Below are 55,805 nucleotides of genomic sequence, written 5' to 3'. Positions count from 1 at the left end.
CAAGGCCACCGCCTCGAAAGACACGCAGCACGACGTTGAAGGCGCTGCGATCGTCGAGACCGAAATCCTTGTGGAGGATGCGGAAGGTCTCCTCGAATGTTGCGCCGTCGAGCATCGCCTGACAGGCGATAACCCTGGCCGCGATCAGCCTCAACCGCGCTGCGGTCATGCCGCCGACCAGATATTCCGCTAGCACGGCCAGCCCCTCCTGCATGCCCTCATAGCCGGCGAGCCCGTTGCGGAAAATGGCGAGCCCCTGCGCATCGCCGTTGAAATAGGTCAGCAGATGGACACCGATCTCGTGGCTAAGCAGCGCAATCAGACGTTCCGGTGGAAGATTGGTATCGCGTGAAACCAGCAGCCGGTTTCGAGAGACGAGGAGGCCGGCCGGCAGGTCGCCGCGGATCTCCACGGAGGCATCGAATTCGGGATAGGCTGCCCGGTAGCCGGCGATCATGTCTCGCGCGGCCGCGGCGACAGCGTCGGCGCCCAGGCCCTTCTGTCGGGCCGCCGACGCAACGCTGGGCGCCTTTTCGAGAATGGCGCGTGCTCGCGCCGCCAGGCTCGGCTCGACGCTACCATAGAGTGCTCGTCCGAGTTCGACGAAGCGGGGCGTTTCGCGCGCCGCGAGCATCGACAGCTGGAGATCGAGTTCCTGCTGCTTTTCCGAGAGCAGCGTGGTCAGCAGCGGATCTTCCAGATGATCGAGCGAGACCGAATAGAGCTTCCGTTTCTGGCCGGCGATCTCGAACTCGAGCGGCCTGTAGAGCAGTACGGGCACACGTTCGAAGGCGCCTGCCTGGAATTCCAGCCAGGCTGGTTCGGCATTGATCGGTGTGACGGCAAGCAGAAAATCGAATGTCGACGCGACGTTGTCGATCGCCCGATCAGCGCGCACCACGGCGTCGATATAGGCGCGCCGCCCCAGCGAACGATGGGTTGCCGGCTGTTCCAGCCTTGATGCCTTCAGGAAGGCGCTGACGGCCTGAAGCGCGGAATCGACGATATTGGCGACGACAAGGTCGTGGAGTTCGGGGTAGACGCGCTTGGTGCCAGGCACCCGGTAAATCGGTGCGAAGCGTACCGTCAAGCACGCCGCATCACCGAGATCATCCAGAAGCCGTGCTTCGGCGCGTGTCGTGGGGTTGAGTTCGTCGACGCGGGGCGTGCGGTATTTTGCTTCGCGTGCGGACGCAGCGGTGGCGAAGCGTTTGAGTGCCGCCTTCTCCGCCGCCGTGTCGCCGCAGGCCAGCGCAATCTCGAAGGGCGGCAGGAACGGAACATCGTCGGTCAGGAACCGGTCTTCGGCCAACTCGCCGATGTCCAGCATGAGGAAGGCGCCGCAGTGATCGCGCATCCTTCGCACCACCAGCCGCGCGGCCTCGCCGGCGAGGCCGATGTCGGCCGCGATCAGATAGGCCGCGTTGCTGGAGACGGCATGGAATGCCGCATCCTGATGTGACCCAACATGGACACACAGAAAGGGCAGCGGCCGATCCATGTGCAAACGGTTGCCATTGCCGAAATCGCGGCGGATTGGCTTGCCGTCCCGCAAAAGCGCGTCCAGGTCCAATTCGATTTGCGCCAATGGAGGCGCGGGCTCAACGAGCTTGGGCTTCATCGCATGGCCCGCAGCGCCGACTCCAGGACGGGCACCGTAGATGCCAGCATGGCGCGCAGCCGCTCGATTGTTCCCCAGTCGGGTTCGCCACTCCATTCGTCCATGAAAATCTTCTTGAACTCGACGGCGATGGCACACCCGGTTTCCGGAAAATTGGCATGGACGAAACGGGTCTGTTCGCCCTTGCCCTGGAAGGACACATTCTCGCGCACGTCGATCGGCTCGCCATTGAGACGCTGGCCGCGAAGCGTCTCGATGAAGGCGTCGACGACTGGTGCCCAGCGCTCGCGGTCCATGGAAGACGTACCGATGTTGATGTCGGGCGCGACGTCACGGGACGTAGGCATAGCCTCCCGTCCGTCGCGCCGGTGATTATAACTATGGACGTCGATGAGAACGAACCTGCCATGGCGCTTCTCGATACCGGCAAGGACACGGTTCAGCTCACTGTAGAAGGCGTCGTGAAAGGAGAGAGACTCCGTAACGATGTCCTCGTCCGGCTGCTCTCGCCAGACTTTCAGGCCCCAGGACTGGTCCGGCGACCGGTAGACCGCAGCGTCTCGCGCACGGTTCAGATCCACTTGGAAGCGTGACCGATGAACGATGATCTGGGTAGGAAAATCGGCGATGAAACGCTCGGTGAACGGGTCCTCTTCTCGACGCCGGTCGGGATCGGAGAGACACATGAGCGATCGACAAGCCCTGCCAACGTCGGTGCCGCTGTGGATAGCTGTACCTACTATAGGCGACTCTCCGAGCTTGATCGTCCAGCCTGCCGGTGATCCACCCGGATCATTGTTGCCCGGATCATTGTTGGAAGTCATCGTGTTCACAGTCCATCGAATGCGTGGAGAGTGTGGACGGTTCCAGTTCATCGAACAAGCGATCGTTGGCTCGCCCTGGATCAGCAGGCTGAACCGTCCAAAAACGTCAGCCGAAGGTGGCCGACGGCTTCAGCCGAACGTCGCCAGAGGCTCAGTGCGGACCTCGACCCACTCGCAGCGCCGGCTGTCGTGATAGAAGGACAGGAAGGGCGGCGGGAACGATGGGTCGGCGAAAGCCCCCACCGGAATGGCGATCAGACCGGGCTGGACATCGATCCGGTAATGGACAGTGGTGCCGCAATCCGGGCAGAAACTGTAGATGACACGGCCGCCTTCGTCGCCAACGCGCGTGAACTCCGCCGCTCGTCCCTGGATCGACACATCATTCTCCGCAAACCGCGCATTGAAGCTGAACGCGCTGCCGGTGCGCCGCTTGCAGGCCAGGCAATGGCAGACAGAGACGCGTACAGGCTCGCCCGAACAGGTGGCTGACAGCTGACCGCAGGAACATTGGGCGCGGCGCGTGACCATGGCTGGCCCCTTTCAGCGAACATCAATGGGTTTCGGCATGGGCCCTGAGCTCAGCCCTCTTCTCGTCGGAGACGACGGCGAGGTCGAGCACCTTCTGCAATTCGGCCGCGTGGCGGAACGAGGGCTCGGCCTGGACCCCGTTGCGCACCGCATCGACGAAGCGCTGGTAGTTGGTCGGCACCGTTCCGGCATCGAGAGCCTGCCATTTTGCGTTCTCGATGTCCTCGCCCATGCACGCTTTCAGCTCCGAGTTTTTCAGATTGTGCATGACCTCGATACCGCCCTTGTCGCCATAGATGCGCAGCCGCAATTCGTTGAGATGACCGGTAGCCCAGCGGCTGGCATGGACGACGCCGAAGGCGCCGTTGCTGAAATCCAGCGTCATGGTGAAACTGTCATTGGCGTCGAGCTCGTACTCGCCGATCCGGTTGCCGGGCGCCTTGTCGAAGGACCTGAGGCGGCAGAACACATGGTCGATGTCGAGCGCCGCGCCATAGCTTGCGAAATCGAGGATATGGATGCCGACGTCGCCCAGCACACCATTGGAGCCATGGCCGCGCGACAGCCGCCACAGCCATTTCGGATCGGTGCGCCAGTCGCCCCAGAATTTTGACACCAGCCAGCTCTGCAGATAGGACGCCTCGACGTGCCTCACCTGGCCGATCTCGCCGGCCAGCACCATGGCGCGCGCCTTCTGCAGCGGCGCGACATTGCGATAAGTCAGGTTGACCATGTTGATGATGCCGGCCTGCTCGGCGGCATCGGTCATTTCGCTGGCCCGCTGGTAATTTTCGGCCAGCGGTTTCTCGCACAGCACCGGCTTGCCCGCCGCGATCAGCATCATGGTGGTCGGATGGTGGATGCGGTCTGGCGTCACGTTCGCCACCGCGTCGAACTTGTCCCATGCGAGCGCGTCTTCCAGCGATGCGAACCGGTTGGGAATTCCGTAGCTGTCCGAAAACTTGTCGACACGCGCGCGGTCGAGATCGATGGCGCCGACCAGTTCGACGCCTTCGATCCTGCTGAACTGCCTGGCGTGCTCTTCCGCCATCCAGCCGGTGCCGAGTATCAGGAGACGCATGATTTTTATCCTTAGGATGATGCCTGATCTTCTTGTTCGATCATGGATTTTTAGAACCGAAGGTTCGCGATAGCGGTCTAGCGAAACCCGGCCTCGCCCTCGGCATGGAGTTTTCCGCCGCGCTCGACGATCGGCTCGAGCGCCTTTTCCACCGGCACGTTCGGCGCATCGAGGATGGCTGGATGCGCGCCCTGCGGGTTGTGCGCCCATTTCACCGCATTGCGCAGCACCTTTTGGACATTCGCGTCGTGATAGGTCGGATAGGTTTCGTGACCTGGCCGGAAATAGAAGATGTTGCCGGCGCCGCGGCGATAGGTCAGCCCCGACCGGAACACTTCGCCGCCCTGGAACCAGGAGATGAAAACCGTTTCCAGCGGTTCCGGCACGGCGAACTGCTCGCCATACATCTCCTCGTTCTCGAGCTCGAAATACTCGCCGATCCCGGCAGCGATCGGGTGGTTGGGGCTCGTCACCCAGAGCCGCTCGCGCTCGCCGGCCTCGCGCCACTTCAGCGTGCAGGGCGTGCCCATCAGCGTCTTGAAGATCTTCGAGAAATGGCCGGAATGCAGCACGATCAGCCCCATGCCTTGCCAGACGCGGCGCGCCACGCGCTCGACGACTTCGTCGGCGACGGCGCCATGATCCTTGTGTCCCCACCACACGAGGACATCGGTTTGCGCCAAACGGTCGGCCGGCAGGCCATGCTCCGGCTGCTCCAGCGTCGCCCAGGACACGGAAATTTCGGGGTCGCGCCTCAGCGCATTGGCGATCGTTGCGTGCATGCCCTCGGGGTAGATCCCCGCCACCACCTCATTGGTCCGCTCATGGATATTCTCGCCCCAAACGACAGCGCGTATAGTCATGACATCCTCTTGATCGGTTGAAGCCGCCGCCCCGGTCCGGTCAGTCATAGTATCCTCGGCGGGGAATGAAAACGGTTTCGAGGTAGGCTGCTGACAATTGGGTGGAATTCCGGCGATGTCGGCGGGACAGCGCCCTGGACAGCGCCCCCTCTGTCCGGCAGGACAGAGGGGGGCGCGAAGGAGCGCTACAGAACGGCTTATTCTACGCTGCAGGTGGTCAGGCGCTGCGCCCCTCCGACGCGACCTGCATCAGCGACTTGGCTAGCCGCGCACGACGAGGCGTTTGATCTTGCCCTTCTTGAAGGCGCCGAGGAAGCGGGCGTAGTCCTTGAAGACGACACAGCCATTCGACTCCGCGCGGCCGCCGCGCAGCAGATAAGTGTGCGCAAGAAAGCCGTCGCGGCCATATTTGTTTTTGCCGTCGATGGGAGTGAGACGCAGCGCCTCGACGCCATGGAAGCGCGATTCGCGCAGCCTCAGATCGTAGGTGTGGGGCGGCGTCGGGCCGCCATTCTTGCGATTGGCGTAGCGCGGCTGGTCGACCATCGAGCCCAGTCCCGAGTGCGCCTCGAGCCGCGAGCCGTCCGGCATATAGACGGTTTTCGCCGAGATGTCGTAGACGGCGACGCCGCTGCCGGGCTTGGTGAACAGGTTACCGAAGACCCCGCCGCCGCCCGCCGGGCTGTCGGGTTTGGCATAGGCCAGCATGTCTGCGGCCTTCGACCGCTTGGCCGGCTTGGCCGGCTTGCCCGGACTGCCCTGCATGCCCTGGCTGCTTTGCATGCCCGGGCTGCCCCGCATTTCCTGGTTGGCTTGCATGCTTGGTATCGCCGCCGCTGACGAGATCCTCGGCGACAAGGATGGCGCCCGGGGCATCTCGACCTGCGGAGCGGCGGCGGTCTGTATCCTGTTGGCTTTGGATGGCTGAGACTCGGCCTTGGCGGCCTTCGATGCCTGGACCTTGGGCGCTTTGGCCTTGGGTGCGTCGACCTTGGGTGCCTTGACCTCGGGCGCCTCGTCTGACTGATCGATTTCCGCCTGCGGACGCCATGTCGGCAAGGGAACGCTGTCGGGCATTGCGTCCTGCGGCGGCAGCGACGCCATCTGCACCTCGCCCTCTTGCGGGGCAGCAGGATCGGCCGTCGTCGCCTGCGGCAGCACGTCGATCATCGCTTCCGGCAATGCATTCGCAAGCGCCAGCGCCAGCCGGGAGGATCGTTCGGATTCCGCAACCTCGGGCCCGAAGCGCGCGGACGCGGGACCATGCTGATCGGGCAGGCGCACCGGCTCCGCAAAGCGCTGGCCCGTCGGCAGACTGACGACCGCAAACGGCGCGGCCCCGCCGGAGGCGCGGGCAAAGGCAGCAGCAATCTTTTGCGGCGATAGCGCCGCTTTCGCCACCACGCTGTCGAAGCGCGATTGCGGTGAGATTTCGGCGACAAGCTGGGCAGTATCCGGCCGCACTAACGGCTTGAGACGCGCTACCTTGCCTTCATGCACGAAGCTCGCGGCGGCGTGCGCGCAGCCGGCATTGCAGCGGCCGAGCAGCGACGCCTCACGCTGCCGGCCTGCCAGTGACGGCGCCCACGAATTGGCCCGTGGATTGGCCCGTGGATTGGCAAGGGTGTGTCGGGCATCGGCGAGCGCCATGAAGCGCGGCGCGAGCAGGTTTTGCGGAAGACTGTTGGAGGCGGCGGTGAGCGAAGTTCCCACCGAATGGAGGCCGGCCACGGTCGCAGCCGACCACAGAGCGATGGCAGCACCAACAACGGGAATCGCGACCCAGCGCAGGCCGGGCCTCATCGAGGGCAATCCAGTATCGGGATTGTCACCCCGGTTTTTCAAACGCATCAACGCCATACAACCAAACCTCAATCGGCCTTGCGGCATGCGCGGCTCGCAGCCGTCACAATCACAGTCGCCCGGTGCCCCCCGGCACGCTTCACGTCTGTTGCCGATTGATTCAAAAGATGGACAAACTTGGTTAACCAATCCCCCTAACGATCGCCGATAAGGCGAAGGTCTATGTCAAAAAAGCTCCCTCCAAAGCTGTGAAAATAGTGGAAATGCCCTCCATGCCAGGCTTTGCTGCCCGTTTTTGCAAGCCGAGTCAACAAAGAGAAAGGATTAGACCTTGCCTGGGCGGCGTCAGCTAAAGGCTGATACCTGCTAGCGCATGACCCGAAACGGGGCCCGCGTCCTCCGTCGGAGGCGCGGGCCTTGTCATGCCTGCGCAGCCTATGCGGCGCGCTGCGTTTCCACCGGCCGCAAATTCTGGTTCATGCGGAACAGGTTCAGCGGGTCATATCGCTGCTTGATTTCCAGAAGCCGCCGATAGTTGCCGCCATAGGCTGCTTCGACCCTGTCGACCTCGTCCCCGGGCATGAAGTTCACATAGGCCGTGCCGGCGGCATAGGGCTTGGCTGCTTCATAGAGACCCCGCGCCCAGTCGATGCAGGCCTGGTCCATTTCCGGTTCGCGCCAGCGGGCGTGGACATTCATGACGTAATGCGCGCTGCGTTGCGGAAACGCCGTTGCATCCGCTGTCACCCGGCCCGCGGCACCGCCGACATGGCCAATGAAAATCTCGCATTCGGGGCCGGGAAGCCTGGGTATCGCCGCCGTGACGACCTCAACCGCGCTGTCGGAAAGCTCGGTGAAGTCATGGCTCTTCCAATAGTTGCGGGCGCCAGGCGTCAGCAACGGATCGAATCCCTGCTGCCAGCCGGTGAACGGCTTGGGACCGACCACGTCTGCAATCGGTGTGCCGATGGCGCGAAGCCTCTGTGTCGCCTTCTCACCCTCCTGAAGGTCGCCGCAATAGCACATGGCCAGGACCAGCACCTCCTTGCCATGCCATTCGGCCGGCAGGAACGGCAGCGGCGGTGCCTGCCGCATGACCACCCAGCAGGTCAGCTCATTGGGCGCTGCTTCGAGCGCCGCTCGGTATTCCCGCAACACGTTTTCGGCATCGGCGAAGGGATGAACGACGAGCCCCGACAGCACCTGCGGACCGACTTGGTGCAGCTTGAACTCGAAAGCCGTGACGATGCCGAAATTGCCGCCGCCACCGCGCAGCGCCCAGAACAGGTCCGGATTTTCGGTCTGGCTGGCGCGCAGCAGCTTGCCGTCGGCGGTAACCACATCAGCGCAGAGAAGATTGTCGATGGTCAGGCCGAATTTCCGCGTGATCCAGCCGAAGCCGCCGCCCAGCGTCAGGCCTGAAATGCCAGTGGTCGAGTTGATGCCGGTCGGCACCGCCAGTCCGAAGGCCTGTGTCTCTGCGTCGACGTCGGCGAGTGTCGCGCCAGGTTCAACCCATGCCCGCCGCGTCGCCGGATCGACCCGCACCGACTTCATCGGCGACAGATCGATCATCAGGCCGCCGTCGCAGACGGCGCTGCCGGCGATGCTGTGGCCGCCGCCGCGAACCGCGACGAGCAGCCTGTTTTCCCTGGCAAAATTGACGGCGGCGATAACGTCGGCGGCACCGGCGCAGCGCACGATCAGCCCCGGCCGCCGGTCGATCATGGCGTTCCAGATGCTGCGTGCCTCGTCATAGGCGGCGTCGCCTTCCCTCAGCACGGTACCGCGCAATTGTGCCGAAAGCGCCTCCAGGGCCGCGACATCGACTGTCGTCTTGCCGCGTTCAAGCGTGGTGAGGCTCATGCTGTTCATGGCTTTCCTCCCGATTGTTTTTGAGCCGTTTCCACCCGTTTCCAAGTGTGCCCTTCTATTAGAAGTCGCGCAAGTTCCCGGTCGCTCATTCCTGGTCACTCTCTGGCCGGCATTGCGCAACCCGCATAATATGGAGGTAGGGGCCGCCGGCGGCCAAGCCGAGATGAGTGCTGGATCGCGCTAAACGATCTCGTCGGTTCGATCGGAGGAACTACGCAGCGGTCCGCGGAGTTAGGCATACGAGCAACCAGTGCATAGGAGAACTCTGATGGCACCGCGCAGAAAACCCGACGATCCATCCGAAGGCCCGGCCATCGAACAGCAGGATTGGGACGCGATCAAAGGCGGCGAAATTTTCCAGGCAGCGTGCCGGGAAACGGCGACATCCGTTACGACCTCGAGAAGGAGGCTGAACTGCCCGAGGAAGACGACGACAATCCGTACCAGGAGAGCGACGAGGCGCTGCCGGACGACGAAGAGGAACGCGCCCTCTCGCGCAACCCCTCGAAGCAAGATATCGACGAGCCGTGAACGGCAGCATTCAATAGCGGCGGCTACCGTTACCTCAGCTGAAGAATGCAGCGGACGGCACTCGCATGCGCAACGGTGCTCGTTAGCCCCGACCGCCGGCTATGCCACCAGAAGCGCGACACGATCTGGATCGGCGTCACCGACGACCTCGGCCGACGCATGCCGGAGCACAAATCCGGCAACGGCTCACGCTTCATTAGCTGCTACGGTTCTGGTCCGCAGGCGCGGTGGCCCGTGGCCAGTCGCCAGCGTTGGAGTCCCGCTGGAGGCTGGCGGCAGAGAACGTCCCAGTCTGCAGCGACAGAAAAGGCCCCGCGGGGAGGAAGCGCGGGGCCTTGTCGGAATGCCGTGCGAACGGCTTAGACAGTCGCTGGAGTAGAACGACTGCGCTTCCAACCGTAGCCGGTGGATGTTGTTCCATCGAAAACCGAAAAAGATGGCGCTCGTTCGCTGTTTCGCCAGCATTGCTGCTTGCCATCGGCCCCGACCCGTTGATCACGATTTCTGTCTGACGGAACAACTCCAAAAAAAGCTCGTTGGATAATTATCATCGCACCCAGCGATGCAACTCTAATGGAGAGCGACCATGATGAAGAAAATTCTTTCTGCAACCGTACTCAGCATGGCCCTTGCCACTTCGGCGATGGCGCAATCAAGCGGTACTGGATCCGGCACCAACGATCCGGGAGCGGGCACCGGGACAGGCACTGGCACCATGGCTCCCGGCACCGATAATGCAACTCCTGCCGATCCGAACGTAACCGGTTCAACAACCGACGGCGCCGACGGCATGAGTGATCGGTGCAAGGACGTGACGGAGGCCGATAAGAACACTGCAAGTGGCACTGCAACTTCGGATAGGGAGGATTGCCCCGAGTAACGAAGTCAAGGCTCCCTGAGGGCCGCGGTGGCGCGCCGCGGCCAGTCAGACAAAGCCGGGAACCGGCTTTGTCTTCCCGCTCAGTTGCGCACCCAACGTTAGCGCCTGCGGGAAATTCCGGACGATCGTCGCCATCCAGGCTGCGCTGCCTGGACTAACGGCAATCCCGGCAAGTACGGCGGCGGCGTAGACCCGTGTTGAAAACAGCCTTTTCCAGGCTGCCTCGTAGCGTCTGCCGGCTGTCTCGCGCCCTGCGCGGCCGCTCGGCACGTGAGAGAGTTCGGAAGCAAGCAGCCAGCCAGACTGAAGCGCCATCGAGATGCCCTCGGCGATGACAGGATGAGACTCTCCGGCTGCATTGCCGACGCGAAAGATGTCGCGTTCGTAGCAGGAGCGAATTCCCGGCCGGATCGGACCTGCGGCAAGCCACGGCCCGTCGGCGTCAGCTGACTCTAGCGCATCCCTCACTCCCCGACATGATTCTATCAGATGACGGGAGACCGCCTCGGCGGCCGACAAATGGCTCTGGTGTCTGGGGTGTTTGCGCAACCGTGCGAGCATATCGCGCCGAATGCAGCACGAGATCGACAGCCGGCCATGATCCGCCGAAACCATGCCGCCATAACCGCCAGGAAGCACCAGCAGGGGCATCAAATCAGGCGCCAGGGACGACCCGGTGAAATGCGCCTTGAAGCCGAACAGGTCCGAAGGGCGGTTGGTCTTTCCGAGTTGGCTGGGCAGCGGTCCTGGCTCCCAGGAGCCGTGTGCGGCGACAATCACCGGCGCGCGCAATATCGTCGTTTCGTTTCCGGCTTGAATTCGCACCAATTGCGCCTCGCCATCTGGGTCGATGGCGACGGCGCGGCAAGGCTGAAAGATTTCGACGCCCGCCGATCGCGCCGCCTGCAAAAGCAGACAGTCGAAAATATCCCGGCCGAGCGCCCGGCCGAAGCCATCTTTTGCACCAGGTCCATCGTTTGTGGAGCGCCCGTCGTTTGCGAGAGGCCCGTCCTTTGCGAGAGGTCCGCGTTCTACGCGAGGCCCGTCTATTGCGTGAGGCATTGGCGCCTCGACGCGGGTCTCGCCGGAAAAGAAGCCGACGCGGCGGATTTCGGGGCCGGCATTGGCACGCCACGCTTCGCCGATCTCCAACTGGTCCAGAAGCGCAAGATTGCTCGCCGATATATATTCGCCGCAGACCTTGCGGCGCGGAAACGCGCTCTTTTCCACAATAGCCACGGCCCATCCGCGCCGGGCCAGCGTAAGCGCAACGGATGTGCCCGCCGGGCCGGCGCCTATGATGATCGCGTCATGGGCCGATAATCGCGTCATGGGTCACGACCGACGCTGGCGCCGACGAAAATGTGGGAAAAAAGGCCGGCGCGCCGTTCCTCGACCGGTTTGCCGTTTGCCGCAAGCCAGAGATTGGAAAGCTCGCTGTCGCGAAAGCCGGCACGCACGCTTTGAGCCGCGTCGTTTCGTGTGACGTCATTGGCGCCGATTGCCCGGAGAAGACGGGTCGCGGCCAACGCCAGTTTCGCCCGCAACGGCTCTGTCGCCAACAGCAGCGGGGCCTTCGGCGCCATCAGCGAAAAAAGACGCACGAGTTCGGCATCGTCGAAATGATGCAGAAACAGATTGACGGTGATCGCGTCGAACCGCGTGCCCTCATTCTTTCTCGCCCAGTCGAAGACATCGGCGGTGACGCCTTCGACCGTCCATCCCAGCCTGTCAAAATCACCGCGCAATTGCGTGGTGAGGAGGTCGACGCGGTCGAGCATTACCAGTTCGACCCCAGGCCAATGCCCCGCCATGCGCCACGCTACCGCCAGCATGAAGGAGCCATCGCCGGCGCCGATCTCCAGAATCCGGCGCGGCGGCTTTGGCACAAATTTCCTGAAGAGCGACGCCATGATCTTCGCCTGAAACATCAGCGCGTTGATGCGTCGGAGGTCGCGGCGTGCCGCAAGTGCTCGCGGATCGTCGGCCGCAAGTCCGTCGAGGATTTCCGGCGCAAGCTGGCGGTGCTCCAGGCCGCTCATGACACCGTTCGAAAAAGCATCGTTTCGGCCGTCAGCCCAGGTCCGAACGACATGCCGCAGCCGAGCAGGCCCGGTGGCGCCTTCAACATTTCTTTCATCACGAACATGACGGTCGCCGACGACATGTTTCCATATCGGCGCAACACCTCGCGCGATGGCTCCAGCGCGGTGGGCGCGAGTTTCAGGGCCCGTTCGACGGCGTCGAGAACCGAACGTCCCCCTGGGTGCACGGCCCAGAGGTCGATCGCCTCGGCCGGTCGGTCGCCGAGGACGGCGTCGTGGTTGCTCCGCAACGCTTCATGGATTGCTGCCGGGACCTGGCCGGAAAGAACCATTTCGAAGCCGTGGTCGCGAATGCTCCAGCTCATCAGATCCCGCCGCTCGTCCGCCACGATGCCGTAGAAGCTTTCGAGCTCGATGCCGTGCGGCTCGGTGGTGACGAGCGCAGCCGCACAGCCATCGCCCCAGAGGCAAAACGACAGCAGCTTTTCCAGTTCCCTGGTTTCCCGTAGATGCATCGTGCAGAGTTCGATATTGACGAGGAGGACCCTGGCCTGCGGGTCGGAGCGGACGATGTGGCGGGCAAGCTTGAGGCCGTTGATCGCCGCGTAGCAGCCCATGAAACCGATCATCGTGCGTTCGACCCTGTCCGGCAGGCCGCATCGCGCAACCAGCTCCAGGTCGATGCCTGGCGCTGAAAAACCGGTGCAGGTGGTAACGATGAGATGGGTGATGCGGGAAGCGCCGCCACCAAGCTCCAATCCGTCGACGCCTTTTTGCGCGAGAACAGGTGCGGCATGACAGAACATTGCCATTCTCTCGGCCGTTCCAGGAAAGGCGCCCCGGATGAACTTCCCGGCCAGATCTGCTGATGGTCCTTCGGGGTCGCCGGCAGGTGCAAAGCAGGAATAGCGGTGCTCGATGCCGGCAACGTCAACCATACGTTTGAAAATTCTTCGGCGATCGGCCGCAAGCATGGAGGCCGCGAAACGCAGATAGAATTGATGAACTTCGTGCTCCGGCACCGCTGTCGCGATCCGGTTAATATACGCTTTGGCCGGCATATTCGGTCTCCTCGGCGTCGCGCACGGTATTTTTTAGGACCACCGCCGGAGATTGTTTGGTCATCGGCACCAGGTGTTGGACAGCAGGCATTGAGTGTTGTTCGATGAACGTTTCTGAGAACTGATTTCATCCCACCTGTGCTGTTGCCGGACGATGCTGCGGTTCGCTGGCACTAGGAACATAGGCTCCATTACCGAGGCGTCCACCAAAAGCCCGCTTTCGGGCCGAGGCGCCATTGCGTCCCGCCCTCACCGGGCACGGTCTTTTTGCTGATCGATGGAACATTAGCGCATACTCACAGTTGTAGGATGACAGCGAATATCTCCCGGATATTGGCTGCTGGATCGGGGCCCGTACCCCGGTCGGCCCGCGCTCCTCCAGAGGCGCGGGCTTTCCCGATCCTAAGAACAATTGCCGGCTTGAAGCCCAACTTTGGGAACAATGGCCAGCTGCCATAAGGCTCGCGGTAAAGACAAGGAGAGCTGTCATGAACAATATCATCTGGCTGGTCGGGGCCGTCGTTATCGTAATAGCGATACTCAGCTTCCTTGGCCTTCGTTAGGATTCGCCTTTAGCGAAAATCCGACGCGTGAGTAGGCAGTTACTTGGGTCGGCTCTGGAACCCACATGGGGTCCGCAGGCCTAGCAGCTATCCGCGCTAACGACCCCGCTCCTTCACCGGGCGAAGTTCCCTGCCCGAACCATACCCCTCCAAGACCCAGCGCTCTCATTGGATGCCGCGTCTCCTGCCGATCCGCGAGATCTGTTGCAGGACCGGATGGCTGATCGGCCGGGTGCGGCGCCGATTGACGTAGCGGTGCCTTTTCATCATTGTCCTGTTGCTGCCTCCGAGGTTCAGCAATGAAGCGCAGTCTCGCTTTCGGTGTGATTGTCATCGCCGTCGTCGGCCTGCTGGGCGGCGCCGCACTTTTGATTGCCGGCCAGTCCAGAGTTTCGCAAGACGCGATCCAGTCGTCGGTTACCCGCACCCCTGAATTGATCGACAGCGCCTGGAAGCTGCCCGTGGCCGCCACGTTCAATGCCGACGTCACATGGCAATCAAACGGATCAAGGTGCGGCCCGGCAAGTGTCGCAAACACATTCCGCTCCATCGGCGAGGGGGAGACAACCGAAGCCGAGGTCCTCGCGGGAACGGGAATGTGCTGGACAGGCTTTTGCATCATTGGCCTCACACTGGACGAGCTTGCCGAGGTCGCTCGAACGAACACCAAGCGGAAAGTCTCCGTGCTTCGAAATCTGAGCGCCGATGCATTTCGCGAGCACATGAAGCGCGCCAACGATCCCGGCCGCCGTTACATCGTCAACTTTACCCGTGAGAAGATTTTCGGCGCCGGCGCTGGCCATTTTTCCCCGGTGGGAGGATATCTGGAGGCCGAGGACATGGTTTTCGTCCTCGATGTAAACGAGGACTACAAGCCTTGGCTGGTCGAGCGTGAGCGCCTGTTCTCAGCCATGGACACAATCGATAGCGATGGCGACAAGAAACGCGGCCTGCTGCTGATCGAGTAGCATTGTCGCAAGCAGTTTCGCTTGCCTTGTCTTCAATCGACCAGCACGGCGACCACGGCGGTGCAGTCGCCCGCCTTGACCAGTCCGGGGAAATGTCGGGCAGCCAATAGACCCGACATCCTTGCCCTGATTTCCTGAGGTGCGGCACCCGTGCGGCCAATGGAGTGGATGCGCGCCAGGACCTGGCCCTCTTCGACAGGCTCGCCGAGATCGATCATCGTTTCGATCATCCCGTCGTCCTCGGCAAACGAAAAGCAATCGCCCGACGGCATGTCCAGCCAGCGGGTCGGCTGCATCTCGACCGCACCGGCGACGATGCCGGCATGGCGCAGCACATTGAGCACGCCGCGACGCGCGATCCGCACCGTTTCCGCGCGCGAAGTCCCACCACCGCCAAGTTCAGTGGTGATGAACAGCTTGCCCATCTCTTCGGCGGCAGTGTCGAACATGCCGACCGCATCGATCTCCAGCATCTTCATCGACCACGGCGCCGAGAACGCTTCGACCGCGGCGAAACCCTTCGCCTCCAACTCCTTGTCGGGGCGGATATGGGCGGCGCAGAACGGCACGAAGTCGAGCGTCTTGCCGCCGGAGTGGAAGTCGAGCGCGATGTCGGTGCGCGGCAAAAGTTCACGCTGGAAGTAATCGGCGATCTTCTCGGTCACCGTGCCGTCGGACCGGCCGGGAAAGCTGCGGTTCAGATTGCCCTTGTCGATCGGCGAGGTGCGGGTGCCGGCGCGGAACGCCGGATAGTTCATTGCCGGCACGATGATGACCGTGCCGCTGACTTGCTTGGGATCAAGCGTGCGGGCGAGATCGTAGAGCGCCAGCGGCCCCTCATATTCGTCGCCATGATTGCCGCCGGTGAGCAATGCGCTCGGCCCGCTGCCGTTGCGGATCACGCAGATCGGGATCATCACCGATCCCCAGGCCGAATCGTCACGGCTGTACGGCAGGCGCAGGAACCCGTGCTGCACGCCGTCGCGTTCGAAATCGACGGTCGGCGTGATCGGTGATGGGCGAAGGTGGGACATCGGGCTCAATCCTTCACCACCAGCTTGCGCGGCACATTGGCCAGGCACTCGACCCCTGTCTTGGTGATCAGGATGGATTCGGTGATCTCGAGCCCCATCGTCTCCAGCCACAGGCCGGTCATGAAATGGAAGGTCATGCCGGGCTTCAGCTCGGTGCGGTCGCCGGGGCGCAGGCTCATAGTGCGCTCGCCCCAGTCCGGCGGATAGGAAAGCCCGATCGGATAACCGGTGCGGTTGTCCTTGACGATGCCGTATTTCTTCAGCACCGCGAAGAAGGCGTTGGCGATGTCTTCGCAGCTGTTGCCGGGCTTCGCCGCGGCCAACCCCGCCTCCATGCCTTCCAGCGTCGCCTTCTCGGCATCGAGGAATTCCTGCGTCGGTTTACCAAGGAACACAGTCCGCGAAAGCGGGCAATGGTAGCGGTTGTAGCAGCCGGCGATCTCGAAGAAGGTGCCCTCGCCCGACTTCATCGGCCGGTCGTCCCAGGTCAGATGCGGCGCCGACGCATCGGCGCCCGACGGCAGCAGCGGCACGATCGCCGGGTAGTCGCCGCCAATCTTTCCCTCTGGCCCGTCGACGCCGCGCGTGCCGGCATCATAGATCTCGGCGACCAGATCGCATTTGCGCATGCCGACTTCGATCTTGTCGACGATGCGCCGGTGCATCGCTTCGACGATGCGGGCAGCCTTGCGCATATAGTCGATTTCGGTCGGGCTCTTCACCGCGCGCTGCCAGTTGACGAGTGCTGTGGCGTCGACGAAGCGGGCATTGGGCAGGTGTTTCTGCAGCGATGCGAAGGCGGCGGCCGAGAACCAATAATTGTCCATCTCGACGCCGATGCTGAGCTTGCCCCAGCCGCGATCGGCCAACACCTGCGAAAGAAAATCCATCGGGTGGCGTTCGGTCGACTGCACATAATGGTCGGCATAGCCAACGATGTTGTCGTGCGCGAGATAGGCGGTGCGCTTGGCGCCGTTGGCGTCCTGGCCGCGCCCGTACCACACCGGTTCGCCCGACGGCGGCACGATGACGGCCTGGTGCACATAGAATGACCAGCCATCATAGCCGGTCAGCCAGGCCATATTGGACGGGTCGCTGACAACAAGCAGTTCGACGCCCTTGGCCTCCATGGCCTTGCGTGTCTTGGCGAGGCGATCCGCATATTCGCCGCGCGAGAATTTCAAATTGGGCTGCATTGTTCTTGGTCCTCGTTTGTTGGGCCTTGCGGCCGGTATCAGCTTTCGAAAATCGTCCCGGCATTCCCCGCCCGCGCACGGTCGCGGGCGAGCGTGGCGATCGCCGTGTCCTGCACGCCGGTGCCGGTGAGGTCGGCGATGGTGATGTCGCTGTCCGAACGGCGGCCATGTCTATCGCCGGCGATGATCTGGCCGAGCTCGGTAATCTCGGCATCGGCCGCCATCACCCCCGTCGCGATGGCATGATGCAATTCGCCCAGCACCCGCGTCTGCTTCGCGCTGTCGGCGACGTAGAGATCGGCCATGCGCAGGATCGCCGGCGCGATCTCGTTCTTGTGCTCGGCGTCCGAGCCCATCGCGGTGATGTGCTGGCCGGCGGAGACGAAGCCGGCCTTGATCAGCGGCTCGGTCGAGGGGGTCGTGGTGACGATGATGTCGGCGCCGGCCGCCGCCTTTGCCGCGTCGGGCTCAGCATGCACGACGATGCCCAGCCGCTCGCGCAATGTGGCTGCCGCGGCTTCGGCCTTGGCGGCGTCCCTGGCCCAGATCCGCGCCTCGGCGATCGGCCGCACCAGCATAAGCGCCTCGAGCTGCAGTCCGGCCTGGACGCCGGCGCCGAAGATCGCAGCGATCGAAGTGTCGGCTCGCGAAAAATGTTTCGCCGCGACCGCTCCGGCCGCCGCCGTGCGGATGTCGGTCAAATAGCCATTGTCGAGCAGCAGCGCCTCGACCAGTCCGGTTTTTGAAGACAGCAGCACCATCATGCCATTGACGCTGGGCAGGCCGAGCTTCGGATTGTCGAAGAAGCCGGGACTGATCTTGATGGCAAAACCGTCGATCCCTGGCACATAGGCGGTCTTGACGTCGACCTCACCGCGATGCTCGGGAATGTCGAGCCGCAGGATCGGCGGCATCGCCACCGGCAAGGTGGCAAGCGCTCGGAACGCATTTTCGACGCAGGCGACGGCATCGAGATCGAGCTTCACGATCGCGCGCAGTTCGGCTTCGGTGAGTATCATCATCCGGCTCATGCGGCGCTCTCCTCAAATGCTTCGCCACAAACGACTTTCCTGTGCAGCGTCATGTCGATGTTGCGGCCCGACAGAATGAGCACACTGGGGCCGCTCGCCCTGACCTTGCCGGCAAGCACGGCGGCGATGCAAACCGCGCCGGCGCCTTCGACGATCTCGCGCTCCTGTTCATAGGCATGGCGGATGCCGGCGGCGATCTCGTCCTCGCTGAGCAGGATAACATCGTCGAGCAGGTCGCGGCACATCGAGAAGGTCAGCCGGTTGTCGAGGCCGACGCCGCCGCCGAGCGAATCAGCCAGCGTCGGCAGTTCCTCGACCAAAACCGGATGTCCGGCATCGAGGCTTGCCTTCATCGCCGCACCTCGCGCCATCGAAACGCCGATGACCTTCGTGCCGGGGCTGACGCCCTTCACGGCAGCGGCGACACCCGCCGCCAGCCCGCCGCCGGACAGCGGCACCAGCACCAGTGCGGCGTCCGCAACCTGCTCGATGATTTCTAGCCCGAGCGTACCTTGCCCGGCGATGATATCGGGATGGTCGAAGGGCGGCAGCATGATCAGACCGCCTTTCGCGACCAGCCGGTCGACCTCTTGCTGCGCATCGTCCTGGCTGTTGCCGACGATGCGGATCTCGGCACGGAGCCGGCGGATTTCGTCGAGCTTGTTCTGCGGCACCAGTCGCGACATGCAGATCGTCGCGCGTATGCCTTCGAGCTTTGCCGCTTGAGCCAGCGCCCGGCCGTGATTGCCGGTCGAGGCGGCGACCACGCCGCGCGCCTTCTCCTCGGCGGTCAGCGACGCGATGGCGTTCGAGGCGCCACGCAGCTTGAAGCTGCCGGTGGTCTGCCGATGTTCGAGCTTGAGATAAACAGGCGCGCCCAAGTGCCGGGAAAGACCCGGGGATGGCACGGTCGGCGTGCGCTCGACCTTGCCGGCGATGCGCTCGCGGGCTGACTGGATATCGGCGAGGGTGATTGAGGTAAATGGCATGAGTTGGCGCTGCCCCTCACCTGCCTGCCGGCATCCTCTCCCCGTGAACGGGGAGAGGGGTGCTCTCATCGACGGCTTCACCAACCAACAACGTCGCAGAATAGAGTGCGAAGCAGCAGCCAGTCCCCTTCTCCCCGTTCACGGGGAGAAGGTGCCGGCAGGCGGATGAGGGGCGGCGCTGACTTATCAAGCCTGACTTCCTCGCTTCGACATCTCACCTTTGGGCAACGGCAGCGTCATCAGACGGCCGAATTCGGCGCGCGGCTCGTCGTCGCCGCAAAGCCGCAGGCAGTTCCAGGCCGTTGCCTGGTTGCTGGTCACCACCGGACGGCCGATCGCCTCTTCCATGCCGACGACGGCAAGCGCTGCCCGCAGCGCTGTGCAGGAGACGAACAGTGCGTCCGCTTGCGCGTCGGTCGTCTTGGCTGCCAGATCGACCAGCGTGGCCGGTGCAATCCGCGCCATCTCGCAGTCGTCGTCGAAGCCGAGACAGGTGAAGCTGGCGATCTCGAAACCGTGCGCTGCAAAATAGACGGCCATCGGCCGGCTGGTCTCGACCGTATAAGGGGTGAGAATACTGATCGTCCTGGCGCCCAGCGCCTTCAAGCCGCGCACCCCTGCCATCGGCGGCGTAACCACGGGTACGCCGGGCTTGGCCGCCTGCACCGCCGCCTCGATCTCGGCATCGCCGATGACCACGGAGGCCGAGGTGCAGGAATAGCAGATCGCATCGAGCGGCTCATCGGGCAGGATGAGCGCCGCGCCGGCCGTCAGCGATGGCTGCATCTTGCGCAAATTCTCCGGCGTCGTCGGATTGGCGTAGGGGATGCGCGCGACATAGACGCCGATCCGGTTGCTTGCCACCATGCGGCGAAAATCCGGTTCGGTCGTATGGTCGGTGGCAAGGATGATCAGGCCGACGCGCTTTTCCAGCGGACGCGCATCGAGCGCCGGCCGTGTCGAGTGCAAGCGGATGTCGACTGGAGCGGTCACCAGGCTCTCCTTGCCGACGGTTTGCCATAAAGCGAAAGCATCGCAGGAACCACTGTCATTTTTCAATGCGCCCGTAGCGGCGTTCCAGCCAGCGCAGCAGCACGACCGAGAATAGGCTGATGACGAGGAAGAAGGCGCCGACCAAGGTCATCGGCTCGACATAGCGATAGTAGGTGTTGGCGACGCTCTTGGCCTGGTTCATCAGTTCCAGCACGGTGATCGCCGACAGCAGCGGCGTCTCCTTGAACATGGCGATGAAGTAGTTGGCAAGCGCCGGGATCATCGGCGGGATAGCCTGCGGCACGATGATGTGGGTCCAGGTCTGCCTGGCGTTGAGATTGCAGGCCTTGGCGGCTTCCCACTGGCCGCGCGGCACATTGTCGATGCCGGCGCGATAGACCTCGGCCGTGTAGGTGCCGTAGTGCAGCCCGAGGCCGATGACGCCCGCCACCAGCGGCGGCAGCAGGATACCGATGTCCGGCAGCACGTAGAAGATGAAATAGAGCTGCACCAAGAGCGGCGTGCCGCGGATGAACTCGGCAAGGAAGCCGACGCTGCGCGACAAGCCCTTGTTCGGCGAGCGCCGCGCCAGCGCGATAGCCAGGCCGACCATCGCAGCCAGGACCGAGCCGAGCAGCGTCGCCAGGATGGTGATCTTCACGCCCTCAATCAGGGTCGGCATGATCTCCCAGACGAAATTCCAATCCCACTCCATTATGAGGCCCGATCCATCAGACGCGCACCCCGTCGAGGCCGCGCGCCATGCGGCGTTCCAGCGAACGCACACCCCAGGAAATGATCAGCGCAAGGGCGAAATAGATAACGAGAATGGTGGTGAACGGCACCAGCGTGTTGCCGGTCTGCGAGCGCACGACCTGGGCCTGGAAGGTCAGGTCGGTGAGCGAGATCAGCGAAACGACGGCGGTGGCCTTGAGCAATTCGATGGCGTTGTTGCCGAAGGTCGGCAGCATGACCAGCAGCGCCTGCGGCAGGATGACATGGCGCATGGCTTGCCAGCGGCCGAGATTGACCGCGATGCAGGCCTCGTACTGTTCGCGGCCGATCGACTGAATGGCGCCGCGCACCACCTCCGCCCCATAGGCGCCGACATTGAGGCCAAGCGCCAGCACGCCGGCCTGCAGCGGCGTCAGCGAAATGCCGACGAACGGCAGCACGAAATAGGCCCAGAACAGCTGAACGAAGATCGAGGTGCCGCGGAAGAATTCGATATAGGCGGTGGCCAGCGCCCGAATGGCGAAAAAACGCGACAGCCGCCCCAGCCCGGCGAGAAAGGCCATGATCAGGGCAAGCACCGACCCCATCAGCGTCAGCTCGATGGTAACAAGCGCTCCCTGCAATATCAGGCCGAAATAGCCGGACCATTGGGTCATGAAGTTCGAATTTTCCAGCGTTTTACGGTTGTAGTCTTGGCCCCTTCTCCCCATTCACGGGGAGAAGATGCCGGCAGGCAGATGAGGGGCGGCGCGAACCAACCAAAGCACCTTCTCTCCGTGAACGGGGAGAAGGAAAAAAAGGCGCCTACTTTGCCGAGCAGAGCTTGTCGCGGCTCGTCGACATCGCTGCCGCTGCCGAGAAACCGTAGGGCTCGATGATCTTGGCAAATTCGCCGGACTTCTTGAGCTTGGCCAGTTCGACGTCATAGGCGTCGCGCAGCGCCTCATCGCCCTTCTTGAACGCGGCGCCGTCGCAATAGACCGGCGCGCCGACCACCGGGGCGACGACTTCGAGGTTCGGATCGTTGGCCTTCTTGACCAGATCGTTGATCGACAGCACCGGCAGCGAATAGGCGTCGATGCGGCCGTCCTGCAGCATCTTCAGGCCGCTCTGGCCGTCCGGCACGACGATGACGCGGTCACGCGGGACGCCGGCAGTGAGCGCCAGCTTCTCCTCGGTGCCGCCGCCCGGCGCGCCGATCGTCGCGGTGGCATCCTTGGCGACATCCTCATAGCTCTTGAAGCCCTTCGGGTTGCCCTTCTTGACCAGCATAGCCTCGGCGTCGCACAGCACCGGCTCCGAATAAGCGACCGCCGCGCAGCGCTCCGGTTTCATGAACAGGCCGGCGGTGACGACGTCGAAACGGCCGGCCTGCAGGCCGGGGATCATCGCGCCATATTCCGAGATCGAGGCGACGATGTCGTTGACACCAAGACGCTTGAAGATTTCACGGGCCACATCGGGCGCCGCACCCGAAACCTTGCCGTCAGCCGCGACCGCCGTATAGGGCGGCTCGTTGGCGATGGCGACACGGGCGAAGCCCTGTGCCTTGAGCTCTTCGAGCTTGCTGTCATCGGCCGATCCCGCGGTCGAAGCGGCCAGAATTGCGGTCAGTGCAACACCGGCCACGCCGGCGAGAATGCCAAGTTTCTTCATTGTTCCCAACTCCTTGTTTCTCTTTTGGTTTGGTCGTTCTACGGGACGGCTTCGCCGCCCTGGGCATGGCGGTCAGACGCGATGTCCGGCCGCGATGATCTTCTTCAGGAAAGCTTGCGTACGCTCCTGCTTGGGGTTGCGGAAAATCTCGTCGGGCTTGCCTTCCTCGACAATCTTGCCGCGGTCGAAGAACAGAACCCGGTCGGCGAAATCATGTGCAAAACCCATTTCGTGGGTGACCAGCAGCATGGTCATGTCGGTCTCGGAGCAGAGCCGCCACAACACGTTCAGCACCTCCTCGACCAGTTCCGGATCGAGCGCCGATGTCACCTCGTCGAACAGCATGATCCTGGGCTGCAGCGCCAAGGCGCGAGCGATGGCAACGCGCTGCTTCTGGCCGCCGGAAAGCTGCGCCGGCATCGCTTTCGCCTTGTCGGCCATGCCGACCATGTCGAGCAGTTCCATCGCCCGTTTTTCGGCGGCGGCGCGCGGCATGCCCTTGGTCAGGATCGGCGCCAGCGTGACATTGTCGATGACGCTCTTGTGCGGAAACAGGTTGAACAGCTGGAAGACCATGCCGATCTTCTGGCGCATTCTTGCCAGATGCCGTTCGTCGGCTGGCAGCAACTGGCCGTTGCGCTCCATGTGGTAAAGCTGCTCGCCGTCGATCTGGATGTGGCCGCTGTCGATCCGCTCCAGCGTCATCAGGATGCGCAGGATCGTCGTCTTGCCGGAGCCCGATGGGCCGATCAGCGCCAGCTTCTCGCGCGGCATGACTTGCATCGACAGGCCGTCCAGCACCTTGAAGGTACCGAAGCTTTTCGAAATGGCATCGATCTTGATGATGGGCGCGGACAATGAATTCCCCGTGCTGAGAAGCTGATGCCTTCAACGATGCGGAACGCGCCAAATCATGTCAATCAGGAAAATAACCTCATGACAATGTTTCTGGCTCCGAGAATTTCGCGGCAAAGTCTGCCTAGATCGCCAGCAGGAGATGCTCCGGATCGCCGAGCAGAAGTTTGGTCACAACGCTGAGGCCGGCGCGCAGTTCCGCCTCGGTGGTCGAGCCCAGCGAGATCCGAACCGCTGGCTGCCAGGGCGCCGCCGAGATGCGGAACGATGTGCCTGGTGCGATCGCCACGGCCTGCAGGCGGGCCTGCGAGACGAAGCCCTCCTCGGCGCGGTCGCCGGGCAGCTGCAGCCACAGATGCAGTCCGTCGCGATGGACGCGGTAGTCGACCCCGGCAAGCACCTGGGCGGCAATCTCCTGCCGCCGCCGCAGCGCCGACCGTTGCCAGCTTACGAGTTCCATTGCCGTGCCGTCGGTCACCCATTTTGTCGCAATCTCAGCCACCATCGGCGTCGCCATCCAGTTGGAGACGAGATGCCGATTGGCGACGGCAGCGACATAGCGGTCGGGCGCCGCGAGATAACCGATGCGCAGGCCTGGCACCACGATCTTGGTGAAGGAGGTGACGTAGAGCGTGCGCTCGGGCGCGAAGGCGGCGACCGGCGGCGGCCGGTCTTCGACCAGCGGCCCGAGCACATCGTTCTCGATGATGGCGATGTCGTGCCTGCGCGCCACCGCAGCGATCTGCTCGCGCCGCGCGGCATTCATCAATGTTGCAGTCGGGTTGATCACCGAGGGCTGCACGAACACGGCGCGGATGTCGGAAAGCCGGCACGCCTCGTCGAGCGCCTCCGGGATCAGGCCGTTGTCGTCGATCGGCAGGCCCTCGAGGTTGAAGCCGAGATAGCGCGCCAGCGGGATCAGCGTGTGATGGCCGATCGCCTCGGTGGCGACGGTCGAACCGGGAGGCGCCACGCTCATCAGCGCCACCGTCATCCCGGCCGTGGCGCCGTTGGTCAGGCTGACATTCTGCGCCGAAACATCGAGACCGCACAGCCGCAGCCATTCGACCGCCACCGCACGGTGGCGCGGGAACACCATGTTCGGCCGGAACGACAGCGCCGAGGTCGACGGCAGGTTCTCGGCGAGCCAGCCCAGCGCCTGCTTCAGCCGCTCCAGATGCATCGGCTCACAGACCGGCTTCAGGATCGACAGGTCGATGACCTCGCCAAGGCGTTCCGGCAGATAGGGCGGCTCCGGCTCGCGGCGCTGCGTCTGCACGAAGCTGCCGCGGCCGATCTCGCCGGAGACCAGGCCCCGGCGGATCAGTTCCTCATAGGCGCGGCTGACTGTCTGCACCGAAAGCTTCAAATCGTCGGCCAGCCGGCGATGCGTCGGCAGCCGCGCGCCGTTGGCCAGCCGCCCATCATGAATGGCGCGCGCGAACTGGTCGGCGAGCGATTGATAGGCCGGCCGCCGGATAAGCGCGGGATCTGGACGCCACAATGTCATGACATATTAGAGATCGAAATCAGTGCAATTGACAATCGAAATAATGCGCCGTCATGGTGTCGCCGACGAAAAAAAGTGGACGCTCATGGCCGCATTGAAACTGGATCAGATCGACCTGAAAATCCTCGACGCGGTCCAGCGCGACGGGCGCATCACCAAGCTGGCGCTCGCCGACAAAGTCGGTCTGTCGCCGACGCCGTGCTGGATGCGGTTGCGCAAGCTGGAAAAGGCCGGCATCGTCTCCGGCTATCACGCCAAGGTTGCAATGCGCGCCGTCGCGCCGGTCGCCACGGTACTGATGGAGGTGACGCTGGCCAGCCACCGCCAGGCCGATTTCGACCGTTTCGAGCGCGTCATCCGCGACGTCCCTGAAATCGTCGCCTGCTGGTCGGTGGGCGGCGGCGTCGACTATTTGCTGAAAGTGATGGCGCGCGACATCGACGCCTACCAGCGGCTCGTCGACGCCCTGCTCGAACGCGAGATCGGCATCGACCGCTATTTCACCTACATCGTCACCAAGACGGTGAAGGAGGAGGTCGCCTTGCCGGTGGCGGATCTGTTGCCGGCGCCGTCGTGAGGCCATAGGTCCCGGGTCGCACGCCTAGGAGATTGGCTGAGACATTTGTCGCTTCGTCATCCCAGGGTCTCCGCGACGGAGCTTCGCTGCTGCTTCGCCCGGGGATGACGAAGTTGGAGGAGGTTCAGCCAATCTCCACGGTTTGCTACCGCCTGCCGTAGCGCTAGAGAGATCGTCGGTTCCGGCAGCTCAATAGAGACAATCTCTCTACGCGTAGGCGCCGAAACAGCCTCTCTGTCCAGGCCGCGCGCATAGTCTCTCCGTATCACTGCGAACCGGGAGACCTCAAAAATGTCCGCGCATTTTGCCCGCCCACACCGCCACGAAGCGCTTGACCGGCTCGCCGACCGCCGGCTGCTGCGCGAACTCGCCTATGTCGACGGCCACTGGACGGCGAGTGAGGCGGCCGAGAGTTTTGAAGTGACCGACCCTGCCACGGGCGCCACTGTTGCCTGGGTTGCCGGGCTCGACAGCAGGCAGACCAGCAAGGCGATCGACGCTGCGTCGCGTGCCTTTCCCGCCTGGCGCGCGGCTCTCCCACAAGAACGCGCAAGAATCCTACGAAAATGGTTCGATCTGATCATCGCCGCCAAAGATGATCTGACGCTGCTGATGACGCTCGAACAGGGCAAGCCGCTTAGGGAAGCGCTTGGCGAGATCGACTACGCCGCCTCCTTCGTCGAGTGGTATGCCGAGGAGGCAAAACGCCTCAACGCCGAAAGCGTCACCAGCCACTTGCCAAACGCCGAGATGATGGTGCGGCGCGAACCGCTCGGCGTCGTCGGCGTTGTCACCCCGTGGAATTTTCCCGCGGCCATGCTGACCCGCAAGGCGGCGGCCGCCCTTGCCGCCGGCTGCACGATCGTGGCGCACCCTTCGTCGGAAACGCCGCTGTCGGCACTGGCGCTGGCCGAGCTCGGCGAACGCGCCGGCCTGCCGGCAGGCGTCTTCAACGTTCTCACCGGCAAGGCTTCGACCATCGTTGGGCGAATGTGCGAAGACGCTCGCGTCCGGGCCATGAGCTTCACCGGCTCGACCGAGATCGGCAGACTGATCGCCGCGCAAAGTGCGCCGACGATGAAGCGGCTGGTGATGGAGCTTGGCGGTCATGCGCCGCTGATCGTCTTTGCCGACGCCGATCTCGACAAGGCTGTGACCATCGCCATCGATGCCAAATTCGCCACGTCCGGCCAGGATTGCCTTGCCGCCAACCGCATCTATGTCCAGCGTCCGATTTATGATCGTTTCTGCGCCGCCTTCGCCAGGCGCATCGAGGGGTTGCGGACAGGCAATGGCCTGGCCGATGACACCGACATCGGGCCGTTGATGCACGAGCGCGGCGTCAAGAAGGTCGAGGAGCAGGTTGCCGATGCGCTAGCCCGTGGCGCGCGCTGCCTAACCGGCGGCGGCAGACATCCGGCCGGGCCGCTGTTCTACCGGCCGACCCTGCTGGCCGATGTCACCGACGACGCGCTGATTATGCGCGAGGAAACTTTTGGTCCGGTCGCCGCGGTGACGCCCTTCGACAGCGAAGACAAGGTCATCGCCCGCGCCAACGCCACCGAATACGGCCTCGTCGCCTATGTCGCCACCGAGAACGGCGGCCGCCAATTGCGCATGGGCCGCGCGCTCGACTACGGTATGGTCGCCATCAACCGCGTGAAGATCACCGGCGCGCCGATCCCGTTCGGCGGCGTCAAACAGTCCGGCATCGGCCGCGAAGGCTCGCGCCACGGGTTCGAAGCCTTTACCGATCTCAGATATCTGTGCCTGGACGTGGCGTAAGGTGTATCGACATTCAGGTGATGCCGGTCTGCAAATGGCGGCGTCCTGCGCTTCCGGTGCTCACGTACGAAAAAGTACGCTCCGCTCCGGTTCTCGGAAGCCACCATTTTCGACTCGGCCTGACCTGAATCTCGACGCACCTTAGGCCGTGTCGGGACCATCTTTCTCTAAGGAGTCAATAAAATGCTCGACCAGTCCAACGAACTCGCCGCCTGGGACCGCGATCACTTCTTCCATCCCTCGACCCATATGGGCACGCATGCACGGGGTGAATCGCCAACCCGCATCATCGCCGGCGGCGAAGGCGTCACCATCTGGGACAATAACGGCCGCAAGAGCATCGATGCCTTTGCCGGCCTTTATTGCGTCAATGTCGGCTATGGCCGCCAGAAGATATCAGACGCCATCGCCGCACAGGCCAGGAACCTCGCCTATTATCATGCCTATGTCGGCCACGGCACCGAGGCGTCGATCACGCTTTCCAAGATGATCATCGATCGGGCGCCGCAAGGCATGTCGAGGGTCTATTTCGGCCTCTCCGGTTCCGACGCCAACGAAACCAACATCAAGCTGATCTGGTACTACAACAACGTGCTCGGCCGTCCCGAGAAGAAGACGATCATCTCGCGCTGGCGCGGCTATCACGGCTCCGGCGTCATGACCGGATCGCTGACCGGGCTCGACCTGTTCCACAACGCCTTCGACCTGCCGCGTGCGCCGATCCTGCACACTGAGGCGCCCTACTATTTCCGCCGCGCCGACCGCTCGCTGAGCGAGGAGCAGTTTTCCCAACACTGCGCCGACAAGCTGGAGGAGATGATCCTGGCTGAGGGCCCGGACACGGTCGCCGCCTTCATCGGTGAGCCGATCCTCGGCACCGGCGGCATCGTGCCGCCGCCCGCTCTCTACTGGGAAAAGATCCAGGCGGTGCTGAAGAAATATGATGTGCTGCTGGTCGCCGACGAAGTGGTCACCGGCTTTGGCCGGCTGGGCACGATGTTCGGCTCCGACCATTACGGCATCAAGCCCGACCTGATCACCATCGCCAAGGGCCTGACCTCGGCCTATGCGCCGCTGTCGGGCGTCATCGTCGCGGACAAGGTCTGGCAGGTGCTGGTGCAGGGTTCCGACAAGCTCGGCAGCATAGGCCATGGCTGGACCTATTCGGCGCATCCGATCTGCGTCGCCGCCGGCGTCGCCAACCTGGAACTGATCGACGAGATGGACCTGGTGACCAATGCTGGCGAAACCGGCGCCTACTTCCGCGCCGAACTGGCGAAAGCCGTCAGCGGCCACAAAAATGTCGGCGAGGTGCGCGGCGACGGCATGCTGGCGGCAATCGAGTTCGTCGCTGACCGGGACGACCGCGTGTTCTTCGATGCCTCGCAAAAAATCGGGCCGCAGGTCGCGACCGCTCTTGCCGAGCGCGGCGTCATCGGCCGGGCCATGCCGCAGGGCGACATTCTGGGCTTCGCGCCACCGCTCTGCCTGACGCGCGAAGAGGCCGATATCGTCGTGTCGAAGACGACCGATGCGGTGAAGAGCGTGTTTGCGAACCTCTGAAGAACCGACATGAAAGCGATAACCAAACCCCTCCCCGCCACTATGGCCGCCGTGCAGCTGACCGGTCACGGCGGACCGGAAAAGCTTGTCTATCGCACCGACGTGAAAGTGCCCTCGCCCGCCCCGGGCGAGGTTCTGGTCAAGGTCACGGCGTGCGGCATGAACAACACCGATGTCTGGGTGCGCCAGGGCGCCTATGGCACCGAAGAAGATGCTGCCGCCGTGTCGACCTGGCGGCGTCAGGGCAATACGCTGACCTTCCCGCGTATCCAAGGCACCGACACGGTCGGCAACATCGTTGCCGTCGGCGAGGGTGTTTCTTCGGCCCGCATCGGCGAACGGGTGATGGTCGATTTCTCCATCTACAACCGCGACGATGATTCCCTCGCCGACATCGACTATATGGGCCACGGCCGCGACGGCGGCTATGCCGAGTACCAGACCGTGCCGGCCGAGAATGCCCATGTCGTTGCTACCGCCCTCACTGACGTCGAACTCGCCACCTTCTGCTGCGCTTACCTTACCGGCGAACAGATGCTGGAACGCGCCGCATTGAAGGCCGGCGAGCGTGTGCTGGTCACCGGCGCCTCGGGCGGCGTCGGCTCCGGCATCGTGCAATTGGCGCGGGCGCGCGGCGCCATTCCCTATGCCGTCGTCGGCAAGGGCAAGGAACAGGCGGTGCTCGACATCGGCGCCGAGGCGGTGATCACCCGTGGCGTCGCCGATCTGCCCGCCGCCGTCAACGACGCGACCGGCGGCCAGCCGATCGACGTGGTTGCCGACCTCGTCGGCGGTGCGATCTTCAACGACCTGTTGCGCATCCTTCGGCCCGAAGGCCGCTACACCACGGCCGGCGCGATTGCCGGTCCGGTCGTGCAGCTCGATCTGCGCACCATGTACCTCAAGCAATTGCAGCTGCACGGCTCCAGCCAGGGCACGCGACACGATTTCCGTCCGCTACATCGAGGACAAGAAGATCCGGCCGCTGGTCGGCGGGGTCTACAAGCTGTCCGATTTCCATCGCGCCCAGGCGGATTTCATCGCCAAGGATTTTGTCGGCAAGCTGGTGGTCGTTCCGGACGCCGTGTCGGATCTCTCTGCGACGCGTTGACAACAAGACTAACAAGGGCTCGGGCTGTTCGCCGACACGGTGAGATAAAGCGCAACATGGCCTTGCGGCGCGCCGAAGCGAAGGAAGGCTTCCGACAGCGTCGCAAACACCGGTCCGCTGTCGCCTCTCAGCTTGGTGCAGAAATTCTTCGACTTGTCGAAGACGCCGGAGGTCTTGAGAAAGTCGATGCAGCCGTAGATCTCGTCCATGTGATGGCCCTCGCCGAGCGGATAGAGCGAGAACTGCGCGGCGACCTCTTGTCCGAGCTTTTTCGCACTGTCGACATTCGCCCGCGCCACGCCGATGCGCTGGGCAAGGGACAGGTCGTGGCTGCTGCCGGAAATCGGTGTGCAGATCGGATCGTCGGGCTCGCCGGGGCAGCCGCGCGACACCGTCGCCGACAGAACGCAATGCACACCACTTGCCGCCGCAGAAGCGAACAGATCGCGCATCGCCGGGAAAAGCTGTTCCGGCGGGCCGACGATCAGCGTCGAAATGTCGTCGGTTTCGATGCGGAAATTGGGGCGATAGGGGTCCATCGCCGAAAGCGCCCTAAGGATGACGCCGACAAAATCGTCGCACATCGGATACAGGGAAATCTGTGCACCTGAAAACATAGTCGCCTCGCTCCGCTGGCATTACCCAGATCAGCTTGAGGGACCGAAGGCTTGGCACCTTCCATCTCAGCCCCGGCAATACGGAGCGCCCCTGTCGATTGGGTGGACGTACCACCGGCGCGAACGATGTTCAAGTCTGGTCCAAGGGCAATCGCTTCAGATCAATTGCCGAGCTGGCGCCGCCAGCGAAGCTGCCGATCTCCCCTTGCGGGGGAGATGCCGGCAGGCAGAGGGGGGTGCTGTTCCTCGGACCTGTCAATCGATCGCAGCCACGCCCTCAAGCTGATTCGGGCTGGCAAGGCTGAAGTCGAAGTTGCGATCCTTCCCCCCTCTGTCCTGCCGGACATCTCCCCCGCAAGGGGGGAGATTGGATGTCGCTTCGGCTTTCGCCAATCACCAGCGCCCATTCAGCCTCTTTGTTTCGCTGCCCTGTTCAGCTCGGTGATGCGACCTGCCTGACCGCGGCTTCAAGCGATCTTTCGAACGCGTCGATCATCTCATCGACCTGTGGCTCGGTGATGATCAGCGGCGGGCAGAAAGCCAGCGCGTCGCCCATGTTGCGCGAGATGACGCCATTCTGCTGCATAAAACCGTTGACGAGCCCGCCCAGCGCGCCGGCCGCCTCCCACGGCGTCTTGTTCGCCTTGTCGCCGACCAGTTCGACCGCAGCGATCAGGCCGACGCCGCGCACCTCGCCGACAAGCGGGTGCGAAGCGAAGTTGCGCAGCCGCTTCTGCATATGCGCGCCGACCGTGCGCGCATTGCCGACAAGGTCGCGCTCCTCGATCAGCTTCAGGTTCTCGAACGCGACTGCCGCCGCAACGGGATGGCCGCCGCCGGTGAAGCCGTGGCCGAAGGTGCCGATGCGATTGCTTTCGTCGGCAATCGGCTCGAAAACCTTTTCGTTGATCAGCAAGGCCGAGATTGGCAGGTAGGACGAAGAAATCTGCTTCGACAGCACCATGATGTCCGGCCTGATGCCGAAGGTCTGCGAGCCGAACATCTCGCCTGTTCGACCAAAGCCGCAGATCACCTCGTCGGCGACGAGCAGGATGTCGTACTTCGACAGGACCGCCTGGATCTTCTCCCAATAGCCGGCCGGGGGAACGATGACGCCGCCGGCGCCCATGATCGGCTCGCCGAAGAAGGCGGCGATGGTTTCCGGGCCCTCGGCGAAGATCAGCTTTTCCAAGTCGTCGGCAAGCCGGCTCGAAAACTGCGCTTCGCTTTCATTTGGCAACCCATCGCGCCAATGGTGCGGCGTCGCCGTATGCAGCACATTGGCAATCGGCAGGTCGAAGGAAGTATGGTTGTTGGGCAGGCCGGTCAGGCTTGCCGCGGCAATGGTGACGCCGTGATAGCCGCGATTGCGGCTGATGATCTTCTTGCGTGCCGGCTGGCCGATCGCATTCGACCGGTACCAGATCATCTTCATAGCCGTATCGTTGGCCTCGGAGCCGGAATTGGTGAAATACGCCTTGCTCATCGGCACTGGCGCCATCTGCACTAGCTTCTCGGCGAGATCGATCAGCGGCGAATGCGATTTGGAGCCGAAGTCGTGATAGTAAGGCAGCTTGGACATCTGGCGCACCGCCGCATCGACCAGCCGCTTCTCCGAAAAGCCGACCGCGACGCTCCAAAGCCCGGCCATCGCCTCGATATAGCGGTTGCCGGCGAGATCCTCGACATAGATGCCGTCGCCCTTCTCGATGACGAGTGGCCCTGCTTCCTCATGCTTGCGGGCATTGGTGTAGCCGTGCATATGGTAGCTGATGTCGCGGGCTTCGGGAGAATTCGGTCGAGCGTCCATGATGGCTCCTGTCCTGCATGCCGGGACGTGCGTCCTGCCGCCGTTCGGCGCGCGCATCGGCCTCTGAATTAATGCTGTTTGGTGCATCCGTTTCTTGTAAGGGTGTCAAGCCATTTCGGAAGGGCTGGCGGATGGACGGAAGACATGCAGAATTTCAGCTTCGAGGCTGCGGAACGCGAGAACCTGCGCCAAGCCGGCTGTGCGCATCGCCAAGACTTGATTCCCGAACGGCTCACCAGGCACAACATCAAGCCTGAGGTGGCCTGATCGTGGACCATGTCGACTGCATCGTTGCCGGCGCCGGCGCCATCGGCCTCGCGATCGCGCGAGAGACGGCGCGGCGCGGCATGGACACCCTGATCCTCGAGGCCGAGAACGCCATCGGCACCGGGATTAGCTCGCGTAATTCCGAGGTCATCCATGCCGGAATCCACTATCCGGCCGGATCGCTGAAGGCCCGGCTCTGCGTGGCAGGCCGCGAAATGCTCTACCGCTATTGCCAGGAGCGGGCGGTGCCGCATGCGCGCTGCGGCAAGCTCATCGTCGCCACGGATGCTGAACAGGAACCAGTGCTCGCTTCCATCCTGGCCAACGCCTCTGCTTGCGGCGCGGGCGATTTGACGCCCTTGACCGCAGCAGAGGCGCGCAGGCTGGAGCCGAAGCTGCGGTGCACGGCGGCCCTTTTGTCTCCCGCCACCGGCATCATCGACAGCCATGCCCTGATGCTTGCGCTGCTGGGCGACGCCGAGGAGCACGGGGCGGCGCTCAGCCTCAACACCCGCATCGTCTGCGGCCGCATCGAGGGTGGGCGCATCGTGCTCGACACGGTCGACAGCACCAGCGGCGAGCGCTTTGAAATCGCCACCACACGCTTCATCAACGCCGCCGGGCTTGGCGCCACGGCACTTGCCGGCTCGCTTGACGGGCTCGACGCGCGATTCGTGCCAAGACTTCGCTTTGCCAAGGGCAATTATTTCTCGGTCGCGGGCCGGGCGCCGTTCTCGCGGCTGGTCTATCCCGTGCCCGAAGCCGGCGGGCTCGGCGTCCATCTGACGCTCGACCTCGATGGCGTCGCCCGCTTCGGGCCTGACGTCGAATGGACCAAGACACTCGACTATCGCGTCGATCCAGCGCGTGGCGAGCGCTTCTACGACCAGATCCGCAAATACTGGCCGGACCTGGCCGATGGCAGCCTGCAGCCGGCCTATAGCGGCATCCGGCCGAAGCTGTCCGGTCCCGGCGAAGCCAATGCCGACTTCATCGTCCAGGACGCGGCGGTGCACGGCGTCGAGGCCCTGGTCAATCTGTTCGGCATCGAGAGCCCCGGCCTGACCTCAAGCCTGGCGATCGCCGATCATGTCGCGAAGCGCCTCGCGCCAAAGGCAGGCTAACCGAGGCGACCCACGCGACCGCGCCCGCTGCCAAAGCATAATCCCAAACGCCCGTAAGCCATCCATAAGCCGGGATCGCAGAACCTCGGTCCGTCGATCACCGGGACCATCGATATGAAGATCCGTTTCGAAGCCATACCGAACCCAAGCTGCCGGTTCGAGATCTGGGACAATGAGACCGGCGTGCCCGTCGTCCATCACAATCGGCTGCTCACCTTCGCCTCGGCGAAATCGGCGGCAAGGATCGCCGACTTTCTCAACGATGGCCGCAGCCACAGGCGCCGCGCCGACGCCACCGAACGGCGCGTTGCGGAGCGCGATCTCGGCTGGGGAGGATAATGCCAAGCTGCTCTACCTCGCGGTGGCGGAGCGTCGCCGGCTCCCTTTCCACCCCACCGACGGCCATCTCCATGACGGACCGGGAACCATAATCCGGCACAATGGTTGTCTGGTCACCAAGTGATCCTCCTCGAGCAATCGGAGAACGGAAAGAATGATCATGCGCATGTTGACGACAATTGCCGCTCTTTCGGGGTTGGCCCTGGCGCAGCCGATCCACGCGCAATCCACCGACCCGCAGCTTCCCCAGATCGCACCCCCGGCCCCGGAAGCCCTGCCCGATCCAACCCTGCCTGATCAAACGCCGCCCGACCAAGCCTTGCCCGACCAGGCCTTGCCGGATCAGGATTTCACCGACCAGAACTTCACTGGCATTGCCATCGTCGCCCTCGAGGATTTGCCTCCGGAACTCAAGACACAAGCCGAGGCGGTGATCACCCAGACCAGCGTTGAAGATCTGCTTACCCTGCAGAGCTCGATCGATGCGTCGCCGCAGGCAGCAACGGCGCTGGCGGCGAACGGGCTGGATTCCTCGCAAGTCGTCGCTGCCAACATCGATGGCGACGGCATGCTGACGCTGATCATCCAGACAACCACGTGATTGGCGGGACCTGATCGGTGGTTCGGGCGTGGCAGGCCGGAGCACGCGGCTTCGGTCCTGAAAACCCGGTACAGCGGAGCAGCGCCATGGTCGAAGCCGCAGTTCGCAACTTCACCCTCAACTTCGGGCCGCAGCATCCCTCTGCTCACGGTGTGCTGCGCCTGGTGCTGGAACTGGACGGCGAGATCGTCGACCGCGCCGATCCCCATATCGGCCTGCTCCACCGCGGCACGGAAAAACTGATCGAGTACAAGAACTATCTGCAGGCCCTGCCCTATTTCGACCGGCTCGACTATGTCGCGCCGATGAACCAGGAGCACGCGTTCTGCCTCGCCGCCGAGAAGCTGCTCGAAATATCGGTGCCGAAGCGCGGACAGCTCATCCGTGTTCTGTTTTGCGAAATCGGACGGCTCTTGTCGCATCTCCTCAACGTCACGACGCAGGCCATGGATATCGGCGCGCTGACCCCGCCGCTCTGGGGTTTTGCCGAGCGCGAGAGGCTGATGGTGTTCTACGAGCGCGCCTCCGGCGCCCGCATGCATGCGAATTATTTCAGGGTCGGCGGCGTGCACCAGGACCTGCCTGCGAAGCTCTTGGACGATATCTGGAATTTCTGCGATCCGTTCCTCAAGGTTTGCGGCAACCTCGACGAATTGCTCACCGAAAACCGCATCTTCAAGCAGCGCAATGTCGATGTCGGCGTGATCGGCCTCGATGACGCCTGGGCCTGGGGCTTCTCCGGCCCCATGCTGCGCGGCTCGGGCGCAGCATGGGATTTGCGCAAGGCGCAGCCGTATGAATGCTACCCCGAGATGGATTTCGACATTCCCGTCGGCAAGCACGGCGACTGTTACGACCGCTATCTCGTCCGCATGGAGGAAATGCGCCAGTCGGTGCGGATCATGAAGCAATGCCTGGAGAAACTGCGATCGCCCGAAGGCCAAGGGCCGGTGGCAATTCCGAACCACAAGATCACGCCGCCGCCGCGGGCGACAATGAAACGCTCGATGGAAGCGACCATCCACCATTTCAAACTCTACACGGAGGGTATTCGCGTGCCCGCCGGAGAGGTCTATGCCGCGGTGGAGGCGCCGAAGGGCGAGTTCGGCGTCTACCTGGTTTCGAACGGCAGCAATACTCCCTATCGATGCAAGATCCGCGCGCCATCCTTTGCCCATCTGCAGGCGATGGATTTTCTGTCGCGAGGGCACATGATCGCCGATGTCGCTGCGATCATCGGATCGCTCGATATCGTGTTCGGCGAGATCGATCGCTGACGAGGCGCGGGGTGTTCAGATTTCGAGCAAGGCGTAGGGACGGCCGGTCGGCTTGGCCACGTGCATGGCGACGTTATACACCGGGGCGCCGCCCGGCGTGCGACCTTCATAGACGCCGCGATGCGCGTGGCCATGCACCACCGCGCTGACCTTGAACCGATCGATCGTCTCCGCCAGCCGCGACGAGCCCAGGAACGGAAAAATCTCCAATGGCTCACCAGCGACCGTCTCGACCACCGGAGCGTAGTGCAGGACGACAAGCGTGCGCTCGGTGCGGACCTGCCGCATTGCGTTTTCGAGCCGCATCGATTCGCTGACGCTTTCGGCGACCATCGCCTTGATCGCCGGCTCGCCGAAGGAGCCGAGCATGCGTGATCCAAAACCGCCAACGAAACCCTTCACGCCGACAAAGCCGACCTGCTTGATTTCCGTCGTCTGGCCGTCAAGAAGATGGACGCCCGCCTGCCGAAGAATGTGGGCGACGTCCTCGACCGCGCCGGATTCATAGTCGTGGTTGCCGAGCACGGCGACAACCGGGATCGTGCAGGTGCGTAAATCCTCAGCGAGGATTTCGGCTTCGCGCGGTTTGCCGAGATTGGTGAGATCGCCAGTGAGCACGAGAACGTCTGCTTCGCGCGAAATTTCCCGGAAGAGGTCACGACAGGAGGCCTGGGCGTCTTCCTGCACGTGCAGGTCGCCAACAGCCGCAATCCTGACTGTGCGGCCTGTCTCGGTTGTTGCGATGGCAGCTTCGTTCCTCTCAGCCATCGCGAAATTCTCCTGTTCCGCCGACGCCGGCAAAGCCCCATTCCTTGACGTCGATCTCGTAGTCGGTCGGCGAAAGCAGACGCCCGCGGCAGATTTTCATCCGGGGGGTAGGCAACTCCCTCTGCTTGGCGAGCCGGTCAAGCAATTCGTCGAGCAGCCAAGCGGGAACATGGTCGCGCTCGCTCGGATAGATCCATCGGAAATTCAGAAGCTGCATCAACAGGACCTCCCAGTGAACTTCGAGGTAGGAAAGGAGCCGGTGCCAGTCGATCTGATCCTGCGCTTTGAGGAGGGTGTGAGCGATGTCAGCGCCGTCATGGCGGCCTCTGTCCTGGATGAAGCACTTGGACCAGATAAGCTCCGTCGGACCGACGATCCGCACCCGGCTGCCCAGCAAATCGATTTGCCTTGCGTGCTCCAGCCACTCGTCGCTGACAGGCATGGTTCCGTTCGCCGATGCGAATATGACGTCAAAGAAATGCGTGCCCTTGAAGACCTTGCCGAGCCACCGGTCATCCAATATCTCGACCGCATAGCCGGCCTGCTTGAAATGGGCAAGGATGCGGGCGTAATCGCCGGCCTTGCAGAAAATGTCGAGATCCTTCGTCTGGCGCGTGACGCCGGTGTAGGCGCTCACCGCGTAGGTGCCGGCGACAAGAAAGGGAATGTCCGTCGCGCTGAGTTCGCGGATCGCCTCGGTGTAGAACACCTCGGCCTCGGCGTAGCGAAGCGTCGGCTCCGCTTTTGCGTCGATCGTCGGAACGGACGCGGGGATGGCGCCTCCCTTTGGAGAATCGTTGGTCATGAAATCGTGGCTCCGAAGCCCAGCAACCTGCAGCTGTCCGTCTTTAAACAAAGCCGCCGCCGCATGGTTCCGTTGCCGATATAATGCGTAAAATATGATGGCGGAGCCTTTTTCGCCGCTGGTGAGTTGAAGGTGTTAACAAACCAGCTGCACGGAGGTGACCATGGAGGACGGGCGCAAGGCGGTACGGGTCAGACTGAGTGGAAGGGTGCAAGGCGTCTCGTTTCGCCTGTGGACACGGACCGAGGCCGAGAGGCTCGGTCTTTCGGGATGGGTTCGCAATGAGGAGGATGGATCCGTAACGGCACTGATCGTCGGAGCCGAAGGCGCGGTTTCGACCATGATGAACCGGTTCTGGAAAGGGCCGATCGGAGCGTCGGTCGCCAGCGTGACATCCCAAGACGTCGATGCCGGCCAGGAGCCGAACGGATTCAGGATCATCGGCTAGAAAATGCGGTACCTGCCTCGCCGATGCGGCCGTGCGGAAGCGGTCCATCGCCGCTACACGGCGCCCGCCAACTGAAATGCGCGCACACTGTGGTATCGAAACCTATGGTTCGAGCTTCGCCGATGGCGGATCGCCGCCGAAACGGCCTATCCGCTCATCAACGACCACTGATGCGAGGCGTGCCGCCCCCATCACCCGAACATGCCGGCACGTAGCATAAATGCCGGCAGCGTGAATGCCCGTAGCGTCAATGCATGAATATTCCTCGCAGCCAGGCGAAGAATCCAAACCTCTCGGACATTGCCGCACGGACGCGAGAAGCAGCCCATCGGGCTCGTATCGTGGCGCCGACATGGCAATGGCAGACGATTTCGTGCAGCTGCCAGTCGGTCAGCTCGAAGAAGCGCCTGGCTTCACCGTAGGTGTCATCTCTCAAGCCTTGCGCGCGAAAGATCGGATCCTCGAAGGCAACCGTGAGAGGCGAGTCGTTGTAACGCATTTTCTCGCGTATCTCAGGGGACTTGTATTCGGTGCCCGTCAACGCTTCGAGACGTCGATCGGGATTTTTCTCCAGCAGTTTCGCCCAACGTTCGAGACGCTGGCTTCGAGTCGCTACGAGGTCTGTTGCTTCAGCGTGAACATCGGCAACGGTATGCAGTTGGTCAAGTGTTTGGTGCTTCACGGCCGCCTCCTTATTCAGCAGGTGAGTTCGTCCCACCCTGAAATGGAAATTATGGCACTCCACGACGCCGGCAAGGCCCTGATGGGCGGGCCGTTCGATCACTTTTCTGACGGTCCCGTCCAGCCACGAATGCCCGATGCCTGTGGGATCATCGCAGGCTCGCGTCGGAACCATAGGCATGCGTGGTCGTTCTGCGTGCGTCAGCCCGAACGAAAACCGATCGAAACGGGTGGCTTCAAAAATCCCAGCCGACGTCGGTGACCCGCCAAGGCAGAGTGCGAGCGGAAGGAAATCACACCATGGCCATTCTTCCCACTCCCGAACCAACGCCCACTCCCGCGCCCACACCGCCGCCGTTTCCTGAACCGAAGCCCGTGCGTGAGCCGGACCCGGACAGACTTCCCGACGAAGCTCCTGTCCCCAATCCGGATGAAAATGATGCGCCGCTGAAAATCGGTCCAAAAAATCCCGGCATTTGACGGACCGGATTTGGCGTGAAGCGATCGGGGAGACGCTCGTTCCCGATCGGCCAATCCCTCATGGAGGCCGGATGGCGCATTGCGCGGCCGAAATGCCCATCGTTGCAGGCATCGAGCTCTGCGGCGAAGCCAACTCCGAGGGTCGCGCACGATAGCAGCGCGTGCACGTGGGGCGCCGTCAGATCAAGCTCGGCCGGGGCGGCACGACAAACGACATCGTGAAGTTGTGCAGGTTGACTCGCTTGTGGGCTTGCTTAACTAGATCTCGGGGCCCAGCGCAAATTCTCCACAGTCGGTATGATATCTCCTCGCATCCGAACGCTTGTCTGTCTTCTTGTTGTTTCCGCCGGCAGTTCCATCCTGTCCTCCTGCGTCGCGCCTGACGATACGTCTAATGTGACCAAGGAAGACGCTACCGCGGCGGCAGCCCGCAAGGAGATGGTCGGTCTCAGCGAGGCGGACGTTCGAATGTGCGCCGGCTTTCCGACTGCTACCGCTGATGCGGGCGGAAGCCAAATCTGGACCTATCAGCGTACCGTTCAACGCGGCAACCTCAACGTCGTGATTCCAACTTTGGCCGTGGGTGCGATCCCGACGGTTGGAGGATCGCTCAATGTCGATCCTGGCGGCTATTGCAACACGCAAATCCGAATGGTCGATGGCCGTGTTGCCGAGGTTGCCTACGCCGGCGACAACAACACGCCGAACCACCGCGATGCGCTCTGCGTCAGCACGGTAGACGGCTGCGTGGCATATGCCCGCCAGCGCCATCAAGTCAGGACAGGAGCCATTTCCAGGTAATCAGACTGCTTGGCGCAACCCAGGCCTGCACCGTTCGTTCCCATTTCAGGCAGACGTTTTATATTCCGAACAGTCGCCAGAGACCGACCGCACTCCCCGCCGATCGGCCTTGCGAAAAGCCGGTCGGCCGGAACCATTCTTGGGGTCGGGAGTATAGGGGATCGGAAGTATAGGGGATCGGAAGTACAGAGATGGCAGACAATGATCATCACCCGCAGGACATTCGTGAAGGCTGCCGCCGCTTCCGGAGCGGCTCTGGTGTTGTCGGCAGCCGCGCCCGGCGCGCCGCCCGCGCCGGTGATGCGGGCCGTGCCCTCCTCGGGAGAGATGCTTCCCGCAGTGGGGCTGGGCACCTGGATCACCTTCAATGTCGGCGACGATCCGGTGCTGCGCGACGAGTGTGCCGAGGTGATGGCGGCCTTCTTCGCGGCAGGCGGCCGCATGATCGATTCCTCGCCCATGTACGGCTCCTCGCAGCCCGTGATCGGCTATGGGCTCGAAAAGCTCAGCCGGCCCGAAGCGCTGTTTTCCGCCGAGAAGGTCTGGATCTCCTCCGCCGCCGACGGACCGGCGCAGATCGAGCAGTCGCGCCGCTTCTGGGGTGTGCCGCGCTTCGATCTCGTGCAGGTCCATAACCTCGTCGCCTGGGAGACGCATCTCGAAACCCTGTTCGCCATGAAGGCGGTCGGGCAGATCCGCTATGTCGGCATCACGACGTCCGAAGGACGGCGGCACGACCTGTTCGAACAGATCATGAGCGCGCATCCGCTCGACTTCGTGCAACTCACCTATAACGTCGTCGACCGCGGGGCGGAGGAACGGCTCCTGCCGCTGGCGGCCGAGCGCGGGATGGGTGTCATCGTCAACCGGCCGTTTCGGCAAGGCGCGCTGACGCGTCAGCTCCAGGGCGAGGCGCTACCGGACTGGGCGGCCGTGATCGGTGCCAAGACCTGGGCGCAGTTCATACTGAAATTCATCGTTTCGCATCCCTCCGTCACCGTCGCCATCCCCGCCACCACCCGCGTCGACCACGTGCGCGAGAACCTGATGGCGGCGACCGGTCCCCTCCCCGACGCGGCCATGCGCGAGCGGATGGCGGCCTACGTCCGGGACCTCTAAGCAGGCATTCGTGGGCCAGCCCACGAATGCCTGCTTAGATTCTGTTGTTTGTCGTAGGTTCTTGTCGCAAAACCGTGGGACACTTTTGCGGAACCTGCTTAGATGTCGGAATGGTGGACCTACCGGCTGGAGGATTTCCTGCTCTTCTCGCCGCGCGTCTACTGGCGCATGTTCGAGTTGGCCAATGCCGCGTCCTGGCCACTGCATCTCCTGACGCTCGCCGCCGGCCTTGCCATTGTCCTGCTCGTGCTTAGGCGGCCGCGCCGCCACGGCCTCTGGATTGCGCTCGTCCTCGCCGCATTCTTTGCCTTCGTCGGCTGGTCCTTCCTGTGGAACCGCTATGCCGTGATCGACTGGGCGATCGCCTATGTCGCGCCGGTCTTCGGCCTGCAGGCGCCGCTGCTGGCGTTCGGCGGTGCGCGCGGCAGCCTCGCCTTCAACCGGCGGGACATAGCAGGGCGGCTCGGGCTGCTGATTGCGGTCGCTGGCCTCGTCGTTTATCCCCTCCTGCCGCCGCTCTTCGGGCGGCCATGGGCGAGCGCCGAGGTCTTCGGCATCGCGCCGGACCCGACGGCGATCGTAGCGCTCGGCGTCCTGCTTGCCGCGAGCGGCGGGCCAGTGCCGCTGCTGTTTGCGATCCCGCTGCTGTGGCTGCTGATCAGCGGCCTGACGCTCCATGCCATGGGCGATCCGCAAGCCTGGCTGCCGCTTCTGGCAGCCGCCACGACTGCCGCTGCTTTGGCCCTGCGCCGCATCGCTCGGTGATGCCCGTTCGGGCATTTGCTGCGGCAGCAATTCGTGTGCGATTTCGTGTCGGCAGCATGTTTGTTCTTGCTTTGTGCCGGCAGCTGTGCTATGAAATCGCTTATGGTGCTATTCGCGCCAACGACCCGCCGCCGAGGCGGGTTTTTTGTTGAGGGTTCGGCGCCATCCATCCTTCTCAACGCCTTCGGGCATATCGGGAGAGTGGGTGGCGGTCTGGCGGGCGGCGTGATTCTGTCGAGCCATGGCGGAACCACTAGATTCTCGATGGAGAAAGTCAGCCGGCGCCGGCCAAACAATACAAGTTTCAAGTGTAACGGAATTTTCTCCTTCTGAAATCGTAGCGTAACTCCGCACCGCCAGATTCGCACTTCAGCAGACCGCAGCCACAGCTCGCCGAGCGGATGGCCACAAGCCAGCCGGTTGCGCCAGAGGGTTGCGGTTGTGACTTGCTCTGAAAGAGAGGTAATCATGGCTAATCAGCTTTCGCGGACAGCGCCTCCGGCCAAACATGCAACCGTCCAACCGATTGCCGCCACGCCGGAACTTCCTTCCGCCGTCCCGCTGATGGCGCTTTCGACCGGTTTCTGGGCCTTCAAGACGCTGGCCGCTGCGCATGAGCTGGACCTCTTCAGCCGCCTTGCGGGCGGCGCCGGCGTCACGGTTGCCGGGCTGGCGGAAGCGCTCGGCCTGCATCCGCGCCCGGCCGAGATGCTGTTGACCGGCTGCGCTGCACTCGGGCTTCTGGAGAAAACCGACGGCCGTTATCGCAATACGCCGTTAAGCGAAACCTATCTCGTGCGCGGGAAACCGTATTACTTCGGTGGCTTCGTGCAGATGGCCGACAAGCGGCTCTATCCCGGCTGGGGCAGGCTTACCGAAGCGCTGCTCACGAACCGGCCGACCACGTGGGACCCGGCGGTGCAATCTTCAATATTCGATGGCGAGGATCCGATGATGCTGGCGCTGTTCTGGGAGGCGATGCATTCGCTCTCCACGATGACCGCGCGCAAGCTCGGCGAAGCCGTGGATTTCGGACATTTCCGCCGCCTCCTCGACATCGGCGGCGGATCGGGCGCGTACGAGATCGAGCTTTGCAAACAGTATGGGGCGCTGCGTGCGACCGTGTTTGACTTGCCGCATGTGGCCGCGATCGCCGCGGGAAAGATTGCCGAGGCCGGCTTGACCGACCGGATCGAGACCGCCGGCGGCAACTTCTTCGAGCAGCTTCCCGGGGATCACGACGTGCATCTCCTGTCGATGATCCTGCACGATTGGGACGAGGCGAAGAACCGCGCCCTGCTGCGCCGGTCCCTCGAGCCTTTGCCGAGCGGCGGCGCAGTCGTCATCAGCGAGCTTCTCGTCAATGACGAAAAGACCGGACCAGCGCCGGCGGCGCTGATGAGCCTCAACATGCTGATCGAGACGGAAGGGCGAAACTACACGCCGTCCGAATATTCGGCGTGGCTCGACGAAGCCGGATTCCGCCACATCGAGACGGTCTGGTTCGACGCGCCCGGCGCGAATGGCGCCGTGATCGGCCGCAAACCGTAAGGCGCAGTGGAACAGGCGCACCGCAGTTCAACCCTGCCGACAATGATGATGGAGGCCGAAATGGCTCACACGCAATCTCGCGTCGATCGTCACTCGTCTGCTTGGACTTGTGCTGAAAACCACAGCAACCGCAATCGCGGCTCTCAAGACTTGGCAGCGGACCGTCTCAAGACGTCGGGCAATCGCTGAAATGACCCCCGATCGGTTGCGGGACATCGGCGATGCCGAGGCACCCGCGCCTGTGCTTGAGATCAAGGCGGGTCTAGTCACGAACTTGATATCGATGAGGTAAGCGATTTCGAAAGCTGATAAGATGGACTGGAGCAGTCTTGCCCAATTCTTGGCCGCGACACTTTTGATTCTCATCACGCCCGGCCCGATTATGGTGATCATTGCCCATAATACGCTGCGGCACAGGGCGATGGCCGGTTTCTCGACCGCGATTGGCGTAGAGTTCGGAGAGGCGTGTCTGCTCGGGGCAATGTTCGTCGGCCTGTCACTTTCCGGTGAGCTCTTGCCAGTGCTGTTGCGATGGCTTTCGCTGGCCGGAGCTCTTTATCTCATCTGGCTCGCTGCGGGCGCGTTGCGCCTCCGCCACCGGCCTTCGCGCTCTCCGAATTTGTCTCGCGCTCGTCCGCCGGTCCTCGATGGGCTGACGATCGCCTTCGCAAATCCTGCAGCTCTTCTGTTCTATGCCGCCTTCTTTCCGCAATTCATAGATCCGGATCATTCGATCTCCATGCAAATAGCCTTGCTTAGCGCGATGTATGTTTGCATGCGCTCGGTCTCCGCCTCCGCTTGCGTCTTGACAGTCGCGCGCCAGTGCGGCCGGCCGTCATCGCAGGTTCCCAGCGCAGGTCAGCGGCCGTCATGCATTTTTTCTCCTTCCCACAAGGTCAGGCAACCGGGCGCTTCGCCAGCAGCAGCCCGCATCCAAGCATGATCATAGCGCCGCCCGAGCCTTCACGAAGACGGCGAACGAGATTCGCACGGGGCGCCGCGCCGTCGCGAAGTCTTCCGGCTGCAAACGCCACGACGATATCGGCGAGCGTGTTGAGGGCAACCGAGATGGCGCCGAGGATCAGGAACTGCAGAACAACGTGATCCGACGATGTATCGACAAACTGGGGAATGAAGGCGAGAAAGAATGCGGCCGTCTTCGGGTTCATCACTTCCACAAGAACGCCATCCCTGAAGGCCCGCATCGTGCCGACGGGCGGCTCCGAATGACCCAGCGACTTGTAGTCGACCCTGGCATGGCGAATGGTCCGGTATCCCATCCAGACCAGATAGAGCGCGCCGACCACCTTGAGCGCCGTGAACAATTCGGCGCTTGCCAGCACGATCGCCGAGACGCCAAGGCTGCCGGCCACGACATGAAACAGCCCGCCGAGACCATTGCCAAGGCTTGAAGCGATTCCTTCTGAGCGACCGCCGGAAAGGGTTCGGGCGGCGACATAGAAGATCCCCGGACCCGGAGTAATCGCCAGCAGGAATGCCGTGACCAGGTAGACGGTGAAGGCGTTGGAATCCAGCATGGAAATGTCCTGATGAAGACTGACTATCGAGGTTCAATACAAACTGTGGAACCAGCGGAGAAAACCGCATCGAGATGGTCGAGAGCGGCGGCGACGCGCTGCCGTGCCTGGTCCTTCAGCGGGAGGACGGGGCGTGGCGGATCGACGTCGCAGAGGTTCAGAAGCCTGGTGACGACATACATCACCCTAAAACTGCCGAATTCCTTGAACAGCGCCCAAAGCGGTCCGAATGCCGCGTCAAGTCGCTCGACGGTCGCAGCGTCCCCGGCTTGCGCCGCTCGCGTCAGGGCCAAGGCCTGTGACGGCAGAAGTCCTGCGACGACGGAATACCAGGCGTCGCTCCCGGCGAGCAGCGCAGGCGCCCCGCCCCAGTCGCCGCTGTAGCCGATCCTGAATGCCGACCCGGTCGCAGATCGGAGGGAGGCGAGTTCGGACGCCACGTCACCACCGGACGGCAAAGGCATCTTCACGGCTTCGATGTTCGCCACCTTCGACAAGCGGGAAATGAGGTCCAGGCTGAAGGTGAACCTGGTCGTGCCGGGATTGTTGTAGATGCAAAGCGGGAGCTGCCCCGCGTCGGCGACTGCGGTGAAGTGTTCGAAGACCTCGTCGTCGACGAGCGGCGTATAGGAAACCGGAGCGAGAAGCAGGCCATCGGCGCCCGCAGCCTTCGCGTCACGGGCAAGGTCCACCGCATCGCTCGTCCGGATCGCTCCGACGCCGACCATAACCGGGATTTTGCCGCCGACCGTGTCCATTGCCGTTTCGACCGCGCGTCGACGCTCTTCTCGCGTGAGGAAAGCGTAGGCGCCGGTACTGCCGAGCAGTCCGATGGAGTCCGCTCTCGCCTCCTCGATGTTCTTCAGAAGGCGCGCGAGGGCGGCGGTGTCGAGCCTGCCGGAAGCGTCCGCCGGGGTGATCGGGAATGCTGAAAGGCCTTGGAAGAGTGACATGAAGGAACCTTTCAGATGCGGGTCAGGAGAAGCTTTAGCCCGGCAAATCCGAAGAATACCGCCAGCGTGCCTTCGATCCAGCGCCGCGCCCGCCGATAAAGGCGGATCATGGGAGCGGTCGAAAAGACGATCGCGTAGCCAAAGAAGATGGTGACGCTCAGCACCGCGCAGCCTGCGAGGATCACGAGAACCGTATGCGACGACGACCCAGGGCCGAGTCCCAGCGTCATCAGCGCGATCCATCCCAGGATCGATTTCGGATTGGTGAGATGCATTAACAGTCCGCGCTTGTAGAGAGTGGCCGTCGTCGCCTTCCGTTCGTTGGTCGGGCGAAGCTGATCCTTGTCCGAAGAAAGCGCAGCCTTGCCTGCTTTGAAGGCGAGATAGAGAAGATACAGGCCTCCGAGCACCTGCAGGACCACGAGTGCCTGCGCGTATCGGTTGAGTATCGCTGAGACACCTGTCGCCGCCATCAGGCCCCAAAAGATCGAGCCGCTGACTACGCCAGAGGCGATTGCCAGTGCCGCCCCGCGACCGTCGTTCATAGCGACGGCCATGATGCGCATATTGCTCGGCCCTGGACTGCCGGCAGCGATGACGTAGGCGGTAAAGACGATGATGAATTGGTCGGCCAGCATTTTACTTCTTCGGGAGGTGCAAACTGGCGTCATCAATACCCGCACAACTGGCCCTGTCATAGTACCAGTTTCGGATAAAAAGTGCTGGTCCAGTCGCCCTCAGGCCTTTGCCCTGGCTGATTTTCCCAGTAATGTCTGGATCAACGAAACGTCTTCATTTTGGTAATCGCGATGGTCCAGATACCGCCCCGCAAGCAGAATTCGTCGTCGGGAAATTCGTCGTCGGGATTGGGCGCGCGCGGGATCTATGAGAACCTGCGGGAACAGATCGTGGCGGAGGTGTACGGCCGCGGAGACGTGCTCCCGTCGGCTCGTGCGCTGGCGGTCGAGCTTGGCGTCTCACGAACGACTGTGACGTCCGCTTACGAACAGCTCGCCGCCGAGGGCTTCGTGGTCATTCGACACGGCGCTCGGCCACGGGTGGCCATCAAGATCACGCACAGCGAGCCGGGAGACCTCGTTCATACAGCTGCAGAGCCACACGGCCTCTCGGCTTTCGCAGAAAGGCTTCGATCCCGAGCCATCCCGATGCGGGCTGCGTCGGAGAGGCTCGTGGCCGACTTCCGCTATGGCGACATGTCGGCCTCTGACTTCCCGACCCTTGCCTGGCGAAAGGCCATGAACGACGCTGCGCTGGGACGGCCGCCCAAGCTATCCTATGGCGACCCCTGCGGCTCGATCCGCCTGCGTGCCGCCCTGCAGGGCTATTTATGGCGAGCGCGCAGCATCAGGTGCGAGGTGGGCGACATCGTCGTCGTCAACGGCTCTCAGCAGGGACTGGATCTCTGCGCCCGCCTGCTTCTCGATGAGGGCGACGGCTTCGCCATCGAAGAGCCCTGCTACCCGATGGCACGGAGCGTCTTCGAGGTGACAGGAGCCATCGCCGCCCCGGTGGAGGTTGACGCCGAAGGCATCAGAGGGGACCTGTTGGCGGATGTTGGCGCGCGGCTGGCTTACGTCACGCCTTCACATCAGTTTCCCTTGGGAAGCGTAATGTCCATGGGGCGACGCCTGCAACTGCTCAGATGGGCACAAGAGAAGAGGGCCTACATCGTCGAGGACGACTACGACAGCGAATATCGATTCGACATGAACCCGATACCGCCGCTTCGCGCGCTGGGAGGCGCGTCGAACGTCATCTATATCGGTACGGTCTCGAAGACACTGTCGCCGTTGCTGCGGATCGGCTACGTCGTCGTTCCGCGTGAGTTGCAGGAGGTTTTTGCCCATGCCAAGCGCCTGACGGACAGGCATGCCCCCAGCCTCGAACAGGAGGCGCTCGCGACTCTGGTGGAATCCGGCGCCTACGAAGCTCACGTGCGCAAGGCCCGGCGTCAAAATGCCCGCCGACGTGCAGCGCTCCTCGACGCTCTGCAGGCTGAATTCCGCGATCTCGTCCGGGTCGAAGGCGCGGAGGCCGGTCTGCACGTAGTCGTCTGGTTCGCCGACATGCCGCCCTCTATGGCGACATCGTTGATCGAGAAAGCCGCCTCGCTCGGAGTAGGCATCCACTCCATATCGCCTCATTATTTCGATCCTGCATTGGATCGGAGCTGCCTCGGCCTGGTGATGGGATACGCAAGTCTGACCGAGAGCCAGATCCACAGAGGACTAAAGCTCCTTCGACGCGCTTACGAGGAGGCAACAGGCTGCGGCGACGTATCGTAGGTGCTTTACGGCCTGCCTGAGGGAACAGACGCGCGCGACCTCATCGCCGCCGGCGCCGTCGGCGACCTCCTGGACCACTATCTCGATGCCGAAGCGAGCCTTGGCACCGCGCGGATGATCTGCCCCTAAAGCGCTCTGCGTTTTGGTGGAACCCAAACCGCGCTGTTTTACGCATTTCGTCGGACGCCAAACGCAGACGTCTGGCTGCAAAACGCTTTAGAACCACCGCCGTTCAGGCTCGGAGCTCTTTGCGATGACAATTCCCAAGAGAACGCCGAGCACGCCGCCAAGCATCATCGCCGAAGAGATCGTGCCTGGGTTCTGCTGGACGGTTTCAGTCACGGTGTGCGCCTGGCTACGCAATTGCCGGGCTGCGCGCGAGGCCCGTTCGGCGGCGCTGTCGTACCAGCCCTGTGCCTCCTCGGCGCGGTCGGAAAGGGTCCGATTTATCTTGGTGATTTCGCGGCGAAGCTCAGCGATCTGTTTCTTCATCGCCTCCTGGGCGTCGTTTGCCGCCTTTGAGGCGGCTGCGGTGTTAGCGGTTTCGGCCATTGGATCTCTCCTTTTAATATCAGAGACAGGGGAACGGTCGCGGACGCGCAGGGTTCCTTGCCTAGGAAAACCGGACCGTTGATGCGTTATCAAGGATTCCGCTGCATGCGCGTGTGGCGGGCAATGATGCTCTCCTCGTCGGTCGCGACGACGCGTATTTCGACCTTGCTGTCCGGTCGGCTTATGATTTCGGCATGAGAGGCATTGGATGGCTCGTCGATCGCCACGCCAAGCCAATGAAGCCTTTCGCATATTGCCTTGCGGACAGGCGCCGAGCGCTCGCCAATGCCGGCGGTGAACACGAGGCATTCGAGGCCGCCCAACGTGTTGGCGAGCGCGGCAGCTTCCCTTGCGGCCCGGAAAGCAAAAAGGTCTACTGCTTCGCGGGCGTGGCGATCGTCGCTCGCTTCCAACGTGCGCATGTCGCCCGAGATGCCGGACATTCCGAGCAGCCCGGATTCCTCATAGAGCATATGCTGCAGAGCCTCCCCCGCGATGCCTCTCTCCAGCACGAAGTACAAAAGCACGCCCGGATCGATGGCGCCGCAACGCGTGCCCATGACCAGGCCGTCGAGGGCGGAAAAGCCCATCGTGGTATCGACGCTTCTCCCGTCGCGCATGGCGCACAGGCTCGCTCCATTGCCGAGATGGGCGACGATCGTGCGCTTCGCTGCAAGCGCCGGCGATATCTCCTTGAGCCGCCCGGCGATATATTCGTAGGAAAGACCGTGAAACCCGTAGCGGCGGATCCCTTCCGCATCGTATTTGCGCGGCAGTGCGAAGCGGCTCACGATCGGATCGATCGTCTGATGGAAGGCTGTGTCGAAGCATCCGACCTGCGGCAGATCGGGTCGCAGCGCGGCAAGTGTGTGGATCGGCGCGAGACTGCGAGGCTGGTGCAGCGGAGCAAGCGGCGTCAGCCTGTCCAAGCCCTCAATCACAGCAGGCGTCAGACGGACGGGTTCGACGAACTCGCGCCCGCCATGCACGATGCGATGGCCGGCGGCGATTAGTTTCCTGCCGCCAAGTTCGCTCTCGATCCAATCGAGCAACGCGTCGATGCCCGCGTTGCGCGCGTCTCCGGCAAGCGGCCGATCACACTGCACTGGTCCATCGGCCGCCTTCGCGCTGAGCCTCGGCGCATCGCCCAGATCCAGCTTGCCACGCGAGACAAGTTGCAGTTCCGCGGAGGGTTCAAGGTCGTATAGTCCGAACTTGATGCTGGAGGAGCCGGCGTTCAGTGCAAGAATTGCGTGTCGCATCAATCGCCAGCCTTCGTCGCGCTGTTCTCCGGCCAGTTCCACTCCTGAACCTCGGGCATGTCTTCGCCGTACTCGCGGACATAGGCCCTATGTTCCACAAGCTTCGCTTGAAGTTCGGCAGCAAGGCCTTTCGCACGTTCGGCGAGCCCAGGTACGTGTTTGATCGCGGCGAGCGCCAGGTGAAAACGGTCAAGTTCATTGAGTACGACCATGTCGAACGGCGTCGTGGTGGTCCCTTCTTCGCGAAAACCATGCACATGCATGTTGTCATGGTTGGCGCGTCGGTAGGTCAGGCGGTGGATGAGGTAGGGATAGCCGTGATAGGCGAAGATGACTGGCTTGGTTCTCGTGAACAGTGCGTCGAAATCCTCATCGGCGAGACCATGCGGATGCTTTGAATTCGACTGCAGCGTCATCAGGTCGACCACGTTGACGACGCGAACCTTCAGTTCCGGAAGCGCCGAACGCAAAATGTCGGTGGCAGCGAGCGTCTCCAGTGTCGGCACGTCGCCGGCGCAGCCCATGACCAAATCCGGATCCTCGCCCTTCGCAACCGTCCCGGCCCATTCCCAGATCCCCGCCCCCGCCCTGCAGTGCGCTTCTGCGTCTTCGACGGACAGCCATTGCGGCGCCGGCTGCTTGCCGGCGGTGATCACGTTGATGCGGTTGTAGGTTTTCAAGCAATGCTCGGTGATCCACAGCAGCGTGTTGGCATCCGGCGGGAAATAGAGCCTGACCGTATCGGCCTTCTTGTTGGCGACGAAATCGGCAAAGCCCGGATCCTGGTGGCTGAAGCCGTTGTGATCCTGCCGCCAGACATGGGAGGTCAGCAGGTAATTGAGTGAGGCGATCGGCTTGCGCCAGGCAAGCTCGCGGGATGTCTTCAGCCATTTCGCATGCTGGTTGACCATGGAATCGACGATGTGGATGAACGCCTCGTAGCATGAGAACAGGCCATGGCGGCCGGTCAGCAGGTAGCCCTCCAGCCAACCCTGGCAAAGATGCTCGCTGAGCGCTTCCATGACGCGGCCCTCACGGGAGAGGTGGACGTCATAGGGCTCGATCCGCTGCATCCAGACCCGGTTTGTGACCTCGAAGACGTCGTCAAGGCGGTTGGAGGATGTCTCATCCGGCCCCATCAGCCGGAAATTCCTGGCATCCGCATTCAGGCGCATGACGTCGCGGAGATAGCTTCCGAGAATCCGCGTCGCCTCGGCCTTGGCGCCACCCGGACGCGGCACATCGAGCGCCAGGCTTCTCCAATCGGGAAGCACGAGGTCGCGCTTCAGCAATCCGCCATTGGCATAGGGGGTTGAGCCCATGCGCTTGGGCCCGGTTGGCGCAAGCGCCGCCAGCTCTGGAAGCAGACGCCCGCTGTTGTCGAACAGCTTTTCCGGTTCGTAGCTCCGCATCCAGTCTTCGAGGATCCTGCGGTGTCCTTCGTTGCCGCGAGCGTTCGACACAGGCACTTGATGCGAGCGCCAGAAATCCTCGACCTTCTTGCCGTCGACCTCCTTCGGTCCAGTCCACCCCTTCGGGCTGCGCAGCACGATCATCGGCCACAGCGGACGCTCTCCCTGCCAGCCCGACGCACGGGCTCGCTTCTGGATTGAGCGGATCCTGTCGAGCGCGGTGTCCAGCTTCGTGGCCATCATCCGATGCATGGGAACTGGCTCGTGACCTTCGACGAAAAATGGTTCGTAGCCATAGCCGGCGAACAGGCTTCGCAATTCCACGTCATCCATGCGGGCAAGGATCGTCGGGTTGGCGATCTTGTAGCCGTTGAGATGCAGGATCGGCAGCACGGCGCCGTCGGATGCCGGGTTGAGGAACTTGTTGGAGTGCCATGCCGCCGCGAGCGGACCGGTCTCCGCTTCACCGTCGCCAACGACGCAGGCGACCACCAGATCAGGATTGTCGAAGGCTGCGCCGAAAGCATGGACCAGCGCATATCCCAGTTCTCCGCCTTCATGGATCGAGCCGGGCGTTTCCGGAGCAGCGTGGCTTGGCACCCCGCCAGGGAAGGAGAATTGCCGGAAGAGTTTCCTCAGACCGTTTTCGCCCTGGCCGATTTCGGGATAGATCTCGCTGTAGGTGCCCTCGAGCCACGTATTCGCGACCATCGCCGGGCCGCCATGACCTGGGCCACAGATAAATAGAACGTTGAGACCGCGTTCACGGATGATGCGGTTCAGGTGGACATAGATGAAGTTGAGGCCAGGTGTCGTGCCCCAATGGCCGAGCAGCCGCGGCTTGACGTGTTCGGCCTTCAGCGGCTCGCGCAGCAGCGGATTGTCGAGCAGGTAGATCTGGCCAACCGAAATGTAGTTCGCGGCGCGCCAATAGCGGTCCATGAGATTGACCTGATCAAGGCCTGTTGGCTGCGCGGTGGTCCGAGCCTCGTCGTTCATCGAAACGTCTCCAGAATGCGTTCGCCCGTCGATATCTGGAGTGACATCGCCCTGGAGAAAGGATTCTTTCGGAAATAAGTTCGGCTGGAGCCGCCATTTGCGCCCGCCAATCGCTCTTTTGCAGGAACCTGGAAGCTCGCCAGCGGTTAAGGAGACTAGCCGCCGGACATAAGTGCCGAGGCCGAGCGCGGAGCCGTCGGGCACGATTAGGGGACAATCGGGGGGCTGTCAGCTCGCAAGAGGAGCAAAAAGATGCTCGATCTTTCCCACGCACGCAACCGAATGGTCGAAGTCCATCTCAGCCGCCGTGGCATCCATGACCGCGAGGTGCTGGACGCGATGCGTGAGGTTCCGCGCGAGGCATTCGTCGCTCCCGGCTTTGAAGAATTCGCCTATGAGGACGGGCCGTTGCCGATCGCCGAGGGTCAGACGATATCGCAGCCCTACATCGTCGCCTTGATGATCGAGATGGCAGAGATCGGACCGGGCGCCCATGTCCTGGAGGTTGGCACCGGTTCGGGCTACGCGGCTGCCGTGATGAGCCGGATCGTGGAACGCGTTTACACGATCGAGCGCCACGCCGGGTTGGCCGAAACGGCGAGACAGCGGTTCCAAGAGCTTGGCTATGACAATATCGAAGTCCGCACCGGCGATGGCACCAAAGGCTGGCCCGACGCAGCGCCCTTCGACGCCATTCTGGTCGCCGCCGGCGGACCCGGTGCGCCGCTTGCGCTTCAGGAACAGCTCGACGTTGGCGGCAGGCTCGTCATCCCGGTCGGCGACGAGCCGCATGATCAGCGCCTTCTCAAGGTCACCCGAACCGGCGCTGCAACTTACAGCGAGGAGGATTTCGGCGGCGTGCGGTTTGTCCCGCTCATCGGCGAGCAGGGCTGGCCCGAGAGCGGCAACCGTATCGCGGATCGTCCGTCCGGACGCGCGCGCACGCGCAGCCTGCCGGAGATGATCGCGGCGGCGGCCGAACCGCTGCCGGGCTTCGACGACCCGGCGTTCGGCGAATTGTTCGACCGGTTTGGCGACCGGCGCGTCGTCCTGCTCGGTGAAGCGAGCCACGGCACGTCGGAGTTCTACCGGGCCCGCGCCGCGATCACCCGCAGGCTCATCGAGAAGCACGGCTTCACCATCGTCGCCGTCGAGGCCGACTGGCCCGATGCAGCGGCGATCGACCGCTACGTCCGCCACCGGCCGCAACGGGTCAATGCCGATCCGCCGTTCCAGCGGTTTCCCACCTGGATGTGGCGCAACACCGACGTTGCCGCGTTCGTCGACTGGATGCGACATCACAATGAGCGCATCAGGATATCGTCGCGGCTGGCCGGGTTTTACGGCCTCGATATCTATAATATGAGCGGATCGATCGCCGCGGTTCTGCAATATCTCGACAAGGTCGATCCGCAGGCAGCAAAGATCGCACGTGAACGCTACGGCTGCCTGACGCCTTGGCAACATGAACCATCCACCTACGGCCGCGTCGCGCTCTCCTCCGGCTACGAGAAATGCGAGCAGGCCGTGCTCGAACAATGCCGCGAACTGCTTGCCAGGCAGCTCGACTATGCGCAGCAGGACGGCGTCGATTTCCTGGACGCCACCCAGAATGCCCGGCTGATCGCTTCCGCGGAACGCTACTATCGGATCATGTACTATGGCGGCGCGCAGTCCTGGAACCTGCGCGACACCCATATGTTCGAGACGCTCGAGCATCTGCTGGAAGCTCGCGGGTCGAACGCCAAGGCGGTCGTGTGGGCGCATAATTCCCATATCGGCGACGCCCGCTACACCGAAATGGGGATTGTCAGGGACGAAGTGAATATCGGCCAGCTCTGCCGCCAGCGCTTCGGCGACGAGGCAGCCTTGATCGGGCTCAGCACGCATTCCGGGACAGTGGCCGCGGCCTCCGACTGGGACAGCGAGATGGAAATCAAGCGGGTGCGGCCTTCCCATAGCGACAGCTACGAGCGGCTTTGCCATGATAGCGGCGTCTCGCGTTTCCTGCTCGACATCAAGCGCGACGACGATCTTCGCAACCGGCTTCTGGAGCGCCGGCTGGAGCGCTTCATCGGCGTGATCTATCGGCCGGAAACCGAACTGCGCAGCCATTACGCGGATGCCTCTCTTTCCCAGCAGTTTGACGCGCTCGTCTGGTTTGACGAGACCGTCGCGGTGACGCCGCTTGGGCCGGAGCATGTCGGAACGGGCGTTCCCGACACCTATCCGTTCGGGCTCTAAAGCATGCCCTCGGGCTTGAACCGAGGGTGCGCAGCGGTTTTGCGACAACGACATGCATAAACAACAACCTAAAGCGCGTCGTGTGAGGCCGGTCAAATGCGACGCGCTTTAGCCGCCTCTCGGGCAAGGCCCCCATCAAGGTGAGTTTCGGCGGAACATTCATCGCGCCCTGCTGTTTCTAGAACAGGAGCCTTTTCGAAGGAGTTGTGCCATGAGCGGAATCAAACATCCAAAGTGGAAAAAGCCGAGTGATGCCGATCTGAGGAACAATCCCGGTATCGGGACCTCCAAGGGCACGATCAAGGAAGGCGACGAAGTCTTGCTCGAAGGCGAAAATACGATCGAAGGCGACGTCGAGAACGACACGAACGCCCTTGGCGGAATCAATCCAAGGCAAAAGATGCGGACGAACAAGTAGCGCCGCTGCGTATCCCTCCGCGCTATTCACTCCCCAGCAAAAAACGTCGCGGCGACAGCAATCGAGGTCAGGCTCAGCATCGCCAAGCCTGCCCTGGCGACGTGCGAGGCTTCCCAAACGTCGCGCAGGTTTGTCCAGTCGCCGCTTTGCTTCCGACGCAGCATTGAAAAAAACCTCGCGGCTGGTTTCGAGACAGCGACATCTTGCACCCAGAAATTGTTGACGGGATGCGTGACCAGCCAATAGGTCGCATGTTCCGCCACCAGGAAGACAAGCGCCGCCAAGGTCCACCAGTATCGAGCGCCTGGATAAGGCGTGAGGTAAAGCAGGGTGGCGAGTGCAACGATGCCGCCGATCTCGGCAAACCCGCCGACAGTGAAACCGGGATAGTAGATCGTCTGCACAGATTTGTAGGTGGCCTCCTTGAGGCGCAACTTGCCGGGCAACTCCAACGCGTGCGCAAGCGAGAGCGCCATGGTGATTGCGACCAGGAGAATGGTGACAATCATGAACGCGCGCATGCTGCTATTCCCTGAATGGTGCCTCGCGATACGCAGAGTAGATAGCGTGCCCGCCGGCGTGGTAAAGGCGTCGAAGGTGGAGGCGCTGCCCCATTCCCAACGCCGCTGGCATTGAGCACCGCAAAGGCACGGAACCATCGTTCGGCATGATGGTTGTCATCCTGGATGATCCTGCATGGCGAAACGAGGGGTATCCTGCAAACGGCCCGCATCTACGCCGAGGTCGACCACAACGCGTTCGGAGCGTATCCAATGACTGATCCCGATCCTGATCCGAACAATCCCGTGCCGATACCGGATAATCCCAATCCCGAGCCTGCCCGGCCGCCTGCTCCGCCGGAAACTCCGCCGGGTGAGCCTCCGGGCGTTCCCCCGCCTTCGCCTGATCCCGTTCCAGGCCCGCAAAGGCAGCCCGTCGAAATTCCTCCCGAAACACCGTCGGAAATCCCGACGGAGCCGACCTTCC

General features: G+C 62.8%; 54 protein-coding genes, 1 pseudogene and 1 riboswitch (1 of these 56 cut by a window edge). Of the genes and pseudogenes, 23 read left to right on the top strand and 32 right to left on the bottom strand.

The window, feature by feature from the left end; all coding sequences use genetic code 11:
• The 7 genes from NMG70_RS24945 to NMG70_RS24915 form a co-directional block, all read right to left on the bottom strand.
• Positions 1-1,621, bottom strand: partial view of a flavohemoglobin expression-modulating QEGLA motif protein gene (locus NMG70_RS24945; protein WP_367185582.1) — the 5' portion only. It extends 248 nt beyond the left edge of the window; 1,621 of the gene's 1,869 nt are visible here — the first part of the coding sequence; the start codon lies at positions 1,619-1,621; its stop codon lies beyond the left edge, outside the window.
• Complete coding sequence (locus tag NMG70_RS24940; RefSeq protein ID WP_436798455.1) at positions 1,618-2,445, bottom strand: N-formylglutamate amidohydrolase; 828 nt, start codon at positions 2,443-2,445, stop codon at positions 1,618-1,620. Before NMG70_RS24940 ends, NMG70_RS24945 begins: the two co-directional genes overlap by 4 nt.
• Positions 2,446-2,574: 129 nt before the next feature.
• Positions 2,575-2,976 carry a GFA family protein gene (locus NMG70_RS24935; RefSeq protein WP_027155694.1) on the bottom strand — a complete coding sequence of 134 codons (402 nt, stop codon included), beginning with the start codon at positions 2,974-2,976 and terminating at the stop codon, positions 2,575-2,577.
• A gap of 22 nt (positions 2,977-2,998) precedes the next feature.
• On the bottom strand, positions 2,999-4,057 hold the full coding sequence (locus NMG70_RS24930; RefSeq protein ID WP_254026976.1) for a Gfo/Idh/MocA family protein: 1,059 nt from the start codon (positions 4,055-4,057) through the stop codon (positions 2,999-3,001).
• 77 nt (positions 4,058-4,134) lie between these two features.
• Entirely contained in the window at positions 4,135-4,920 is a 786-nt protein-coding gene (locus tag NMG70_RS24925) for a ThuA domain-containing protein (protein ID WP_254026975.1), read from the bottom strand.
• Between the two features lie 261 nt (positions 4,921-5,181).
• Positions 5,182-6,723, bottom strand: coding sequence for a tlde1 domain-containing protein (locus NMG70_RS24920; protein ID WP_254026974.1), 1,542 nt, complete (start codon positions 6,721-6,723; stop codon positions 5,182-5,184).
• A 435-nt stretch (positions 6,724-7,158) separates the two neighbouring features.
• Positions 7,159-8,598, bottom strand: coding sequence for an FAD-binding oxidoreductase (locus NMG70_RS24915; protein ID WP_254026973.1), 1,440 nt, complete (start codon positions 8,596-8,598; stop codon positions 7,159-7,161).
• 327 nt (positions 8,599-8,925) lie between these two features.
• On the opposite strand from NMG70_RS24915, the gene NMG70_RS24910 reads away from it, so the two are divergent.
• Together NMG70_RS24910 and NMG70_RS24905 are read left to right on the top strand one after the other, a co-directional pair.
• Positions 8,926-9,129, top strand: coding sequence for a hypothetical protein (locus tag NMG70_RS24910; protein WP_254026972.1), 204 nt, complete (start codon positions 8,926-8,928; stop codon positions 9,127-9,129).
• A gap of 586 nt (positions 9,130-9,715) precedes the next feature.
• Positions 9,716-10,009 carry a hypothetical protein gene (locus NMG70_RS24905; RefSeq protein ID WP_254026971.1) on the top strand — a complete coding sequence of 98 codons (294 nt, stop codon included), beginning with the start codon at positions 9,716-9,718 and terminating at the stop codon, positions 10,007-10,009.
• 45 nt (positions 10,010-10,054) lie between these two features.
• On the opposite strand, the gene NMG70_RS24900 is transcribed toward NMG70_RS24905, so the two are convergent.
• The 3 genes from NMG70_RS24900 to NMG70_RS24890 are packed head-to-tail and all read right to left on the bottom strand — an operon-like array spanning position 10,055 to position 13,115.
• Entirely contained in the window at positions 10,055-11,341 is a 1,287-nt protein-coding gene (locus NMG70_RS24900; protein WP_254026970.1) for an NAD(P)/FAD-dependent oxidoreductase, read from the bottom strand.
• Positions 11,338-12,051 carry a methyltransferase domain-containing protein gene (locus NMG70_RS24895; RefSeq protein ID WP_254026969.1) on the bottom strand — a complete coding sequence of 238 codons (714 nt, stop codon included), beginning with the start codon at positions 12,049-12,051 and terminating at the stop codon, positions 11,338-11,340. The genes NMG70_RS24900 and NMG70_RS24895 overlap by 4 nt, the downstream gene beginning before the upstream one ends.
• A complete protein-coding gene (locus NMG70_RS24890) occupies positions 12,048-13,115 on the bottom strand; it encodes a type III polyketide synthase (RefSeq protein WP_254026968.1) in 1,068 nt (355 codons plus the stop codon). Before NMG70_RS24890 ends, NMG70_RS24895 begins: the two co-directional genes overlap by 4 nt.
• 862 nt (positions 13,116-13,977) lie before the next feature.
• On the opposite strand from NMG70_RS24890, the gene NMG70_RS24885 reads away from it, so the two are divergent.
• A complete protein-coding gene (locus tag NMG70_RS24885) occupies positions 13,978-14,646 on the top strand; it encodes a phytochelatin synthase family protein (RefSeq protein ID WP_254026967.1) in 669 nt (222 codons plus the stop codon).
• Positions 14,647-14,678: 32 nt separating this feature from the next.
• On the opposite strand, the gene doeB is transcribed toward NMG70_RS24885, so the two are convergent.
• The 10 genes from doeB to ehuR all read right to left on the bottom strand — a co-directional run bounded on the left by doeB (position 14,679) and on the right by ehuR (position 24,645).
• Positions 14,679-15,680, bottom strand: a complete 1,002-nt coding sequence (gene doeB, locus NMG70_RS24880) for a N(2)-acetyl-L-2,4-diaminobutanoate deacetylase DoeB (RefSeq protein ID WP_254026966.1) — start codon at positions 15,678-15,680, stop codon at positions 14,679-14,681.
• 5 nt (positions 15,681-15,685) lie between these two features.
• Entirely contained in the window at positions 15,686-16,876 is a 1,191-nt protein-coding gene (doeA, locus tag NMG70_RS24875) for an ectoine hydrolase DoeA (RefSeq protein WP_254026965.1), read from the bottom strand.
• A 38-nt stretch (positions 16,877-16,914) separates the two neighbouring features.
• Positions 16,915-17,907 carry an ectoine utilization protein EutC gene (eutC, locus tag NMG70_RS24870; protein WP_254026964.1) on the bottom strand — a complete coding sequence of 331 codons (993 nt, stop codon included), beginning with the start codon at positions 17,905-17,907 and terminating at the stop codon, positions 16,915-16,917.
• The gene (gene eutB / locus NMG70_RS24865; protein WP_254026963.1) at positions 17,904-18,896 is read right to left on the bottom strand and encodes a hydroxyectoine utilization dehydratase EutB; all 993 of its coding nucleotides are present in this window, start codon (positions 18,894-18,896) and stop codon (positions 17,904-17,906) included. Before eutB ends, eutC begins: the two co-directional genes overlap by 4 nt.
• A gap of 186 nt (positions 18,897-19,082) precedes the next feature.
• A complete protein-coding gene (gene eutA, locus NMG70_RS24860) occupies positions 19,083-19,889 on the bottom strand; it encodes an ectoine utilization protein EutA (RefSeq protein WP_254026962.1) in 807 nt (268 codons plus the stop codon).
• 55 nt (positions 19,890-19,944) lie between these two features.
• Positions 19,945-20,604: an ectoine/hydroxyectoine ABC transporter permease subunit EhuD gene (gene ehuD, locus NMG70_RS24855; protein ID WP_254026961.1), complete on the bottom strand. Its 660-nt coding sequence runs from the start codon at positions 20,602-20,604 to the stop codon at positions 19,945-19,947.
• A gap of 16 nt (positions 20,605-20,620) precedes the next feature.
• On the bottom strand, positions 20,621-21,280 hold the full coding sequence (gene ehuC, locus NMG70_RS24850) for an ectoine/hydroxyectoine ABC transporter permease subunit EhuC (RefSeq protein ID WP_254026960.1): 660 nt from the start codon (positions 21,278-21,280) through the stop codon (positions 20,621-20,623).
• Between the two features lie 148 nt (positions 21,281-21,428).
• On the bottom strand, positions 21,429-22,280 hold the full coding sequence (ehuB, locus tag NMG70_RS24845; RefSeq protein WP_202366682.1) for an ectoine/hydroxyectoine ABC transporter substrate-binding protein EhuB: 852 nt from the start codon (positions 22,278-22,280) through the stop codon (positions 21,429-21,431).
• Positions 22,281-22,352: 72 nt separating this feature from the next.
• Positions 22,353-23,138 carry an ectoine/hydroxyectoine ABC transporter ATP-binding protein EhuA gene (gene ehuA, locus NMG70_RS24840; protein WP_023797847.1) on the bottom strand — a complete coding sequence of 262 codons (786 nt, stop codon included), beginning with the start codon at positions 23,136-23,138 and terminating at the stop codon, positions 22,353-22,355.
• Positions 23,139-23,259: 121 nt separating this feature from the next.
• The gene (gene ehuR / locus NMG70_RS24835; RefSeq protein ID WP_254026959.1) at positions 23,260-24,645 is read right to left on the bottom strand and encodes a MocR-like ectoine utilization transcription factor EhuR; all 1,386 of its coding nucleotides are present in this window, start codon (positions 24,643-24,645) and stop codon (positions 23,260-23,262) included.
• A gap of 94 nt (positions 24,646-24,739) precedes the next feature.
• Here ehuR and NMG70_RS24830 point away from each other — a divergent pair, with 94 nt between their 5' ends.
• The 4 genes and pseudogenes from NMG70_RS24830 to NMG70_RS24815 all read left to right on the top strand — a co-directional run bounded on the left by NMG70_RS24830 (position 24,740) and on the right by NMG70_RS24815 (position 29,681).
• Entirely contained in the window at positions 24,740-25,222 is a 483-nt protein-coding gene (locus NMG70_RS24830) for an Lrp/AsnC family transcriptional regulator (RefSeq protein ID WP_254027006.1), read from the top strand.
• A 291-nt stretch (positions 25,223-25,513) separates the two neighbouring features.
• Positions 25,514-27,007, top strand: a complete 1,494-nt coding sequence (locus tag NMG70_RS24825; protein WP_254026958.1) for an NAD-dependent succinate-semialdehyde dehydrogenase — start codon at positions 25,514-25,516, stop codon at positions 27,005-27,007.
• 183 nt (positions 27,008-27,190) lie between these two features.
• Positions 27,191-28,570 carry an aspartate aminotransferase family protein gene (locus tag NMG70_RS24820; RefSeq protein ID WP_254026957.1) on the top strand — a complete coding sequence of 460 codons (1,380 nt, stop codon included), beginning with the start codon at positions 27,191-27,193 and terminating at the stop codon, positions 28,568-28,570.
• A gap of 9 nt (positions 28,571-28,579) precedes the next feature.
• A pseudogene (locus tag NMG70_RS24815) lies at positions 28,580-29,681 on the top strand (alcohol dehydrogenase family protein).
• 8 nt (positions 29,682-29,689) lie between these two features.
• Here NMG70_RS24815 and NMG70_RS24810 read toward each other — a convergent pair.
• A complete protein-coding gene (locus NMG70_RS24810; RefSeq protein WP_254026956.1) occupies positions 29,690-30,298 on the bottom strand; it encodes a YkoF family thiamine/hydroxymethylpyrimidine-binding protein in 609 nt (202 codons plus the stop codon).
• Positions 30,289-30,401: riboswitch (TPP riboswitch) on the bottom strand. It overlaps the preceding gene by 10 nt.
• A 330-nt stretch (positions 30,402-30,731) precedes the next feature.
• Complete coding sequence (locus tag NMG70_RS24805) at positions 30,732-32,108, bottom strand: aspartate aminotransferase family protein (RefSeq protein ID WP_254026955.1); 1,377 nt, start codon at positions 32,106-32,108, stop codon at positions 30,732-30,734.
• 144 nt (positions 32,109-32,252) lie between these two features.
• Here NMG70_RS24805 and NMG70_RS32710 point away from each other — a divergent pair, with 144 nt between their 5' ends.
• The 5 genes from NMG70_RS32710 to NMG70_RS24785 all read left to right on the top strand — a co-directional run bounded on the left by NMG70_RS32710 (position 32,253) and on the right by NMG70_RS24785 (position 35,716).
• On the top strand, positions 32,253-32,375 hold the full coding sequence (locus NMG70_RS32710; protein WP_301555183.1) for a hypothetical protein: 123 nt from the start codon (positions 32,253-32,255) through the stop codon (positions 32,373-32,375).
• Positions 32,376-32,377: 2 nt separating this feature from the next.
• Positions 32,378-33,499, top strand: a complete 1,122-nt coding sequence (locus tag NMG70_RS24800) for an NAD(P)/FAD-dependent oxidoreductase (RefSeq protein ID WP_254026954.1) — start codon at positions 32,378-32,380, stop codon at positions 33,497-33,499.
• 114 nt (positions 33,500-33,613) lie between these two features.
• Positions 33,614-33,838, top strand: coding sequence for a hypothetical protein (locus NMG70_RS24795; RefSeq protein WP_254026953.1), 225 nt, complete (start codon positions 33,614-33,616; stop codon positions 33,836-33,838).
• 160 nt (positions 33,839-33,998) lie between these two features.
• Positions 33,999-34,439, top strand: a complete 441-nt coding sequence (locus tag NMG70_RS24790) for a hypothetical protein (protein WP_254026952.1) — start codon at positions 33,999-34,001, stop codon at positions 34,437-34,439.
• 86 nt (positions 34,440-34,525) lie between these two features.
• Positions 34,526-35,716, top strand: a complete 1,191-nt coding sequence (locus NMG70_RS24785) for an NADH-quinone oxidoreductase subunit D (protein ID WP_254026951.1) — start codon at positions 34,526-34,528, stop codon at positions 35,714-35,716.
• 15 nt (positions 35,717-35,731) lie between these two features.
• Here the strand turns inward: NMG70_RS24785 and NMG70_RS24780 are convergent, their stop codons facing one another.
• Positions 35,732-36,484, bottom strand: a complete 753-nt coding sequence (locus NMG70_RS24780) for a metallophosphoesterase family protein (protein ID WP_254026950.1) — start codon at positions 36,482-36,484, stop codon at positions 35,732-35,734.
• Positions 36,477-37,289 carry a nucleotidyltransferase family protein gene (locus NMG70_RS24775; protein WP_254019727.1) on the bottom strand — a complete coding sequence of 271 codons (813 nt, stop codon included), beginning with the start codon at positions 37,287-37,289 and terminating at the stop codon, positions 36,477-36,479. Before NMG70_RS24775 ends, NMG70_RS24780 begins: the two co-directional genes overlap by 8 nt.
• A gap of 163 nt (positions 37,290-37,452) precedes the next feature.
• On the opposite strand from NMG70_RS24775, the gene NMG70_RS24770 reads away from it, so the two are divergent.
• Positions 37,453-37,737, top strand: coding sequence for an acylphosphatase (locus NMG70_RS24770; protein ID WP_254026949.1), 285 nt, complete (start codon positions 37,453-37,455; stop codon positions 37,735-37,737).
• A gap of 247 nt (positions 37,738-37,984) precedes the next feature.
• Here NMG70_RS24770 and NMG70_RS24765 read toward each other — a convergent pair whose 3' ends face one another.
• Complete coding sequence (locus NMG70_RS24765) at positions 37,985-38,419, bottom strand: hypothetical protein (protein ID WP_254019787.1); 435 nt, start codon at positions 38,417-38,419, stop codon at positions 37,985-37,987.
• 299 nt (positions 38,420-38,718) lie between these two features.
• On the opposite strand from NMG70_RS24765, the gene NMG70_RS24760 reads away from it, so the two are divergent.
• The 6 genes from NMG70_RS24760 to NMG70_RS24735 all read left to right on the top strand — a co-directional run bounded on the left by NMG70_RS24760 (position 38,719) and on the right by NMG70_RS24735 (position 44,077).
• Positions 38,719-38,898 (top strand): hypothetical protein, encoded by a 180-nt coding sequence (locus NMG70_RS24760; protein WP_077374092.1) that lies wholly within the window; start codon positions 38,719-38,721, stop codon positions 38,896-38,898.
• Between the two features lie 396 nt (positions 38,899-39,294).
• Positions 39,295-39,699, top strand: a complete 405-nt coding sequence (locus tag NMG70_RS24755) for a hypothetical protein (protein ID WP_254026948.1) — start codon at positions 39,295-39,297, stop codon at positions 39,697-39,699.
• 201 nt (positions 39,700-39,900) lie between these two features.
• A complete protein-coding gene (locus NMG70_RS24750) occupies positions 39,901-40,818 on the top strand; it encodes an aldo/keto reductase (protein WP_254026947.1) in 918 nt (305 codons plus the stop codon).
• Between the two features lie 102 nt (positions 40,819-40,920).
• Positions 40,921-41,583: a DUF6064 family protein gene (locus NMG70_RS24745; RefSeq protein WP_254026946.1), complete on the top strand. Its 663-nt coding sequence runs from the start codon at positions 40,921-40,923 to the stop codon at positions 41,581-41,583.
• Between the two features lie 468 nt (positions 41,584-42,051).
• Positions 42,052-43,134, top strand: a complete 1,083-nt coding sequence (locus NMG70_RS24740) for a methyltransferase (RefSeq protein WP_254026945.1) — start codon at positions 42,052-42,054, stop codon at positions 43,132-43,134.
• 340 nt (positions 43,135-43,474) lie between these two features.
• Positions 43,475-44,077 (top strand): LysE family translocator, encoded by a 603-nt coding sequence (locus tag NMG70_RS24735; protein ID WP_254026944.1) that lies wholly within the window; start codon positions 43,475-43,477, stop codon positions 44,075-44,077.
• Here NMG70_RS24735 and NMG70_RS24730 read toward each other — a convergent pair.
• Genes NMG70_RS24730 through NMG70_RS24720 form a run of 3 tightly spaced genes read right to left on the bottom strand, consistent with a single transcriptional unit; the run spans position 44,031 to position 46,263 of the window.
• Complete coding sequence (locus NMG70_RS24730; protein ID WP_254026943.1) at positions 44,031-44,672, bottom strand: LysE family translocator; 642 nt, start codon at positions 44,670-44,672, stop codon at positions 44,031-44,033. The genes NMG70_RS24735 and NMG70_RS24730 overlap by 47 nt on opposite strands.
• Positions 44,673-44,695: 23 nt before the next feature.
• On the bottom strand, positions 44,696-45,625 hold the full coding sequence (locus NMG70_RS24725; RefSeq protein WP_254026942.1) for a dihydrodipicolinate synthase family protein: 930 nt from the start codon (positions 45,623-45,625) through the stop codon (positions 44,696-44,698).
• Positions 45,626-45,636: 11 nt separating this feature from the next.
• Complete coding sequence (locus NMG70_RS24720) at positions 45,637-46,263, bottom strand: LysE family translocator (protein WP_254026941.1); 627 nt, start codon at positions 46,261-46,263, stop codon at positions 45,637-45,639.
• A gap of 171 nt (positions 46,264-46,434) precedes the next feature.
• Here NMG70_RS24720 and pdxR point away from each other — a divergent pair, with 171 nt between their 5' ends.
• Both pdxR and NMG70_RS32705 read left to right on the top strand, forming a co-directional pair.
• Positions 46,435-47,931, top strand: a complete 1,497-nt coding sequence (gene pdxR / locus NMG70_RS24715) for a MocR-like pyridoxine biosynthesis transcription factor PdxR (protein ID WP_254026940.1) — start codon at positions 46,435-46,437, stop codon at positions 47,929-47,931.
• Positions 47,932-48,060 carry a hypothetical protein gene (locus tag NMG70_RS32705; protein WP_301555182.1) on the top strand — a complete coding sequence of 43 codons (129 nt, stop codon included), beginning with the start codon at positions 47,932-47,934 and terminating at the stop codon, positions 48,058-48,060. It begins immediately after the preceding gene.
• A gap of 87 nt (positions 48,061-48,147) precedes the next feature.
• Here the strand turns inward: NMG70_RS32705 and NMG70_RS24710 are convergent, their stop codons facing one another.
• The 3 genes from NMG70_RS24710 to NMG70_RS24700 all read right to left on the bottom strand — a co-directional run bounded on the left by NMG70_RS24710 (position 48,148) and on the right by NMG70_RS24700 (position 52,156).
• Positions 48,148-48,483 (bottom strand): hypothetical protein, encoded by a 336-nt coding sequence (locus tag NMG70_RS24710; RefSeq protein ID WP_254026939.1) that lies wholly within the window; start codon positions 48,481-48,483, stop codon positions 48,148-48,150.
• An 89-nt stretch (positions 48,484-48,572) separates the two neighbouring features.
• Positions 48,573-49,745 carry an acetate/propionate family kinase gene (locus NMG70_RS24705; protein WP_254026938.1) on the bottom strand — a complete coding sequence of 391 codons (1,173 nt, stop codon included), beginning with the start codon at positions 49,743-49,745 and terminating at the stop codon, positions 48,573-48,575.
• Positions 49,745-52,156: a phosphoketolase family protein gene (locus NMG70_RS24700; protein ID WP_254026937.1), complete on the bottom strand. Its 2,412-nt coding sequence runs from the start codon at positions 52,154-52,156 to the stop codon at positions 49,745-49,747. The genes NMG70_RS24705 and NMG70_RS24700 overlap by 1 nt, the downstream gene beginning before the upstream one ends.
• A gap of 252 nt (positions 52,157-52,408) precedes the next feature.
• On the opposite strand from NMG70_RS24700, the gene NMG70_RS24695 reads away from it, so the two are divergent.
• Both NMG70_RS24695 and NMG70_RS24690 read left to right on the top strand, forming a co-directional pair.
• Positions 52,409-54,400 (top strand): protein-L-isoaspartate(D-aspartate) O-methyltransferase, encoded by a 1,992-nt coding sequence (locus NMG70_RS24695; protein WP_254026936.1) that lies wholly within the window; start codon positions 52,409-52,411, stop codon positions 54,398-54,400.
• A gap of 211 nt (positions 54,401-54,611) precedes the next feature.
• On the top strand, positions 54,612-54,818 hold the full coding sequence (locus tag NMG70_RS24690) for a hypothetical protein (RefSeq protein WP_254026935.1): 207 nt from the start codon (positions 54,612-54,614) through the stop codon (positions 54,816-54,818).
• A gap of 26 nt (positions 54,819-54,844) precedes the next feature.
• On the opposite strand, the gene NMG70_RS24685 is transcribed toward NMG70_RS24690, so the two are convergent.
• Positions 54,845-55,339: a DUF1772 domain-containing protein gene (locus NMG70_RS24685; protein ID WP_254026934.1), complete on the bottom strand. Its 495-nt coding sequence runs from the start codon at positions 55,337-55,339 to the stop codon at positions 54,845-54,847.
• Between the last annotated feature and the right edge of the window lie 466 nt (positions 55,340-55,805).

The sequence above is a fragment of the Mesorhizobium ventifaucium genome, assembly GCF_935822925.1.
Taxonomy (GTDB): domain Bacteria; phylum Pseudomonadota; class Alphaproteobacteria; order Rhizobiales; family Rhizobiaceae; genus Mesorhizobium; species Mesorhizobium ventifaucium.
Note: the sequence above shows the minus strand (reverse complement) of the source record. Positions and strands in the feature narration are given on the sequence as shown.

Bases quoted from the DNA above. Each gene is read 5' to 3' on its own strand.
- NMG70_RS24780 (WP_254026950.1), bottom strand. From the start codon at position 36,484: ATGGCTGAGAGGAACGAAGCTGCCATCGCAACAACCGAGACAGGCCGC.
- NMG70_RS24730 (WP_254026943.1), bottom strand. From the start codon at position 44,672: ATGCTGGATTCCAACGCCTTCACCGTCTACCTGGTCACGGCATTCCTG.
- NMG70_RS24750 (WP_254026947.1), top strand. From the start codon at position 39,901: ATGATCATCACCCGCAGGACATTCGTGAAGGCTGCCGCCGCTTCCGGA.
- NMG70_RS24710 (WP_254026939.1), bottom strand. From the start codon at position 48,483: ATGGCCGAAACCGCTAACACCGCAGCCGCCTCAAAGGCGGCAAACGAC.
- NMG70_RS24745 (WP_254026946.1), top strand. From the start codon at position 40,921: ATGTCGGAATGGTGGACCTACCGGCTGGAGGATTTCCTGCTCTTCTCG.
- NMG70_RS24795 (WP_254026953.1), top strand. From the start codon at position 33,614: ATGAAGATCCGTTTCGAAGCCATACCGAACCCAAGCTGCCGGTTCGAG.
- NMG70_RS24725 (WP_254026942.1), bottom strand. From the start codon at position 45,625: ATGTCACTCTTCCAAGGCCTTTCAGCATTCCCGATCACCCCGGCGGAC.
- doeA (WP_254026965.1), bottom strand. From the start codon at position 16,876: ATGCAGCCCAATTTGAAATTCTCGCGCGGCGAATATGCGGATCGCCTC.
- NMG70_RS24690 (WP_254026935.1), top strand. From the start codon at position 54,612: ATGAGCGGAATCAAACATCCAAAGTGGAAAAAGCCGAGTGATGCCGAT.
- ehuB (WP_202366682.1), bottom strand. From the start codon at position 22,280: ATGAAGAAACTTGGCATTCTCGCCGGCGTGGCCGGTGTTGCACTGACC.
- NMG70_RS24890 (WP_254026968.1), bottom strand. From the start codon at position 13,115: ATGCCGGCCAAAGCGTATATTAACCGGATCGCGACAGCGGTGCCGGAG.
- NMG70_RS24720 (WP_254026941.1), bottom strand. From the start codon at position 46,263: ATGCTGGCCGACCAATTCATCATCGTCTTTACCGCCTACGTCATCGCT.
- NMG70_RS24820 (WP_254026957.1), top strand. From the start codon at position 27,191: ATGCTCGACCAGTCCAACGAACTCGCCGCCTGGGACCGCGATCACTTC.
- NMG70_RS24685 (WP_254026934.1), bottom strand. From the start codon at position 55,339: ATGCGCGCGTTCATGATTGTCACCATTCTCCTGGTCGCAATCACCATG.
- NMG70_RS24885 (WP_254026967.1), top strand. From the start codon at position 13,978: ATGAAGCGCAGTCTCGCTTTCGGTGTGATTGTCATCGCCGTCGTCGGC.
- NMG70_RS24925 (WP_254026975.1), bottom strand. From the start codon at position 4,920: ATGACTATACGCGCTGTCGTTTGGGGCGAGAATATCCATGAGCGGACC.
- NMG70_RS24905 (WP_254026971.1), top strand. From the start codon at position 9,716: ATGATGAAGAAAATTCTTTCTGCAACCGTACTCAGCATGGCCCTTGCC.
- ehuD (WP_254026961.1), bottom strand. From the start codon at position 20,604: ATGGAGTGGGATTGGAATTTCGTCTGGGAGATCATGCCGACCCTGATT.
- NMG70_RS24935 (WP_027155694.1), bottom strand. From the start codon at position 2,976: ATGGTCACGCGCCGCGCCCAATGTTCCTGCGGTCAGCTGTCAGCCACC.
- ehuR (WP_254026959.1), bottom strand. From the start codon at position 24,645: ATGACATTGTGGCGTCCAGATCCCGCGCTTATCCGGCGGCCGGCCTAT.
- NMG70_RS24915 (WP_254026973.1), bottom strand. From the start codon at position 8,598: ATGAACAGCATGAGCCTCACCACGCTTGAACGCGGCAAGACGACAGTC.
- NMG70_RS24705 (WP_254026938.1), bottom strand. From the start codon at position 49,745: ATGCGACACGCAATTCTTGCACTGAACGCCGGCTCCTCCAGCATCAAG.
- NMG70_RS24810 (WP_254026956.1), bottom strand. From the start codon at position 30,298: ATGTTTTCAGGTGCACAGATTTCCCTGTATCCGATGTGCGACGATTTT.
- NMG70_RS24760 (WP_077374092.1), top strand. From the start codon at position 38,719: ATGGCCATTCTTCCCACTCCCGAACCAACGCCCACTCCCGCGCCCACA.
- NMG70_RS24740 (WP_254026945.1), top strand. From the start codon at position 42,052: ATGGCTAATCAGCTTTCGCGGACAGCGCCTCCGGCCAAACATGCAACC.
- NMG70_RS24770 (WP_254026949.1), top strand. From the start codon at position 37,453: ATGGAGGACGGGCGCAAGGCGGTACGGGTCAGACTGAGTGGAAGGGTG.
- NMG70_RS24700 (WP_254026937.1), bottom strand. From the start codon at position 52,156: ATGAACGACGAGGCTCGGACCACCGCGCAGCCAACAGGCCTTGATCAG.
- doeB (WP_254026966.1), bottom strand. From the start codon at position 15,680: ATGTCCCACCTTCGCCCATCACCGATCACGCCGACCGTCGATTTCGAA.
- NMG70_RS24805 (WP_254026955.1), bottom strand. From the start codon at position 32,108: ATGGACGCTCGACCGAATTCTCCCGAAGCCCGCGACATCAGCTACCAT.
- NMG70_RS24775 (WP_254019727.1), bottom strand. From the start codon at position 37,289: ATGACCAACGATTCTCCAAAGGGAGGCGCCATCCCCGCGTCCGTTCCG.
- NMG70_RS24940 (WP_436798455.1), bottom strand. From the start codon at position 2,445: ATGACTTCCAACAATGATCCGGGCAACAATGATCCGGGTGGATCACCG.
- eutB (WP_254026963.1), bottom strand. From the start codon at position 18,896: ATGCCATTTACCTCAATCACCCTCGCCGATATCCAGTCAGCCCGCGAG.
- pdxR (WP_254026940.1), top strand. From the start codon at position 46,435: ATGGTCCAGATACCGCCCCGCAAGCAGAATTCGTCGTCGGGAAATTCG.
- NMG70_RS24790 (WP_254026952.1), top strand. From the start codon at position 33,999: ATGCGCATGTTGACGACAATTGCCGCTCTTTCGGGGTTGGCCCTGGCG.
- NMG70_RS24695 (WP_254026936.1), top strand. From the start codon at position 52,409: ATGCTCGATCTTTCCCACGCACGCAACCGAATGGTCGAAGTCCATCTC.
- ehuC (WP_254026960.1), bottom strand. From the start codon at position 21,280: ATGACCCAATGGTCCGGCTATTTCGGCCTGATATTGCAGGGAGCGCTT.
- eutC (WP_254026964.1), bottom strand. From the start codon at position 17,907: ATGAGCCGGATGATGATACTCACCGAAGCCGAACTGCGCGCGATCGTG.
- NMG70_RS24930 (WP_254026976.1), bottom strand. From the start codon at position 4,057: ATGCGTCTCCTGATACTCGGCACCGGCTGGATGGCGGAAGAGCACGCC.
- NMG70_RS24825 (WP_254026958.1), top strand. From the start codon at position 25,514: ATGTCCGCGCATTTTGCCCGCCCACACCGCCACGAAGCGCTTGACCGG.
- NMG70_RS24785 (WP_254026951.1), top strand. From the start codon at position 34,526: ATGGTCGAAGCCGCAGTTCGCAACTTCACCCTCAACTTCGGGCCGCAG.
- NMG70_RS24900 (WP_254026970.1), bottom strand. From the start codon at position 11,341: ATGACGCGATTATCGGCCCATGACGCGATCATCATAGGCGCCGGCCCG.
- NMG70_RS32710 (WP_301555183.1), top strand. From the start codon at position 32,253: ATGCAGAATTTCAGCTTCGAGGCTGCGGAACGCGAGAACCTGCGCCAA.
- NMG70_RS24895 (WP_254026969.1), bottom strand. From the start codon at position 12,051: ATGAGCGGCCTGGAGCACCGCCAGCTTGCGCCGGAAATCCTCGACGGA.
- NMG70_RS24920 (WP_254026974.1), bottom strand. From the start codon at position 6,723: ATGAGGCCCGGCCTGCGCTGGGTCGCGATTCCCGTTGTTGGTGCTGCC.